We start from the raw sequence: 57,671 nt of genomic DNA on the forward strand, positions 1-57,671 counted from the left end.
CGGTGACCCGTCGATCGACGTCGTCGTGGTCACCGGGCTGTCCGGGGCCGGGCGGGACACCGCGGCGAAGGTGCTCGAAGACCTCGGCTGGTACGTCGCCGACAACCTGCCCACCGAGCTGATCGCCCGGATGGTCGACCTCGGGCTGGCCGCCGGTTCCCGGATCACCCGGCTGGCGGTGGTGATGGACGCCCGCTCCAAGGGGTTCACCGGCGACCTGGACACCGTGCGCTCGGACCTGGCCGCCCGCGACATCACCCCGCGGGTGCTGTTCCTGGACGCCTCCGACGACGTGCTGGTCCGCCGCTACGAGAACAACCGGCGCGCCCATCCGCTGCAGGCCGGGCTGACCCTGGCCGAGGGCATCGCCGCCGAGCGCCGGATGCTGGAACCGGTGCGCGCGGCGGCGGACCTGGTGATCGACACCTCGGCGCTGCCGGTGCCGGAGCTGCGCAAGACCATTGAGGACGCGTTCGGCACCGAGACCGTCGCGACGCTGAGCCTGACCGTGGAATCCTTCGGCTTCAAATACGGGCTGCCGATGGACGCCGACATGATCGCCGACGTGCGCTTCCTGCCGAACCCGCACTGGGTCGACGACCTGCGCCCGCACACCGGCCGGCACCGGGCGGTGCGCGACTACGTGCTCGGCCAGGATGCCGCCGGGCCGTTCCTGGACAACTACGAGCGGATCCTGGGCCTGGTGTTCGACGGCTACCGGCGCGAGGGCAAACGCTATGTCACCGTCGGGATCGGCTGCACCGGCGGCAAGCATCGCAGCGTCGCGATCGCCGAGGCGCTGGCCGGGCGGCTGACCGGGACGCCCGGGCTGTCGGTGCGGGTGCTGCACCGGGATCTGGGGCGCGAGTGAGCGACCCCCGCATCGTCGCGCTCGGCGGCGGTCACGGCCTGTACGCCACGCTGTCGGCGGCCCGCCGGCTGACCGCGTATGTGACCGCCGTGGTGACCGTCGCCGACGACGGCGGATCCTCGGGCCGGCTGCGCGCCGAGCTCGACATCGTGCCGCCCGGTGACCTGCGGATGGCGCTGGCCGCGCTGGCCTCCGACAGCCCGCAGGGCCGGCTGTGGGCGACGATCATCCAGCACCGGTTCGGCGGCACCGGCGCGCTGGCCGGGCATCCGATCGGCAACCTGCTGCTGGCCGGGCTCGACGAGGTGCTGGCCGACCCGGTCGCCGCCCTGGACGAGCTGGGCCGGGTCCTCGGGGTGCGCGGCCGGGTGCTGCCGATGTGCCCGATCGGCCTAAAGATCGAGGCCGATGTGGCCGGGCTGGAATCGGATCCGCGGATGAGCCGGGTGATCCGGGGCCAGGTGGCGGTGGCGACCACCCCCGGCCAGGTCCGCCGGGTCCGGCTGCTGCCCGGGCATCCGCCGGCCACCCCGCAGGCCGTCGACGCCATCATGGCCGCCGACCTGGTGGTGCTGGGGCCGGGCTCCTGGTTCTCCAGCGTCATCCCGCACGTGTTGGTGCCCGGGCTGGTCAGCGCGCTGCAGGCGACCACCGCCCGTCGGGCACTGGTGCTGAACCTGGCCGACGAGCCGGGGGAGACCGCCGGGTTCAGCGCCGAACGGCATGTGCACGTGCTGGCTCAGCACGCCCCGGACATCACCGTGGACGACATCATCGTCGACGAGGCCCGGGTGCCCGGGCAGCGCGAGCGCGACCAGCTGCGCCGCACGGCCGGCCTGCTGCAGGCCGACGTGGTGTTTGCTGACGTTTCACGACCTGGTACACCATTACATGACCCGGCGAAATTGGCGTCGGCGTTGCAGGGGGTGCTCGCGCGGGGTGAGGCGGTGGCGCCGCCTGCTGCCACCGCGCCGTTGGCCGCCGACGGGATCCGGCGGGAAAGAGGTGACGACACTTGGCGATGACTGCGGAGGTCAAGAACGAGCTGAGCAAGCTCGTGGTGAACTCGGTCAGCGCTCGACGTGCCGAGGTGGCGTCGCTGCTGCGGTTCGCCGGCGGCCTGCACATCGTGTCGGGCCGGGTGGTCGTGGAGGCCGAGGTCGACCTGGAGGGCACCGCGCGGCGGCTGCGCAAGGACATCTTCGACCTGTACGGCTACGCCGCCATGGTGCACGTGCTGTCGCCGAGCGGGATCCGCAAGGCCACCCGCTACGTGGTGCGGGTGGCCAAGGACGGCGAGGCGCTGGCCCGCCAGACCGGGCTGCTGGATCTGCGCGGCCGGCCGGTGCGCGGGCTGCCCGCCCAGGTCGTCGGCGGCAGCATCGGTGATTCCGAGGCCGCCTGGCGCGGGGCGTTCCTGGCGCACGGCTCGCTGACCGAGCCGGGCCGGTCCTCGGCGCTGGAGATCAGCTGCCCCGGGCCGGAGGCGGCGCTGGCGCTGGTCGGGGCGGCCCGCCGGATGGGGGTGTCGGCCAAGGCCCGCGAGGTCCGCGGCATCGACCGGGTGGTGGTGCGCGACGGCGAGGCCATCGGGCTGCTGCTGACCCGGATGGGCGCCCAGGACACCCGCGGCACCTGGGAGGAGCGCCGGATGCGCCGCGAGGTCCGCGCCACCGCGAACCGGCTGGCCAACTTCGACGACGCCAACCTGCGCCGGTCGGCGCGCGCGGCGGTCGCCGCGGCCGCCCGGGTGGAGCGCGCCCTGGAGATCCTGGGTCCCGGGGTGCCCGATCACCTGGCCGCCGCCGGCAAGCTGCGCGTCGAGCACCGGCAGGCCTCGCTGGAGGAACTCGGCCGGCTGGCCGACCCGCCGATGACCAAGGACGCGGTGGCCGGGCGGATCCGCCGGCTGCTGTCGATGGCCGACCGCAAGGCCAAGCAGGACGGGCTGCCCGACACCGAGTCGGCCGTCACCCAGGATCTCCTGGACGACGCCTGAGCGACGAGCGCCTGCGCGAGGAGCCGAAGGCGAACTGGCACCGCCTGAACTGGCACCGCCTGAGCGATGAGCGCCGCCCGAAAGTGCCGCGCGGCCGGCGTCCGCGCCGTTGTTAGGGTTCGAGCGTGGCAACTAGCTCCTCCGGGCCCTCCAGCCTGCTCAGTGCGGTGATTTGGGGCCTGCTCGGCGTGATACTGGGCGGCGGAATGCTGATGGCGGGCCTGAACGGCGTGGTCGGGGACGGCCCCCCGACCTGCGGCGGGCAGACCATGGAGCGCGGCGACGAATGCGTCGGCACCAAATCCGGCCGGCGTGACTACGACGAGGTGAAGCGCAGTGACCGCACCTCCGGGTACTTTCTGACCGGGTTCGGCCTGCTGATCGGGCTTGGCGGCGTGGTGGTGCTGGCCTCGGGGATCCGGGATCGTCACCTGGTCACGGTCACCGACGACGCGCTGCTCGGCGCCGGCGAGGTGGCGCGGTTCACCGGCCTGCCGGGCACCGTCACCGAGTCGCACGGCGCGGTCCTCTTCGACGACACCGAGGGGCTCGACGACCCGGAACTGGTGTCGGTCTACAGCCACGCCCAGGTACGGGCCTTCCAGCGGCCCGGGATGGCCGCGGTCCGCACGCGCACGCTGCGCGAGGAGCCCGAGGGCCAGCTGCGCCGCGCGGTCAGCGTGGCCGTCGTCGGCTACACCAAAGAGGCCCAGGCCCAAGCGGTGTTCGCGGAACTGGGCCGGCAGTGGAGCGCCGCGCCCGGGCGAACGCTGGGGGTGCGCCGCGGGGCGGAGCACATCCGCAGCACCGTCGGCACGCTGTTTGCCAGCGCCGACACCCTGGTGATCAGCCGGCAGCAGGAGGACGGTGACGGCTGGACCGGTTGGCACGCCGTCGCGCGCTGGAACAACGTGCTCGTGGAGGTGCAGGCGAACGGCTATTGGGAGCAGCCCGGGCCGACCGCCGACCTGCTGGACGCCGCGGTCGCCAAGCTCAGCAAGGGGGCGCCGCGCCCGGCCACCCGCACGCTGCTCCCGGTTGAGTCACCGGACTGGTCGGCCGAGGCCCTGGAGGCGCTGCTGCTGCCCGATACCCGGGTTGGTGAGCTGCTGCGGGCCCCCGCCCTGGCCCGGGAATCGGTCCGCACCAGCCTGTACGACGACGCGTCGGCGGTGCACGACGGGGCTTTTCTGGGTAGCTATGCGCTGACCCAGAAGTCGGTGTTCGACGGAAGCGGCTGGCAGGCGATGCGCGGCCGGGTGCTGCACGACGCCGACGGCGGCCCGGTCGTGCGGGCGATTCAGGCCGTTGTGCTGATGCCCAGCGCGCAGGCGGCCGGCGCGCTGCTGGCCGCGCAGGCCCCGCTGTGGCAGCGGCAGGCCGGCGCCATGATGTCCTTCAGCTCCGGGGAACAGCGGGTGGTCAACAGCTATGGCCCGCTGGTCAACACCGGCGACATGCTGGCGATCAACCGGTTCGAGGAGGGCGGCAACGGCTGGGTCACCCAGCGCGCGATGACCGCGGTGGGCCGGATCATCGTGGACACCCAGGTCGCCGGCCGCCCGGCCGCGCCGACGCTGGCGGTGCAACTGGCCGACGCGATCGCGGCCGGGGTGCCCGGCGCCGGAGGGCGCCGCGGGACCCGCGACCCGCTGGCGCTGCAGCCCGCGCCGGTCGAGGTGGCCGCGGCCGAGGCGCTGCTGCCCACCGCCGAGCGCGCTGCCGCGCTCACCGGGACGCCCGGACTGGTGCTCGACGCACCGGTGACCGCGCTCTACGACGACTCCGCGCAGCTGCCCGCCGGCGAGCCGCTGGATCCGTGGGCGCTCGCGCAGCTGCCGGTGTACACCGGCACCGGCTATCTCGCGGTGCGCACCCACAAGCTGTCGGTCCCGGTCGACGGCGGCGGCACGCACCTGCTGTTCGGGTCGGTGATCGTGTTCGCCACCCCGGCCGCGGCGGCCGCCGCGCTGGCCGCGCAGCGGCCGAACTGGCGGGGTGCGGTCGGCCGGCTGGTCACCACCGGCGACGATGCGGGGGAGTACACCTGGGTGTACGGCGAGTTGGCCGAGGCCCCGGACGCCCTGGCGCTGACGCACTTCCAGGAGGGGGCCGACGGCTGGGGGGTGCAGCGGGCGGTGCGGCTGGCCGGCAACGTGCTGATCGAGGCGCAGGCCTCCGGCCGCTGGGCTGCCGGGGTGGCCGGGCGGTTCGCCGCGGCGATCGCCGCCGGGGTGCCCGCCGCGGCAGCCGCCCCGGCCCCCGCACCGGCACCGCGGCCGCCGGGGCCGCCGCCGCCGTCGTTCGACTACGGGGTGCAGCTGCTGTTCGACACCACCGGCCTGGACCGCGGCCCGGACGGCTGGGTGAATCCGGGTACCGGCGACGACTTCCGGATCGCCGAGCTGGCCGGCAACGCCACCTCGGTGCCGCTGGCCCGGCTCGACGAGCTGCGCCGCTCGCTGACCACCGATCTGGCCGGCGAGGCCTGCCTGATCGAGGCGAACGTGGTGGCGGTGGACGGGCTGCCCGCGCTGCAGTACCTGATCAAGGCGCCCAATCCGCGCACCGGCCGCGGGGTGGTCTACCTGGTGGCCAACATCGTGCCGCGGGAGGGCAAGTGGCTGCAGCTCAACGGCATCTTCCCGGAGGGCGCCGACACCGGGATGCGTGAGGCCGCGGTGGCCGCCGAGGTCGGGCCGGCCGGCATGTATCCGCCGCACCCCTATGTTCCCGGGGTGCGCCCGGTGCTGCCGTACTCGATCGCCGACGACCGCCGCTACGACGGCCGGTTCCCGGATCACCCGGTGAGCCGGGCCCGGCGCTGGGCCGCCGCGGTGCCGCCCACCATCCGGCTGGCGCCGGCCTTCGCGGCGCTGCCGCCGGCCTACCCGGAGGACCGCCGGTGACCGATTCGCCACCGCTGCTGCCGTCGGCGGCGGAGATCGCCGAGCTGCTGGGGGTGCCCGCGCTCACCGCGGTGGCCTTCGCGCCCTACGATCCGTCCGCCGAGCTGGAGGCCGGGGAGAGTCAGGGGGCCTACCTGGCCGCCCAGGAAAAGGTGTACGCCGGTACCGGATTCCAGGTGTGGGTGGTGGAAAAATTCGCCGACACCGCCGTCGGCACGCCGGGGCTGTTCGTCACCCAGGCGGTGTTCGCCTACCCGAACCCCGCCGACGCCGAACGGGTCTTCGCCGAGCAGGGCCGACAGTGGCGGGCCAGTTCCGGCCGGGTGCTCACCGTCACCGCGGGCAACGGCACGCAGTATCGGCACAGCTACGGGCCGCTGACCGAACTGGCCCGCGCGCTGGCGATCAACCGGCACCAGCTGGACGCGCCGGGCTGGGTCTCCCAGCGCGCGCTGGCCATCCTCGGGCACTGCCTGATCGACATTCAGATCACCGGCAGCAATGTGGCCAACCCGGAGTCCGCGCTCGATCTGGCCGCGGTGATCGGCAACCGGATCCCCGCCGCTGCCCCGCAGGCAGCGCCCCCGCCGCCGCCCCCGGCGCCACCACCCCCGCCGCCACCGCCGCCGGCCCCGCCGGCGCCCGCGCTGGACTCGCTGCTGCTGTCCGTCGATCGGATCGCCGCGATCGTCGGGCTGACCGGCCTGGACCCGCAGCAGGTGGCGACCACGCTCTACCACGACGGCAACGCGGCACCCGCGGGCGAGCCGGTCGGCCCCTACCTGATCGGCCAGCGCGGCGCATACGCCGAGACCGGCTGGATCAGCGCGCGGATGCAGAGCGTGCGCCAGCTCGTCGACGGCAAGGCCGACCAGAAGATCTTTCAGGGCCTGGTCGGCTATCCCAGCGCGGCCGCGGCCGCCGCCGCGTTCGCCGAACAGGCCCGGCAGTGGCAGGCCAGCGCCGGGCGGACCGTCACCGTCACCGGGTCGGCCGAGTCGACCTACCTGTGCACCTTCGGCGAGCTGACCAACACCGGCGACGCCCTGGCGATGACCCGCCACTACGCCGACGGCACCGGCTGGACGGTCCAGCGCGCCCTCGGGCAGTGCGGCAGCACCCTGGTCGACGTGCAGGTGTCCGGCCGCTGGAAGGACGCCACGGTGGCCGCCGACCTCCTCGATGCCCTCATCGCCGGCATTCCCGGCGCCCCGCTGCGCAGCCCGACCCGCGACCTGCTGGCCGCCGCGCCCGCCCCGGCCGCCGCGCCGGTGTCCGCCCCGGCCCCGGCCGAGCCACCGCTGCTGCCGCCCCAGCGGGTCGCCGCGGTGACCGGACTGCCCGAGCTGGAGGTCGACTGGACCGGGACCGCGCTGTTCGACGACTCGACGACGCTGGCCGTCGGGGAGAGCATCGGCGCCTTCGCGATCGGCCAGAAGCACGCCTACGCCGGCAGCGGCTGGATCTCGGCGCGCCTGCAGACCCTCAAGCACGTCGTCGACGGCAGCACCGAGGCCTTTGCCTACCAATCGGTGATCGGCTACCTCTCGCCGGAGGCGGCGGCCGCGGCGTTCGCCGAGCAGGCCCGGCAGTGGCGGGCCAGCGCCGGGCGCAGCATCGAGGTGCACCGCGCCGACAGTCCCTACCGGTGCCGCTACGGCGCGGTGTACGCCACCGACGACACGCTGGCCATCACCCGCCTGGAAGAGGGCGGCAACGGGTGGGGGGTGCAGCGGGCGCTGGCGGTGGTCGGCAACGAGATCATCGACGTCCAGGTCAGCGGCCGGTCGCCGAACCCGGCCCGGGCGGTGGACCTGCTCGACGCCATCGTGGCCGGCATGCCCGGCGGCGGCTCGCGCCCGCCGACCCGCGACCGGCTGCCCGCGCAACCGCCGTCGCCGGTGCCGCTGGCCGACCTGGACGCTCTGCTGCCGGCGCCGGAGCCGCTGGCCGCCGTCGTCGGGGTGCCGCAGCTGGTCCAGACCAACTCCTACACCAGCATGTACGACGACGCCGACCTGCTCGAATCCGGTGTCAGCGCCGGGGCGTTCGGCGTCGCCGAGCGGGCCGCGTACCTCGGCAGCGGCTGGCTGCGGACCCGGATCGTCCGAATGGTCGACGACCCGGCCAACGCCGCGCATCGGGTGGTGCAGGCGGTGGTGCTGCTGCCCTCGCCGGAGGCCGCGACCGCGGTGTTCGCCGAACAGGCCCGGCAGTGGCAGGCCGCCGCGGGCAGCACGATCAGCGTCGCTCAGCAGAATGCGCCGTATCGCTGCGTGTACGGGCCGCTGACCGATCTGGGCGTCGCGATCGCCATCACCCGGTTCACCGAGGGCGGTGGCGGGTGGTGCGTGCAGCGGGCGCTGACGGTGCGCGGCAACGTCGTCGTCGACGTGCAGTGCGCCTCCGGACGCGACGGCGACATCGCCCTGCGGGTCGCCCAGGCGATCGCCGACGCGGTGCCCGCCACCGTCCGCGGCTGAGCCCGCGCCCGGCGATACCCACCAACCTGCACGGCGGCGGAGGTCCCGCATTAGGCTGGCCGGTGAGCAGTACCCCCGGAACATCTCGTAGTCGTGGATCAAAGAGGAGACACCAGTGACCATCCGCGTAGGCGTTAACGGCTTCGGCCGCATCGGACGCAACTTCTTCCGCGCCCTGGACGCGCAGAAGGCCGCCGGCAAGAACGCCGACATCGAGATCGTCGCGGTCAACGACCTGACCGACAACGCCGCGCTGGCGCACCTGCTGAAGTTCGACTCGATCCTGGGCCGGCTGCCCTACGAGGTCAGCCTGGAGGGCGACGACACCATCGTGGTGGGCGATCACAAGATCAAGGCGCTGGCGATCAAGGAGGGCCCGGCGGCGCTGCCGTGGGGTGACCTGGGCGTCGACGTCGTCGTCGAGTCGACCGGCATCTTCACCAAGCGGGACAAGGCGCAGGGCCACCTCGACGCCGGCGCCAAGAAGGTCATCATCTCCGCGCCCGCCAGCGACGAGGACATCACCATCGTGATGGGCGTCAACGACGACAAGTACGACGGCAGCCAGAACATCATCTCCAACGCCTCCTGCACCACCAACTGCCTCGGGCCGTTCGCCAAGGTGCTCAACGACGAGTTCGGCATCGTCAAGGGCCTGATGACCACCGTGCACGCCTACACCCAGGACCAGAACCTGCAGGACGGCCCGCACTCGGACCTGCGCCGCGCCCGGGCCGCCGCGCTGAACATCGTCCCGACCTCCACCGGTGCGGCCAAGGCCATCGGCCTGGTGCTGCCCGAGCTCAAGGGCAAGCTGGACGGCTACGCGCTGCGGGTGCCGATCCCCACCGGCTCCTGCACCGACCTGACCGTCGAGCTGAAGAAGGCCGCCACCGCCGCGGAGATCAACGCCGCGATGAAGGCCGCCGCCGACGGCCCGATGAAGGGCATCCTGAAGTACTACGACGCGCCGATCGTCTCGTCGGACATCGTCACCGATCCGCACAGCTCGATCTTCGACGCCGGCCTGACCAAGGTGATCGACAACCAGGCCAAGGTGGTGTCCTGGTACGACAACGAGTGGGGCTACTCCAACCGCCTCGTCGACCTGATCGCGCTGGTCGGCAAGTCGCTCTAAGACGATGACGGTCAAGACTCTCGACGATCTGCTCGCCGAGGGCGTGGCGGGTCGGGGCGTGCTGGTGCGCTCCGACCTCAACGTCCCGCTCGACGACGACGGCACCATCACCGACCCGGGCCGCATCATCGCCTCGCTGCCGACGCTGCGCGCGCTGGCCGAGGCCGGTGCCCGGGTGGTGGTGACCGCGCACCTGGGTCGCCCCAAGGGCGCCCCGGACCCGAAGTTCTCGCTGGCCCCGGTGGCCGCCGAGCTCTCCGAGCGGCTCGGCCGGCACGTGGCGCTGGCCGGTGACGTGGTCGGCACCGACGCGCTGGCCCGCGCCGAGGGGCTGACCGACGGCGACATCCTGCTGCTGGAGAACATCCGCTTCGACCCGCGCGAGACCAGCAAGGACCCCGCCGAGCGGGCCGCGCTGGCCGCGGAGCTGGCCGAGCTGGTCGACACCCCGGGCGGGCCGTCGGCGGCGTTCGTCTCCGACGGGTTCGGGGTGGTGCACCGCGAGCAGGCGTCGGTCTACGACGTCGCCAAGCTGCTGCCGCCTTACGCGGGCACCCTGGTGGCCGCCGAGGTGGAGGTGCTGCGCCAGCTCACCACCGGCGGTGAGCGCCCCTACGCGGTGGTGCTGGGCGGGTCCAAGGTGTCGGACAAGCTGGCCGTCATCGAGAACCTGGCCGGCAAGGCCGACAGCATCATCATCGGCGGGGGCATGTGCTTCACCTTTCTTGCCGCGCAAGGGCTTTCGGTCGGCACCTCGCTGCTGCAGGAGGAGATGATCGACACCTGCCGCAAGCTGCTGGAGGATTACGGCGACGTCATCCACCTGCCGGTCGACATCGTGGCGGCCGACGCGTTCGCCGCCGACGCCGCCGCCGCGACGGTCGCCGTCGACGCGATCCCGGCTGACCGGATGGGCCTGGACGTCGGCCCGGAATCGGTGAAGCGGTTCGCCGCGCTGCTGTCCAACGCCAAGACCATCTTCTGGAACGGCCCGATGGGCGTGTTCGAGTTCCCGGCGTTCGCCGCGGGCACCGGGGGAGTGGCCGAGGCGATCATCGGCGCCACCGCCAAGGGCGCGTTCAGCGTCGTCGGCGGCGGCGACTCGGCCGCCGCGGTCCGCACCCTGGGCCTGGCCGAGGACGGCTTCAGCCACATCTCCACCGGCGGCGGTGCGTCGCTGGAATACCTGGAGGGCAAGACCCTGCCGGGCATCGCCGTGCTCGACGATGCCGCCGCCCCGCAAGATTAGGAGCACGCCGTGTCCCGGAAACCGCTGATTGCCGGCAACTGGAAGATGAACCTCAACCACTTCGAGGCCATCGCCCTGGTGCAGAAGATCGCCTTCGCGCTGCCGGAGAAGTACTTCGACCGCGTCGATGTCACCGTCATTCCGCCGTTCACCGACCTGCGCAGCGTGCAGACCCTGGTCGACGGCGACAAGCTTCGGCTGACCTACGGCGCCCAGGACGTGTCCCGGCACGACGCCGGCGCCTACACCGGCGAGATCAGCGGCGCGTTCCTGGCGAAGCTGGGTGCCACCTTCGCCGTCGTCGGGCACTCCGAGCGGCGCACCTACCACGGTGAGGACGACGCGCTGGTCGCCGCCAAGGCCGCCGCCGCGCTCAAGCACGGGCTGACCCCGATCATCTGCATCGGTGAGGGCCTGGACGTGCGGGAGGCCGGCGACCACGTGGCCTACAACGTGGCGCAGCTGCGCGGCTCGCTGGCCGGGCTGTCCAACGACCAGATCGCCGCCTCGGTGATCGCCTACGAGCCGGTCTGGGCGATCGGCACCGGCCGGGTGGCCAGCGCGGCCGACGCCCAGGAGGTCTGCGGGGCGATCCGTGCCGAACTCGCCGCCATCGCCACCCCGGCGGTCGCCGAGTCGGTGCGGGTGCTCTACGGCGGCTCGGTCAACGCCAAGAACATCGGCGAGCTGATCGCCCGCGACGACATCGACGGCGCGCTGGTCGGCGGGGCGTCGCTGGACGGCGAGCAGTTCGCCCAGCTCTCGGCGATCGCCGCGGGCGGCCCGCTGCTGTAGGGCGATTCGGGAATCACCGCGGCGCACCGGTAGGCTGATCGGCATGCTTATGGCCCTGCAGATCCTGCTCGTGGTGACCAGCGTGCTGGTGTGCCTGCTGGTGCTGCTGCACCGCGCCAAGGGCGGTGGCCTGTCCACCCTGTTCGGTGGCGGCGTGCAGTCCAGCCTGTCCGGATCGACCGTCGTGGAGAAGAACCTCGACCGGCTGACCTACTTCGTCATCGGCATCTGGATCGTCTCCATCGTGGCCGTCGGGCTGGGCATCAAGTACGGCGCATAGCGCGCGAGCCGGCGCCCGGGCGTCGATACTGGTCCCATGGCAGCGCCCCGGGACGCCGATCCAGACACCGCACTTGCGCCCATCGGTGACGTGCACCGGACCCAGTCCGGCCGGGACGCCACCGAGCCGATGCGGGCGGACATCCGGCTGCTCGGCGGCATCCTCGGCGACACCATCCGCGAGCAGAACGGCGAGGCGGTGTTCGACCTGGTCGAACGGGCCCGCACCGAGGCCTTCCGGGTGCGCCGCTCCGAGATCGACCGCGCCGAAATGGCCGCGCTGTTCGACGGCCTGGACACCGCGGGCGCCATCCCGGTGATCCGGGCGTTCACCAACTTCGCGCTGCTGGCCAACGTCGCCGAGGACATCCACCGGGAACGCCGCCGCGCCATCCACATCGCCGCCGGCCGGCCGCCCCAGGACAGCAGCCTGGCCGCCAGCTACGCCAAGCTCGACGCCGCCGACGTCGGCGCCGAGCTGGTCGGCGAGCGGCTGGCCGGGGCGCTGGTCGCGCCGGTGATCACCGCGCACCCCACCGAAACCCGCCGGCGCACCGTCTTCGAGACCCAGAACCGGATCACCGAGCTGATGCGCGCCCGGGTCCCCGGCGGCACCCGCACCACCGACGGCACCGACGTCGAGCCGGCGCTGCGCAGGCACGTGCTGCGACTGTGGCAGACCGCGCTGATCCGGCTGTCCCGGCTGCGCATCATCGACGAGATCGAATCCGGGCTGCGCTACTACCCGGCGGCGTTCTTCGAGGTGATCCCGGCGGTCAACACCGAGGTCCGGGCGGCGCTGCGGGCCCGCTGGCCCGGCACTGACCTGCTGGCCGAGCCGATCCTGCGGCCCGGCTCGTGGATCGGCGGGGACCGCGACGGCAACCCGAACGTCACCGCCGAGGTGGTCCGGCAGGCCACCGGGCGGGCCGCCTGCACCGCGTTCGAGCACTACCTGGCCGAGCTGACCGTGCTGGAGATCGAGCTGCCGCTGTCGGCCCGGCTGGTCACCGTCAGCGCCGAACTCGACGCGCTGGCCGGGCAGGTCGACCAGCCGCTGCGCGCCGACGAGCCGTACCGCCGCGCGGTGCGGGTCATCCACGGCCGGCTCACCGCGACCGCCGCGGCGATCCTGGACGAGCGCCCGGCGAACCTGCGCGAGCTGGGGCTGCCGGCCTACCACCGCGCCGGTGAACTGCTCGCCGACCTCGACATCGTCGATGACTCGCTGCGCGGGCACGGCGACGCGCTGCTGGCCGACGACCGGCTGGCCCGGCTGCGCGAAGCCGTGCGCACCTTCGGATTCCAGCTCTGCGGGCTGGACATGCGGCAGAACTCCGAGTCCCACGAGCAGGTGGTCGCCGAGCTGCTGGCCTACGCCGGGGTGCACCCGGACTACCGGGGCCTGGATGAGGACCGCCGGGTCGCGCTGCTGACCGCCGAGCTGTCCACCCGCCGGCCGCTGACCCGCCCCGGCGACGGGCTCTCGGAGCTGGCCCGCAAGGAGCTGGGCGTGCTGGCCGCGGCCGCCGAGGCGGTCCGCCGCTACGGCCCCGACACCGTGCCGAACTACATCATCTCGATGTGCCAGTCGGTGTCGGACCTGCTGGAGGCGGCGCTGCTGCTCAAGGAGGCCGGCCTGCTGGACGCCTCCGGCGAGCGGCCGCACGCCCCGGTCGGCATCGTGCCGCTGTTCGAGACCATCGAGGACCTGCAGGCCGGCGCGTCGATCATGGCCGCCGCGCTGGACCTGCCGCTGTACCGGCGGATCGTCGCGGCCCGCGGCGATCGCCAGGAGGTGATGCTCGGCTACTCCGACTCCAACAAGGACGGCGGCTACCTGGCCGCCAACTGGGCGCTGTACCGCGCCGAGCTGGACCTGGTGGAGATGGCCCAGCACACCGGCATCCGGCTGCGGCTGTTCCACGGCCGCGGCGGCACCGTCGGGCGCGGCGGCGGCCCCAGCTACGACGCCATCCTGGCCCAGCCGCCCGGCGCGGTGCGCGGCTCGCTGCGGCTGACCGAGCAAGGCGAGGTGATCGCCGCCAAGTACGCCGAGCCGAAGATGGCCCGGCGCAACCTGGAGACCCTGGTGGCCGCCACCCTGGAGTCCACCCTGCTGGACGTGGAGGGCCTGGGCGCCGGCGCCGAGGCCGCCTACGCGGTCCTCGACGACCTGGCCGCCCGGGCCCGGGACTGCTACGCCGACCTGGTGCACCGCACCCCCGGATTCGTCGAGTACTTCCAGACCTCCACCCCGGTCGGCGAGATCGGCGCGCTGAACATCGGCAGCAGGCCGACCGCGCGCAAACAGACCACCGCGGTCTCCGACCTGCGGGCGATCCCCTGGGTGCTGGCCTGGAGCCAGTCCCGGGTGATGCTGCCGGGCTGGTACGGCACCGGCACCGCGTTCGCCGACTACCTCGCCGAGGGCACCGCACGCGGCGAGGACCGGCTGGCGGTGCTCGCCGAGCTGTACCGGCGCTGGCCGTTTTTCACCACGGTGCTCTCGAACATGGCCCAGGTGCTGGCGAAGTCCGACATGGGCCTGGCCGCCCGCTACGCCGAGCTGGTCGAGGACCCGGCGCTGCGCGAGCGGGTGTTCGGCAAGATCGTCGCCGAGCACGACCGCTGCATCGCCATGTACCAGGCCATCACCGGCCACGACGACCTGCTGGCCGACAACCCGGCGCTGGCCCGCTCGGTGTTCAACCGGTTCCCCTACCTGGAGCCGCTGAACCACCTGCAGGTCGAGCTGCTGCGCCGCTACCGGCGCGGCGACGACGACGAGCTGGTGCAGCGCGGCATCCTGATGACGATGAGCGGGCTGGCCACCGCGCTGCGCAACAGTGGTTAGCCGATCACCGCGTCGTACAGCGCGCTGAACCGGGCCAGCAACTCGGCGTAGTAGGGCGCCTCGGCCGGGTCGCCGACGATCGGATCGCCGGTCGGGATCACCGCGGCCGGCCGGTCCGGGGCCAGCACCGACAGCGCCAGCACCGCCGCCCCGCGCATCGTCACCCGCTTGACGTCGACCACCCGCACCGGGAAACCGAGCGCGTGCGCGACCACCCGCATCAGGCCGGGGTAGTGGCCGGTCACCCCGCCGGAGGCGATCACCGTCCGCAGCGCCGGATCGACCCGGCGCAACTCGGCGAAGACCCGGGCGTAGCTGACCGCCACCCCCTCGGCGGTACCGCGCCACAGGTCGCTCGGCGTCGTCGAGGAGGACACCCCGGTGATCACCGCCCGGGCGTTGCCGGCCCAGCCGGTCGCCCGTTCCCCGGTCAGAAACGGCAGCACCAGCGGCACATTCGGGCGGGCCGGGGACATCAGGGCGGCGTTGATCTGCGCGGCGGTCAGCGGCGCGACGGTGTCCTGCAACCACAGCATCGCCCGGCCGACGTCGTTGAGCGCGCCGCCGACGATGGACTGCGACCGGGACACCGAGTACGCCCACAGCCCCGGCGGCAGCACCGCCGGGGTGCCTGCAACGACGACCCGGATCGCCCCCGAGGTCGCCGCGGACAGCGCGGCCGTCGCCGGGTCGTGGGCACCGACACCGAAGTTGGAGGCCAGCCCGTCGGGAATGGCCGGGAACCAGGCCGCGCCGGCCAGCGCCGGCCAGCGCCGCGCGACCCGCGGTGACACCGCGGTGATCGGCCGGTCCGGGTCGATGATCGGGGCGAACTGCCCGGCGCGCACCCCGGTGACCGACAGCAGCTCCTCGTCGAGGGCTCCGGTGTGCCGGTTCAGCAGGCCCGCCCAGGCCATCGTCGAGGTCGCGGCGCCGGTGATCCCGGCCAGCCGGGCGTAGACATACTCGCCGAGGGAGACCAGCGCCGCGGTCCGGGCCAGCAGCTCCGGGTGGGTCTCGCGCAGCCACAGCAGCCGCGCCGGGTGGTAGCTGGTGTGCAGCCGGGTCCCGGTGCGCTGGTGCACCTCGGCCTCGTCGAGGCGGTCGCGCAGCCGGGCCAGCGCGCCGGCCGAGCGGGCGTCGGCGTAGCTGAAGCACGGGGTCAGCGCGTCGCCGGCGGCGTCAACGCAGACCAGCGAGGAGGCGAAGGTGTCCATCGCCACCCCGGCGATGGCCCCCGGTTCGATGCCCGCGACGGCGGCGGTCAACACCGCGGCCACCTCCCGGGCCACCTGGTCGGCGTCGATCTCGGCGGTGCCGTCGGCCCGCTCGGTGAACCGGTGCTCGGCGGTGTGAGTCCGGGACTTGATCGGCCGGGCGTGCGCGTCGTAGAGGCAGCAGCGGGTCGAGCCGGAGCCGATGTCGATGGCCACCACGAACGGGGTCACGGCCTCGGGCAGCGGCACCGATCGGGCCTGCGGAACGCTGGTGGCGGTCATCGCGATCGATGCTAGGGCGACGGCGCGGTGCCCGCGCCGGTTTTCCCCCCCGTCGCCCCGCGGTCGTCCGTAGGGTGAGCCGATGGACTACCCGCTGCTGGCCGAGGCGGCCGCGCCCGCGGCAGGCACCACCCAGCTGGTGGTCGCCGCCGTCGTGTCGATCGTGCTGATCGTGGTGTTGATCATCTGGGCCAGGATGCACCCGTTCTTCGCGCTGATGCTCGGCTCGGCAACGATGGCGGTCGCGGCGAACATCGGGTTCGAGGACTCCTTCGCGTCGTTCAGCACCGGTCTCGGCGCCACCGTCGGCGGCGTCGGGGTGCTGATCGTGCTGGGCGCGGTGATCGGCCGCTTCCTCACCGAATCCGGTGGCGCCGACCAGATCGTCGACACCATCTTGGCCAAGACACCGGCCCGGCGGCTGCCCTGGGCGATGGCGTTTGCCGCGTTCATCATCGGCATCCCGCTGTTCTTCGAAGTCGGGGTGGTGCTGCTGATCCCGATCGTGATGCTGGTGGCCAAGCGGGCCAAGCTGCCGGTCATCCTGGTCGGCATCCCGGCGCTGGCCGGCCTGTCCGCGCTGCACGGCCTGGTGCCCCCGCACCCGGGTCCGCTGATCGCGATCGACGCGCTGGGCGCCAACCTCGGCCTGACCCTGGCGCTCGGTCTGGCGGTGGCGGTGCCGACGGTGATCGTGGCGGGCCCGCTGCTGGCCCGGCCGATGGCCGCCTGGGTGCCGATCGCGGCGCCGGAGAAGCTGCTCGGCCCGGCCGACCGGGAACACCCCGGCCGGCGGCCGTCCTTCGCGATCGCCCTGTCGGTGGTGCTGCTGCCGGTGCTGCTGATGCTGATGATGACCGCGGTGGAGGCCACCGGCCTGGACGGCACCCCGGTCGGTGCGGTGCTGGTCTTCATCGGCACGCCGCTGCAGGCCCTGCTGATCACCGCGCTGTACGCGATGTGGGCGCTGGGCCTGGCGCTGGGCCGGTCGGCCGGGGAGGTCGCCGACGAGACCGGCGCGGCGTTCGCGCCGATCGCCTCGATCCTGCTGATCGTGGGCGCCGGCGGCGGGTTCAAGACCACCCTGGTGGACTCCGGGGTCGGCGAGGTCATCGGTACCGGCATCGCCGGCTCGGGCATGCCGCTGCTGCTGGCCGGCTGGCTGGTCGCGGTGGTGATCCGGATCGCCACCGGTTCGGCGACGGTCGCCACCATCACCGCCGCGGGCATCATGACCCCGCTGGTCGGCGAGCTGACCGGCAGCCACGTCGCGCTGATGGTGCTGGCCATCGGCGCCGGATCGGTGTTCCTGTCGCACGTCAACGACGCGGGCTTCTGGCTGGTCAAGGAGTACTTCGGGATGACCGTCGGGCAGACCTTCAAGACCTGGTCGCTGATGGAATGCGCGGTCTCGGTGGTGGGCCTGGCCGGGGTGCTGGGGCTGAGCCTGGTGGTGTGAGCCGGCGCTCAGATACCGGTGCGGCTGCGCACCGCGTTGATCGCGCCGCGCACCGCGTTCTCGGTCGCCGCGATCGGTGTCACCGCGACCTCACCCAGCCCGAGCAGCTTGTCCACCCGGTCGACGACGGCGTTGAGCCGGTCGCCGACCTCGATCAACTGCCCGGCGAGGGTGTCCAGGCTGCCGATGGTGTCGTTGAGCCGGGCCAGGGTGGCGTCCAGGTTCCCGATCGAGGTGTTGAGGTCGCTGAGCGTCGGGCGCAGCGAGCTGATCACCCCGTCGAGCTGGCCGACGGTCTGGTCGGCGTTCATCGCGGCCTGGGCCAGATTCCGCAGCCGCTGCTGGGTCGGGCGGGTGCCCCGGGAGCTCTTGTCCACCATGGGGTTAATTAAACCCCGCCGCGGGGCGCCGACGACAGACCCGAGGCGGCCGCGTCGTCGAGCAGCCAGAGGGTGCGCTCGGATCCGATCGCACCGGCCGCCGGAATGTCGGTCGGGGCGGCGCCGGCCAGCGCGGCGGCCACCGCGGCGGCCTTCTCCGCGCCGGCCACCACCAGCCACACCTGCCGCGAGCGGCGCACCGCCGGCAGCGTCAGGGTGAGCCGGTGCGGCGGCGGCTTCGGGGAATCCGGCACACCGACCACGAACCTGGCCGCCTCCCGGACCGCGGGGGTGTCCGGGAACAGCGAGTTGATGTGGCCCTCGCCGCCCATCCCGAGCAGGTGCACGTCGAATTCCGGGGTCGGGGCGCCGGCCGGTGCCAGTGTGCCCAGGGTCAGCTCATAGGCCGCGGCCGCGGCATCCAGGTCGTCGCCGTACTGGCCGTCGGAGGCCGGCATCGGGTGCACGTTGGATTCCGGGATGCCGACCCGGTTCAGCAGCGCCGCGCCGGCCTGCTTGGCGTTGCGGTCGTCGTCGTCGGCCGGCACGTAGCGGTCATCGCCCCAGTACAGCTGCACCGCCGCCCAATCGATGTCACCGGCGCGCGCGCCGACCCGCTCCAGCAGCCGGATCCCGGTGCCGCCGCCGGTCAGCACGATGTGCGCGGCGCCGCGGGCGGCGACGGCGTCGTTGATGGCCGCGACCAGCCGGTCCCCGGCGGCGGCGACCAGGGCATCCGGATCGGCGAAGGTGACGACCTCGGGGCCGGTGGCGGTCATGGGTACTCCACGTGGTCCAGGCCCCGCAGGGCCTCCAGATAGATGTCGTCGGCGGTGAACCGGCGCAGATCCTCGGCCAGGCAGTCCGGGGTGCCGCGGTAGGTCAGCGGCAGGTGCGCGTCGGGCCGGCCGGTGCGCGACAGGGTGGCGGTCACCCCGTCCTGCGGGCGGCTCAGCGTGATGGTCTCGGTGTCGCGGACCAGTTCCACCCGCGGATGATCGGCCACCTCGCGGCGCACCGGGCAGCCCAGCCGGGCGGCCAGCCAGCCGGCCAGCAGGTCCAGCGCCGGTTCGGCGGCCCGGCCGGCCACCCGCGCCGACCGGATCGGCTGCTCGCAGTCCTGGTCGACGGCCGAGGTCAGCAGCGCCCGCCAGTAGGTGATCCGGGCCCAGCCCAGGTCGGTGTCCCCGGCGGTGTAGCCGGCCAGCCGGCCGCGCAGCGCGGCCAGCGGATCCGGCGAGCCGGTGGCGTCGGTGATCCGGCGCACCGCCAGCCGGCCCAGCGGGTGCTCCGCCGGCCGGTCGGGGTCGGTGTCCGGCCACCAGGTCACCACCGGGGTGTCGGGCAGCAGGAACGGGGTGACGACGGCCTCGGCGTGCTCGGCCAGCGGGCCGGACAGTCGCAGCACCACCACCTCGCCGGCGCCGGCGTCCTGGCCGACCCGGATCTGGGCGTCCAGCCGCGGCTCGGCGGCCGCGCGGTCGGCCGGGCCGACCACGATCACCCGGCAGGGATGCTCGTGGCTGGCGAAGTTGGCCGCGGCGATGGCCTCCTCCACCGCGGTGTCGGCGTCCGGGGCGATCACCAGGGTCAGCACCCGCCCCATGGTCAGCACGCCCTGCTCCTCGCGCAGCCGGACCAGGCGGCGGTTGACGTCGTTGGTGGTGGTCGCCGGCAGGTCGATGATCATGGCCGCCGCCATTCCCGGCCGGTGCGGGCCAGCATCGCCACCGCCGAGGCCGGGCCCCAGCCGCCGGCCTGGTAGGGGTCGGGCCGACCGCCGGCGGCGTCCGCCTCGGCCCAGTGCGCCAGCACCGGATCGAGGATCCGCCAGGACAGCTCCACCTCCCGGTTCACCGGGAACAGCGACGGCTCGCCGAGCAGCATGTCCAGGATCAGCCGTTCGTAGGCCTCCGGGGATTCCTCGGCGAACGCCGCGCCGTAGGAGAAGTCCATGTTCACGTCGCGGACCTCCATCAGGTGACCGGGCACCTTCGAACCGAACCGCAGGGTGATGCCCTCGTCCGGCTGCACCCGGATGACCAGGGCGTTCTTCCCGATGTCGGTGTCGACCAGGGAATCAAAGGGCAGGTGCGGGGCGCGCTTGAAGACCAGCGCGATCTCGGTGACCCGCCGGCCCAGCCGCTTGCCGGTGCGCAGGTAGAACGGCACCCCGGCCCACCGCCGGGTGTTCACCTCCAGCGCGATCGCGGCGAACGTCTCGGTGGTCGAGGTGGCCGAGAAGCCGTCCTCGGCCAGCAGCCCGACCACCGGCCGGCCGCCCTGCCAGCCGGCGGTGTACTGGCCGCGGGCACTGTTGTCGGCCAGCGGCTCGATCAGCCGGGCCGCCGAGAGCACCTTGATCTTCTCGGTCTGCAGCGCGCCGGGGGAGAAGCTGACCGGCTCCTCCATCGCGGTCAGCGCCAGCAGCTGCAGCAGATGGTTCTGGATCACGTCGCGGGCCGCGCCGATGCCGTCGTAGTAGCCGGCCCGGCCGTCCAGGCCGATGTCCTCGGCCATGGTGATCTGCACGTGGTCGATGTGGTTGGCGTTCCACACCGGCTCGAACAGCTGGTTGGCGAACCGCAGCGCCAGCAGGTTCTGCACGGTTTCCTTGCCCAGGTAGTGGTCGATGCGGAACACCGACGACTCCGGGAACACCGCGTTGAGCACCCCGTTGAGCGATTCCGCGCTGGCCAGGTCGTGCCCGAACGGCTTCTCGATCACCACCCGGCTCCAGCCCGGGCCGTCCCCGCCGGCCAGCCCGGAGGCCGACAGCTTCTCGCAGACCAGCGGGAACGCCGACGGCGGGATGGACAGGTAGAACGCGTGGTTGCCGCCGGTGCCCCGCTCGGTGTCCAGCGCGGCCAGGGTGTCGGTCAGCCGGTCATAGCCGGCGTCCTCGGCGAAGCTGCCGGAGACGAACCGGAACCCCTCGGCCAGCCGCTCCCAGGCCTCCTGCCGGAACGGGGTGCGGGCGTGCGCGGTGACGGCGTCGTGCGCGAACTGGGTGAAGTCGGCGTCCGACCAGTCCCGGCGGGCGAAGCCGACCAGCCCGAACCCGGGCGGCAGCAGCCCGCGGTTGGCCAGGTCGTAGATCGCCGGCAGCAGCTTCTTGCGGGACAGGTCGCCGGTCACCCCGAAGATGACCGCCGCACACGGCCCCGCGATCAGCGGCATCCGGGTGTCCCGGGGGTCGCGCAGCGGGTTAGCCACGGCCGGTCAGCGCTTCTGGTCCAGCTGGCCGGCCACCGCGCCGATCAGCTCCTCCCAGGCTTTCTCGAACTTCGCCACGCCCTCGGTCTCCAGCAGCGCGAACACCTCCGGCAGGTCGATGCCCGCGGCGGTCAGCGCCTCGAACACCGCGGCCGCCTCGGCCTCGGTGCCGGTGACGGTGTCGCCGCGGATCTCGCCGTGGTCGGCGACGGCCTGCAGGGTCTGCTCCGGCAGGGTGTTGACGGTGTTGGCGGCCACCAGTTCGGTGACGTACAGGGTGTCGGGGTAGTCGGGGTTCTTCACCCCGGTCGAGGCCCACAGCGGGCGCTGCAGCTGGGCGCCGTCGGCGGCCAGCGCGGCGAACCGCGCCCCGCCCTCGAACACCTCGCGGTAGGCGCCGTAGGCCAGCCGGGCGTTGGCCACCCCGGCCTGACCGCGCAGGCCGAGCGCGGTCTCGCCGCCCAGGCGCTGCAGCCGGGCGTCGATCTCGGTGTCCACCCGGGACACGAAGAACGACGCCACCGAGAAGATCCGGGCCAGGTCGTGGCCGGCCGCGCGGGCGGCCTCCAGGCCGGCCAGGTAGGCGTCCATCACCGCGCGGTGCCGCTGCACGGAGAAGATCAGCGTCACGTTCACCGAGATGCCCTCGGCGATCACCGCGGTGATCGCCGGCAGCCCGGCCAGGGTGGCCGGGATCTTGATCATCAGGTTCGGCCGGTCCACGATCTTCCACAGCTCGATGGCCTGCAGCACCGTCTTGTCGGTGTCGTTGGCCAGCCGCGGGTCCACCTCGATGGACACCCGGCCGTCGGCGCCGCCGGAGCGCTGATACACGGGCGTCAGCAGGTCACACGCGTTGCGGACGTCGTCGGTGGTGACGGTGCGGATGGTGGCGTCGACGTCGGCGCCGCGGCCGGCCAGCTCACTGATCTGCGCGTCGTAGGCATCGCCGGTGGTCAGCGCGGCCTGAAAGATCGACGGGTTGGTGGTCACCCCGACCACGCTGCGGGTGTCGATCAGCTCGGTCAGGTTGCCGGTCTGCAGCCGCTGGCGGGACAGGTCGTCGAGCCACACCGAGACCCCGGCGTTCGACAGGGCGGCCAGGTTCGGGTTCTGCGTCATGGGCGGGCCTTTCCGATACTGCGCTGCGCGGCGGCGGTGACGGCCTCGACGGTGAAGCCGAATTTCTCGAAGAGCACGGCGTCGGACGCCGAGGCGCCGTAGTGCTCGATGGAGACGATCTCGCCGGCGTCGCCGACGAAGCGGTACCAGGGCATCGCGATGCCGGCCTCGACGACCACCCGGGCGGTCACCGACGGCGGCAGCACCGCGTCGCGGTAGGACGCGGGCTGGGCGTCGAACCACTCCACACACGGCATCGAGACGACGGCGGCGCGCACCCCGGCGTCGGCCAGCGCGGCGCGCGCGGCCAGCGCCAGCTGCACCTCCGAGCCGGTGGCGATGAGCAGCACGTCGGCGTCGGCCGGGTCGCCGGCCAGCGGGTAGCCGCCGCGGGCCACCCCGGCGGCGTCGGTGCCCTCCAGCACCGGCACGCCCTGACGGGTCAGGATCAGCCCGGCCGGGCCGGAGCCGCCGGTGCGTTCCAGCACCGCCTTCCAGGCCGCCGCGGTCTCGTTGGCGTCGGCCGGGCGGATGACGGCCAGGCCCGGGATGGCGCGCAGCGCGGCCAGGTGCTCGATCGGCTGGTGGGTCGGGCCGTCCTCGCCCAGGCCGATCGAATCGTGGGTCCACACGTAGATCGGGTCGATGTCCATCAGCGCGGCCAGCCGGACCGCCGGGCGCATGTAGTCGGCGAACTGCAGGAAGGTGCCGCCGTACGGGCGGGTCGGGCCGTGCAGCACGATGCCGGACAGGATCGCCGCCATGGCGTGCTCGCGGATGCCGAAGTGCAGCGTCCGGCCGTACCAGTCGGCATTCCAGGTGTCTGTCGAAATGGCCGGCGGGCCAAAGGATTTGGCGCCCTTGATGGTGGTGTTGTTGCTGCCGGCCAGGTCGGCGGAGCCGCCCCACAGCTCGGGCAGCACCGGCCCGATCGCGGCAAGCACCGCGCCGGAGGCGGCGCGGGTGGCCGGCCCCTTGGCGGTGGGCTCCCAGCTCGGCAGGGCCGTTGCCCAGTCCTCGGGCAGGGCGCCGGAGGTCAGCCGGTCCAGCAGCGCCCGGCGCTGCGGTTCGCGGGCCGCCCAGGCGTCGAAGTCGGCCTGCCAGGCCGCGCGGGCGGCCCGGCCGCGCTCGCGCAGCGCCCGGGTGTGGCCGATCACGTCCTCGGCGACGGCGAAGGACCGCTCGGGGTCGAAGCCCAGCGCCGCCTTGGTGGCGGCCACCTCGTCGGCGCCGAGTGCCGAGCCGTGAATGCCGCCGGTGTTCATCTTGGTCGGGGCCGGGTAGCCGATGATGGTGCGCAGCGCGATGAACGACGGCCGGTCGGTGACCGCCTTGGCCGCGGCGATCGCCGCCTCGATCCCGCTGATGTTCTCCCCGCCGTCGACCTGCTGCACGTGCCAGCCGTAGGCGCGGTAGCGGGCGCACACGTCCTCGGTCAGCGCGATCTCGGTGTCGTCCTCGATGGAGATCTTGTTGTCGTCCCAGAACACCAGCAGGTTGCCCAGCTGCTGGGTCGCGGCCAGCGAGCTGGCCTCGCTGGTGACGCCCTCCTCGATGTCGCCGTCGGAGGCCACCACATAGATGTGGTGGTCGAACGGGCTGGTCCCGGCCGGGGCGTCGGGGTCGAACAGGCCGCGCTCGTAGCGGGCGGCCATCGCCATCCCGACCGCCGAGGCCAGGCCCTGCCCGAGCGGGCCGGTGGTGATCTCCACGCCCTTGGTGTGGCGGTACTCCGGATGCCCGGGGGTCTTGGACCCCCAGGTCCGCAGCGCCTCCAGGTCGGCCAGCTCCAGGCCGAACCCACCGAGGTAGAGCTGCACGTACAGGGTGAGGCTGGAATGTCCGCAGGACAGCACGAACCGGTCGCGGCCGATCCACTCCGGGTCGGCCGGGTCGTGCCGCAGCTGCCGCTGGAACAGCGTGTAGGCCAGCGGGGCCAGGCTCATCGCGGTGCCGGGATGGCCGTTGCCGACCTTTTGCACGGCGTCGGCGGCCAGCAGGCGGGCGGTGTCCACCGCGCGGCTGTCGCGGTCGGTCCAGTCCGCCGGGTGGCAGGGCTGGGTGAGTGCGGCGATTTCCTCCGCAGTGGTCACGGGCGATCTCCTCGTAGGCATGCCGGGTTCGCCCGATCCGGGGCGGGGGCGCTGCAGCCAACCCTAGTTGCCCCGGGCCGCACGTGCATGATGGGAGGCCCGATTCTGCGATGCGGTTAGCCGCTCGAGGGGCTCCGGGTCTACCATTCCCTGTAGTAGACGCTGCGAGGAGTCAATCAAGTGGTGAGAATTCGCGAGGATCAACTCCCGCGGGAAACCGGTGGCCGGATCCGCAACACGCTTCTCGCCTACCTCGGGCTGACCAAGCCCCGGGTGATCGAACTGCTGCTGGTGACGACCATCCCGGCGATGCTGCTGGCCTCCCGCGGCACGGTGGATCCGCTGCTGATCGCCAACACCCTGTTCGGCGGGATGCTGGCCGCCGCGGGCGCCAACACGCTCAACTGCGTGGCCGACGCCGACATCGACAAGGTGATGAAGCGCACCGAGCGCCGGGCGCTGGCCCGGGCGGCGGTGCCGCGCAGTCACGCGCTGATCTTCGGCCTGGTGCTCAGCGTGGCGTCGTTCTTCTGGCTGTGGCAGACCACCAACATGCTCTCGGCGCACCTGGCCGGGCTGACCATCGCGTTCTACGTCTTCATCTACACCCTGCTGCTCAAGCGCCGGACCTCGCAGAACGTGGTGTGGGGCGGGGCGGCCGGCTGCATGCCGGTGATGATCGGCTGGTCGGCGGTCACCGACACCATCTCCTGGCCGGCGCTGGTGATGTTCGCCATCATCTTCTTCTGGACGCCGCCGCACACCTGGGCGCTGGCCATGCGCTACAAGGAGGACTACGCCGCGGCCGGGGTGCCGATGCTGCCGGTGGTGGCCACCGAGGCGCAGGTCACCCGCCAGATCGTCATCTACACCTGGCTGACCGTGATCGCGTCGCTGGCGCTGATCCCGGCCACCGGCTGGCTCTACACGGCGGTCGCGGTGGCCGCCGGCGCCTGGTTCCTGGTGCTGGCCCACCAGCTGCAGGCCGGGGTGCGCCGCGGCGAGCCGGTCAAGCCGCTGCGGCTGTTCCTGCAGTCCAACAACTACCTGGCCGCGGTGTTCGTCGCGCTGGCGGTGGATTCGGCGCTGGACCTGCCGACCCTGCTGAGCCTGTACGCCTCGTAGCATTCGACATTCACGCCCGGGGCGTAAACGTGGGCGTAAACGTGGGCGTAAACGTGGGCGTAAACGTGGGCGTGGCCAAGCAGGCTCGACACGGTCGGTGGGCGGTGTTTGCCGCGGTTTTCGCCCTGGCGGTCGCCGGGTGTTCCTCGTCGGGTGGCACATCGGATTCCGCGGGGCCGGTCATCACCGATCTGACCGCCGCCATGCTGGTCTCCGGGGACGCCTTCCCGCAATTCGCCGGCGGCGAGTTCGAGTCCGACGGTGTGACGACGTTCGACCGGGCGGATCACCCAACCCCGGATGACGACGACGGATGCTCGGCAATGTCCTACCGGGTCACCGGTGAGTCCCACGATGCAGGTGACCAGCGCGGCCGGGTGACGTTGACCAACCCCGACACTGCCGACGAGTACCGGGTGACGACGCTTCGGCTGGGTGAACCGTTCGACGTCCAGCGGTTCGCCGACCAGTGCATGCAAGCAACCAGCGAGCTCATCGACATCGAGGGCATGCCGCCGGGCACGGTGAGCGCCGTCGTTCGAACCAGGTCAGGGAAGTTGCGGGGCTACAACGGGCTGGGCGAGGTCCGTGGCGTGTTGATCACGGTGATCCTGGTGCCCGGGCGCACCGAATCGCTGATCACCCCCGGCGATGTCGCGCAGATCTACCAGGCTCAGGCAGACAAACTGCTGGCAGCCTGAGCCGACGCCGGCCGGCTCAGGGCACCAGCACGATCGAGCCGACCGTCTTGCGGTCCTGCAGGTCGCGGTGCGCGCGGGCGGCCTCGGCCAGCGGGTAGCGCTCGCTGACGGTGATGCCGATGGTGCCCGCGGCGATCTCGTCCATCAGTTCCCCGGCCCGCCAGGCGAACTCGTCGGCGGTGCGGGTGAAGTGCGCCAGCGAGGGCCGGGTCAGATACACCGACCCAGCGGTGTTGAGCCGCTGCGGATCCACCGGCGGCACCGGGCCCGAGGACGCCCCGAACAGCGCCAGCGTGCCGCGCACCGCCAGGCTGGCCAGGCTGGCGTCGAAGGTGGACTTGCCGACCCCGTCGTAGACCGCGGACACCCCGCGTCCGCCGGTGAGTTCGCGGACCCGGGCGGCGAATTCGGCCGGGTCCTCCGGGTAGTCCAGCACCGCGATCGCGCCGGCGGCCCGGGACAGGTCCGCCTTGTGCTGGGTCGAGGCGGTGGTGATGACCTTGGTGCCGATGCCGGCGGCCCACTGGGTCAGGATCAGCCCGACCCCGCCGGCGCCGGCGTGCACCAGGATGGTGTCCTGCGGGCCCACCGGGTACACCGACTTGATCAGGTAGTGCGCGGTCATGCCCTTCAGCAGCGCCGAGGCGATGCCGTCGGCGGGCACCCGGTCCGGCACGTAGGCGACGAAATCGGCGGGCGCGACGCAGAATTCGGCGTAGGCGCCGTCGGCGTTGGCGGTCACCACCCGGTCCCCGACGTTGAGCGCGGCCACCCCGTCGCCGACCGCGGCGACCGTCCCGCACACCTCGGTGCCGACCACGAACGGGGTCTCCCGCGGGTACAGCCCGGAGCGGAAATAGGTGTCGATGAAGTTCACCCCGATGGCCTCGGCCTTGATCAGCACCTCGCCGGGTCCCGGCTCGGGGCGATCCCGCTCCAGGTACTGCAGGACGTCGGGTCCACCGGTGCGGGCGACTTCGATAGCGTGCATGCCCACCATCATGCTTCAGTAGCATTTTCGGTGTGACGCCCACCGGTAAGTTGGCCCGCCCCGATGTCTTCCACCCGCGCATCGTGCTGGCCGGCTGCCCCCGGTTGCCGGCCGGCGACGGCGACGACGACGGCCTGGTGGAGGCGCTGCGCCGGCGCGGACTGCACGCGCACTGGCTGCCCTGGGACGACCCGCAGACGCTGACCGCGGACCTGGTCATCCTGCGGGCGACGTGGGACTACACCGAGCGGATCGAGGAGTTCCTGGCCTGGACCCGGCGGGTGCCGCGGCTGCTCAACGCGCCCGAGGTGATCGCGTGGAACACCGACAAGGTGTACCTGCACGACCTGGAGGTCGCCGGGGTCCGGGTGCTGGAATCGGAGTTCTTCGGCCCCGATGAGGCGGTGCACCTGCCCGGCGGCGAGGTGGTGATCAAACCGTCGGTCGGGGCGGGATCGGTGGGCGCGCAACGGTTCCGCAGCCACACCGCGGCCCGCGAGCACGCCGACGCGCTCGCCGATGCCGGGCTGACGGTTCTGGTGCAGCCCTATGACCGGCGGATCGAGGCGGGGGAGACCGCGCTGGTGTTCCTGGCCGGGCAGCCCTCGCACGCCTTTGCCAAGGGGCCGATGCTGCCGCCGCCCGGGCGGCCCCAGCGGCTGGATCCCACCGGCTCCTACGCCCGCGAGGTGCTCACCGGCGCAGATCCGGACCCGGCGGTGTGGGAGTTCGGCCGCCGCGCGCTGGCCGCCGCCGCCGCGCACCTGGAGCTGCCGGTGACCGAGTTGCTGTACGCCCGGGTCGACGTCATCGGCGGCGCGGCGGACGCGACGCTGCTGGAGCTGGAGCTGGTCGAGCCGGGCCTGGGCTGGTCGGTGCAGCCCGGGCCGGTGCGGGAGGCCGCCGAGCGGCGGTTCGCGGTGGCGGTGGCCGACGCGTTGGAGCGGCTCGGGCTCGGCCCGATGTCGCACCGGCGGAATTAGGCCTCGACGGGCACCCGGGTCATCCCGGCCGCCCACAGCGCGGCGGTGCCCGCGGTGATCGCGGCGGCCAGCGCGACGTGCACGGCGACCAGCACGGCGGGCACCCCGATCTCGAACTGCACGACGCCGACGACGCCCTGCAGGGCCACCAGCGCGGCCAGTACACCGGCCCGCAGCTGCACCGGCCGGGGTGCGGACACCGCGGCCAGCCCGAAGCCCAGCGCCACCAGCAGCGACAGGTAGCAGATCAGCAGCGCGCCGTGCAGGTGCACCAGGGTGGTGATGTCCACCTCCAGGCGGGCCACCGGCCGCTCGATGCTCTTGTCCCCGGCGTGCGGGCCCGCGGCGGTGACCAGCGTGCCGGTCACCAGCACCGCGGCCAGCACCCCGCCGGACACCGCGGTCAGGGCGCGCAGCGGGGCGGGGATCTGCCGGCGCGGCACCCCGTCGTCGGGCTGGCCGACCTTGACGAACAGCACCGCGGCCAGCCACACCATGGCCATCGACACCAGCAGGTGCACCGCGACGGTCCACCACAGCAGGCCGGTGAGCACGGTGATGCCGCCGATCACGGCCTGCAGCACGGTGGAGGCGGGCATCAGCCAGGCGTAGACCAGCACCTCGCGGCGGCGCCGGGCCCGGGTGAGCACCAGCACCGCGGCCGCCGCGGTGAGCACCACCAGGAAGGTCATCATCCGGTTGCCGAACTCGACGGCCTGATGCAGGGCGGCCACCTCGGCGTGCGGGACCGGCACGAAGCTGCCCGGGAAGCACTGCGGCCAGGTCGGGCAGCCCAGCCCGGAGGCGGTGACCCGGACGATGACGCCGGTGACCGCGATCAGTGCCTGGGTCGCCACCACCAGCGCCGCGGTGATCCGCTGGGCGCGCAGGCTCGGTTCGGGCAGCAGGTCGACAAGTCGCAGGAAGTACCGTCCGATGGCCACCCGATGATCGTAGTGGACCTGAAACTACCGCTCGTAGTAGGTGCTCAGGTGAAGCGGAACCAGCGCAGCGCGCCCGCGGCGCCGATCAGCCCCCAGATGGCCAGCACCGCGATGCCGAACCAGTCCACCGACACGGTGGTGGCGGCGGTGAGCGCCTCGGTCAGCGCCCCCGACGGTGTGCACCGGGCGATCAGCCGCAGCCAGGGCGGCACCAGCCCGTCGGCCGAGGGCAGCACCAGCGCGCCGAACCCGGCGAAGATGAACCAGCCCAGGTTGGCCACCGCCAGCACGATCTCGGCCCGCAGGGTGCCGCCGAGCAGCAGCCCGAGGGCGGCGAAAGAGGCGGTGCCCAGCGCGATGATCACCGCGCCGAGCGCCAGGCCGGCCGGGGCGGGCCGCCAGCCCAGCGCCAGCGCGATCCCGCCCAGCAGCAGGGCCTGCAGGAACACCGTGGTGATCACCGCCAGCGCCTTGCCCGCGATGACGCCCCAGACCGGCAGCGCGGTCGCGCCGAGCCGCTTGAGCGCGCCGTAGCGGCGGTCGAAGGCCACCGCGATGGCCTGGCCGGTGAACGCCGTCGAGATCACCGCCAGCGCCATGATCGCCGGGGTGAACACCGCGGCGCGGTCGGTGCCGAAGTCGCCGATCGGCATCAGCACCATCCCGATCAGCAGGGTGATCGGGATGAACATGGTCAACAGCAGCTGCTCGCCGTTGCGCAGCAGCAGCTTGAGCTCCAGGCCGTACTGGGCGGCCAGCATCTGCGGCACCGGGGCGGGCTGGGGGTCGGGGGCGAAGGTGCCGGGGGCGAACCGGCCCGTCGGGGTCGTCTCGGTCACCGCAACTCCCGTCCGGTCAGCTCCAGGAACACGTCCTCCAGGCTGCGCTGCTGCACCCGGATGCCGGTGGCCAGCACATCCATCCGGGCGGCCCAGGCCGCCACCGTCGCCGGCACCTGCGGATCGATCCGGCCCTCGACCAGGTACTGCCCCGGTGAGGTCTCGGTGGCCCGGTAGCCCTCGGGCAGCGCGGCCGTCAGCAGGGTCAGGTCCAGCCGCGGCGGCGCGGAGAACCGCAGCTGGTCCTCGGCGCCGCTGCGGGTCAGCTCGGCCGGGGTGCCCGCGGCGACGGCCCGGCCGCGGTCGATGATGACGATCCGGTCGGCGAGTTCCTCGGCCTCGTTGAGGTGGTGGGTGGTCAGCACGACGGTGACGCCGTCGCGGCGCAGCCCCTCGATCAGCTCCCAGACCACCAGCCGGGCGTGCGCATCCATGCCGGCGGTCGGCTCGTCGAGGAACACCAGCTCGGGGCGCCCGACGATGGCGCAGGCCAGCGCGAGGCGCTGCTGCTGGCCGCCGGAGAGCCTGCGGTAGGTGGTGCGGGCGGCCTCGGTCAGGCCCAGGGTGTCCAGCAGCCAGGCCGGGTCCAGCGGATTGGCCGAGTAGGCGGCCACCAGGTTGAGCATCTCGCCGGCCCGGGCGGCCGGATACCCGCCGCCGCCCTGCAGCATCACCCCGATCCGGGGCCGCAGCGCGGCGTTGTCGGCCAGCGGGTCCAGGCCCAGCACCTCGACGCTGCCGCTGTCCGGGGTGACGAAGCCCTCGCACATCTCCACCGTGGTGGTCTTGCCCGCGCCGTTGGGGCCGAGCAGGGCGAACACCTCCGCGGGCGCGACCTCCAGGTCCAGGCCGGCCACGGCGGTGGTCTCGCCGTACCGTTTGCTGACCCCGCGCAGGCGTACCGCCGGGTTACTCGATGCTGCCGAACTCACGAGCACAGAGCCTAGGCGGTGACCGGGGCCGGGGACGGATCGGTATCGCCGGCCGGCATCGCGCGCCACGGCAGCCGGCGCCACGTCAGCCCGATCAGCAGGGCCACGACGACCGCGCTGGCCAGCGTCGCGTCGACGATCTGGAACAGCGCGAACCGGTCGCCGTTGGCGGTCGGGCCGAGGATGCCGACCACCAGGGTGGTGACGATGACGGCGATCCGGAAACCGGGCCGGGTGGCCCAGCAGGCCAGCGGAATGATCGCCCACAGCAGGTACCAGGGCTGCACCACCGGGAACAGCAGCACCGTGGTGCCCAGCGCCACCCCGAGGCCGCCGACCGGGTGCAGCCGGCCGCGCAGCACCGTCAGCAGCAGCCAGGTGACCAGCACGGCGATGATCAGCACGCCGATCGCGCGGGTCAGCGCCAGCACGGCGGTGGTGTGATCGCCCAGGCCGAGCAGGATCCCGCCCTGGCCGGCGCCCAGGGCCAGCAGCGTCGGCGGCGACATCCAGCTGCGCACCACGTTGGCGGTGCCCAGGGTGAACAGCCAGCCGAAGCCCAGCCCGCTGGCCTTCCCGATCACCACGATCACCAGCACGGCGATCGCGGTCAGCGACCCGCTGGCGGCGAAGAACGCCCGGACGGTGCCGCCCCAGCGGTGTGCCAGCGCCATCGCCACGAAACCCACCGCCAGCAGCGACGGCAGCTTGATCTGCGAGGACATCGCGATCAGCACGGTGCCGGCCAGCAGTTGCAGCAGCGGCGCCCAGCGCTGCCAGTCCGCCTCGGTGGACGGCGCACGCAGCGGGCGGGGCAGCAGCCGGTGCCGGGATTCGATGCCGCGCAGGGCGAATTCGGTGCCGGCCAGCATCAGCCCGAGCATCGGCGCCTCGTTGTGGATGCCGGCGACCAGATGCATCAGCAGCAGTGGGTTGGCCGCGCCCAGCCACATCGCGCTGACCTCGGCGACCCCGCAGCGCCGGGCCAGCCGGGGCACCGCCCAGATGATCAGCGCGACGCCCAGCAGCACCACCAGGCGGTGCAGCAGCACCCCGGCGACGATGTTCTCCCCGGTGATCGCGGAGATGCCGCGGCCGATCCACAGGAACAGCGGCCCGTACGGGGCCGGGGTCTCCCGCCACAGGCTGGGCACCGACAGGGTGAAGACGTGGCCCAGTCCCAGGCCGGGCGCCGGGCCGACGGTGTAGGGGTCCAGCCCGTTGCGGGCGATCTCGCTCTGGGCCAGGTAGGAGTAGACGTCCTTGCTGTACATCGGCGGCGCGATCAGCAGCGGCAGGATCCACAGCATCAGGGTGCGGTCGAGCTGGCTGCGCGACATCCGCCGGGGGCCGGTGGTGAACCGGCCCAGCAGCAGCCAGGCCAGCGCCATCATCACCGCGCCGGTGGTGGTCATGGTCAGCGACACGGTCTGCAGGCGGGAGGGCAGGTTGAGCAGCCGGACCCCGAAGGTGGGGTCCTGGATCACCGGCCGGGCCCCGGCGCCGAGCGCGCCGATGGCCATCAGGATGGTGCCGGTGGACCCGAACAGCCGGGTGCGGCGCAGCGCGACGACCTCGGCGGTGTTCAGCGGGGATCCGACGGTGCGCTCGTCGCCGTGCCAGCGGGCGATCGAGGTGCTCAGCGACGGTCGGCGGGGTGCCACCGTGGCAGCCTAACCAACCCCGGCCTCGGGCGATGCCGGTGCGGCAGGTAAGGGTGCCCTTGCTGGACCGAGGGGTCGAATTGCGCCACACTGATGTTGTGAAATTCGTTTCCGGCGTTCCGAGTGCGACACCCGTCGCCGGTGACGGGCATACCCGCCGGGAGATCATCCGGCTGCTGCTGGAGTCCGGGCCGGTGACCGCCGGCCGGATCTCCGAGCGGCTGGGACTGTCCGCGGCCGGGGTGCGCAGGCACCTCGACGCGCTGATCGACGCCGGTGAGGCGCAGACCGTCGCCGCGGCGGCCTGGCAGCAGGCCGGCCGGGGTCGCCCGGCCAAGCGCTACCTGCTGACCGCGGCGGGCCGGGCCCGCCTCGAGCACGCCTACGACGATCTGGCCGCGGCGGCGATGCGGGCCCTGCGCGAGGTGGGCGGCGAGGACGCGGTACGCAGCTTCGCCCGGCGCCGCATCGACACGATCCTGGAGCGCGTCGAGGCGGCCGCCGACGAGGGCGAGGAGGCCGTCGAGCAGACTGCCGAAGAGATCGCCGCGGCGTTCACCGGTGCCGGTTACGTGACCAGCACCACCCCGGTCGGCGGGCCGATCCGCGGGGTGCAGATCTGCCAGCACCACTGCCCGGTGTCGCACGTTGCGCGGGAGTTCCCGGAACTGTGCGACGCCGAGGCCCAGGCGATGTCGGAGCTGCTCGGCACCCATGTGCAGCGGCTGGCGACCATCGTCAACGGCGACTGCGCGTGCACCACCCACGTGCCGCTCGCGCCGACCGGCAACTAGCACGACCTTCGGCCCGCGCACGAGCCGAAGCACCGACGAACGAGAGATGGAGTGTCGCAAATGACCCTCACACCGGAGGCCGGAGTCGCGCCGGAGGCGCTCACCCAGGAGGAGGCGCTGGCCGCGCTCGGGCACTACGACTACGGCTGGTCGGATTCCGACGCCGCAGGCGCCGCCGCCGCGCGTGGGCTCTCCGAGGCGGTGGTCCGCGACATCTCGGCCAAGAAGAACGAGCCGGAGTGGATGCTGGACGTCCGGCTGCGGGCGCTGCGCACCTTCGACAAGAAGCCGATGCCGAACTGGGGCTCGAACCTCGACGGCATCGACTTCGACAACATCAAGTACTTCGTGCGGTCCACCGAGAAGCAGGCCACCTCCTGGGAGGAACTGCCCGAGGACATCCGCAACACCTACGACCGGCTCGGCATCCCGGAGGCCGAGAAGCAGCGGCTGGTGGCCGGGGTGGCCGCCCAGTACGAGTCCGAGGTGGTCTACCACCAGATCCGCGAGGACCTGGAGGCGCTCGGCGTCATCTTCCTGGACACCGACTCGGGCCTGCGGGAACACCCGGAGCTGTTCCGGGAGTACTTCGGCACGGTGATCCCGGCCGGGGACAACAAGTTCTCCGCGCTCAACACCGCGGTGTGGTCCGGCGGCTCGTTCATCTACGTGCCCAAGGGCGTGCACGTCGACATCCCGCTGCAGGCCTACTTCCGGATCAACACCGAGAACATGGGCCAGTTCGAGCGGACCCTGATCATCGCCGACGAGGGCTCTTACGTGCACTACGTGGAGGGCTGCACGGCGCCGATCTACAAGAGCGACTCGCTGCACTCGGCGGTGGTGGAGATCGTCGTCAAGCCCGGCGCCCGGGTGCGCTACACCACCATCCAGAACTGGTCGAACAACGTCTACAACCTGGTCACCAAGCGGGCCCGGGCCGAGGCCGGCGCCACCATGGAGTGGATCGACGGCAACATCGGCTCCAAGGTCACGATGAAGTACCCGGCGGTGTGGATGACCGGTGAGCACGCCAAGGGTGAGGTGCTTTCGGTGGCGTTCGCCGGCGAGGGCCAGCACCAGGACACCGGCGCCAAGATGCTGCACCTGGCGCCCAACACCAGCTCCAACATCGTCAGCAAGTCGGTGGCGCGCGGCGGCGGCCGGTCCTCCTACCGCGGGCTGGTGCAGATCAACAAGGGCGCGCACGGGGCCAAGGCGAGCGTGAAGTGCGATGCGCTGCTGGTCGACACGATCAGCCGCTCGGACACCTACCCCTACGTCGACATCCGCGAGGACGACGTCACGATGGGGCATGAGGCGACGGTGTCGAAGGTCAGCGACAACCAGCTGTTCTATCTGATGAGCCGCGGCCTGACCGAGGACGAGGCGATGGCCATGGTGGTCCGCGGCTTCGTCGAGCCGATCGCCAAGGAACTGCCGATGGAGTACGCACTGGAGCTCAACCGGCTGATCGAACTGCAGATGGAAGGCGCGGTCGGCTGATGGCACAACTGGAAACCACGCCGGGCACCCCGGTCGTGGTCAACAAGGGCGAGCTGTTCTCCTCCTTCGACGTCGACGCCTTCGAGGTGCCCGGCGGCCGTGACGAGATCTGGCGCTTCACCCCGCTGCGCCGGCTGCGCGGCCTGCACGACGGGACCGCACCGGCCACCGGGCGGGCCGAGGTGTCGGTCACCGCGCAGCCCGGCGTCACCGTCGAGCAGGTCGGCCGCGACGACGCCCGGCTCGGTGCGGCCGGCGCGCCCACCGATCGGGTTGCCGCCCAGGCGTATTCGTCGTTCGAGACCGCGACGGTGGTGACGGTGGCCCGGGACACCGAGGTCGCCGAGCCGATCGAGATCGTGGTGACCGGCCCCGGGGAGAACCAGGTCGGCTACGGGCACCTGCAGCTGCGGGTGGAGGAACTGGCCCGCGCCATCGTGGTGGTGGACCTGCGCGGCAGCGGCGTCTACGCCGACAACGTGGAGATCATCGTCGGGGACTCCGCCGGGCTCGGGGTGATCTGGATCGCCGACTGGGCCGACGACGCCGTGCACGTCAGCAGCCAGCACGCCCGGATCGGGCGCGACGCGGTGCTCGGGCACGTCAACGTCACCCTCGGCGGGGACCTGGTGCGCACCACCGTCTCGGTCGGCTACACCGGCCCGGGTGGCGACGCCCAGCTGCTGGGCACCTACTTCGCCGACGACGGCCAGTTCTTCGAATCCCGGCTGCTGGTCGACCACACGCACCCGAACTGCCGCTCCGACGTGCTGTACAAGGGCGCGGTGCAGGGCGATCCGTCGTCCCGGCGCCCGGACGCGCACACCGTCTGGATCGGCGACGTGCTGATCCGCGCGGAGGCCACCGGCACCGACACCTTCGAGGTGAACCGCAACCTGCTGCTCACCGACGGTGCCCGCGCCGACTCGGTGCCGAACCTGGAGATCGAGACCGGCGAGATCGTCGGCGCCGGGCACGCCAGCGCCACCGGCCGGTTCGACGACGAGCAGCTGTTCTACCTGCGGGCCAGGGGAATCCCGGAGGACCAGGCCCGGCGCCTGGTGGTGCGCGGATTCTTCAACGAGATCATTGCCAAGATCGCCGTCCCGGCCGTCCGCGAACGCCTGACCGACGCCATCGAACAAGAGCTGGCCATCACCGAATCGAGAACCTCGTGACCACACTGGAAATCAAGGACCTGCACGCCGCCGTCATCGCCGATGACGGCACCGCGATCCCGATCCTCAAGGGCGTCAACCTGACCGTGCGCTCGGGCGAGACCCACGCGGTGATGGGCCCCAACGGGTCGGGCAAGTCGACGCTGTCCTACGCCATCGCCGGGCACCCCAAGTACACCGTGACCGGCGGCTCGATCACCCTCGACGGCGCCGACGTGCTGGCCATGAGCGTCGACGAGCGGGCCCGGGCCGGGCTGTTCCTGGCGATGCAGTACCCGGTCGAGGTGCCCGGGGTGTCGATGTCGAACTTCCTGCGGACCGCGACCACCGCGGTGCGCGGCGAGGCCCCCAAGCTGCGGCACTGGGTCAAGGAGGTCAAGGCCGCGATGGCCGAGCTGGACATCGACCCGACCTTCGGTGAGCGCAGCGTCAACGAGGGCTTCTCCGGCGGCGAGAAGAAGCGCCACGAGATCCTGCAGCTGTCGCTGCTCAAGCCGAAGATCGCGATCCTGGACGAGACCGACTCCGGCCTGGACGTCGACGCGCTGCGGATCGTCAGCGAGGGCGTCAACCGCTACGCCGAGGCCGAGCACGGCGGCGTCCTGCTGATCACCCACTACACCCGCATCCTGCGCTACATCCAGCCGCAGTTCGTGCACGTCTTCGTCGACGGCCGGATCGTCGAGTCCGGCGGCCCGGAGCTCGCCGACCAGCTCGAGGAGCACGGCTACGAGCGGTTCACCCAGGCCTCGGCCGGTGCGTGATGACCACCGCCACCGGGCTTGACGCGGGCCGGCTGACCGCCGTTCGCGCGGACTTCCCGATCCTGAGCCGGGTGATGCGCGGCGGGCAGCAGCTGGCCTACCTGGACTCCGGGGCGACCTCGCAGAAGCCGCTGGCGGTGCTCGACGCCGAACGCGACTTCCTGCTGAACCACTACGGTGCGGTGCACCGCGGCGCGCACCAGCTGATGGAGGAGGCCACCGACGCCTACGAGGACGGCCGCGCCGCCATCGCCGGGTTCGTCGGGGCCGACGCCGACGAGCTGGTCTTCACCCGCAACGCCACCGAATCGCTGAACCTGCTGTCCTACGTGCTCGGCGACGACCGGTTCGCCGGTGCCGTCGGCCCCGGGGACGTCGTGGTGGTCACCGAGCTGGAGCACCACGCCAACCTGATCCCGTGGCAGGAGCTGTGCCGGCGCACCGGCGCCGAGCTGCGCTGGTACGGCGTCACCGACGACGGCCGCATCGACCTGGACTCGCTGACCCTGGACGAGCGGGTCAAGGTGGTGGCGTTCACCCAGCACTCCAACGTGACCGGCGCAATCGCCCCGGTCGCCGAGTTCGTCGCCCGGGCCAAGGCGGTCGGCGCGCTGACCGTGCTGGACGCCTGCCAGTCGGTGCCGCACCAGGTCGTCGACTTCCACGCCCTCGACGTGGACTTCGCCGCGTTCTCCGGGCACAAGATGCTCGGCCCGACCGGCATCGGGGTGCTCTACGGGCGCCGCGAGCTGCTGGCGGTGCTGCCGCCGTTTCAGACCGGTGGGTCGATGATCGAGACGGTCACCATGGAGCGGGCCAGCTACGCGCCGGCCCCGCAGCGGTTCGAGGCGGGCACCCCGATGACCTCGCAGGTCGTCGGGCTGGCCGCGGCCGCGCGCTACCTCGACGCGATCGGCATGGACCTGGTCGAGGCGCACGAGGCGGACCTGGTCCGGGCGGCCATCGCCGGGCTGTCGGAGATCCCCGAGGTGCGCATCGTCGGCCCGCTGACCGACGAGTTGCGCGGCTCGCCGGTGGCCTTCGTGGTCGACGGCGTGCACGCGCACGACGTCGGGCAGGTGCTCGACGACGAGGGGGTGGCCGTGCGGGTGGGGCATCACTGCGTCTACCCGCTGCACAGCCGGTACGGCCTGGCCGCCACCGTGCGCGCGTCGTTCGCGGTGTACAACACCCTCGACGAGGTCGACCGGTTGATCGCCGGCGTGCGCCGCAGCCTGGAATTCTTCAGCTAGGAACCGAATGCGACTGGAACAGATGTACCAGGAAGTCATCCTGGACCACTACAAGCATCCGCATCACCGCGGGCTGCGCGAGCCGTTCGGCGCGCAGGTGCACCACGTGAACCCGACCTGCGGCGACGAGGTCACCCTGCGGGTGGCGCTGTCGGCCGACGGGGACACCGTCGCCGACGTGTCCTACGACGGGCAGGGCTGCTCGATCAGCCAGGCCGCCACCTCGGTGCTCGCCGACCAGGTGATCGGCGCCTCGGTGGGCGACGCGCTGAAGTCGGTGACGGCGTTCGGCGAGATGATCTCCTCCCGCGGCACCGTCGAGGGCGACGAGGACCTGATCGGCGACGGCATCGCGTTCGCCGGGGTGGCCAAGTACCCGGCCCGGGTGAAGTGCGCGCTGCTGGGCTGGATGGCGTTCAAAGATGCGCTGGCCCAGGCCAGCGGGGAAAAACATGCACCCGCGCAGGCCGGCGGGGACAATCATGCGCTGGCCCAGGCCGGCTCGAGCGAGGAGCAGTCATGACCGAGTTGACCCCCGAGGAGACCCTGGTCGCCGACCTGCACGAGGCCATGCACGACGTCGTCGACCCGGAACTCGGCATCAACGTCGTCGACCTGGGCCTGGTGTACGGGCTCGGCGTCGAGGACTCCGGGACCGGCAAGATCGCGCTGATCGACATGACGCTGACCTCGCCGGCCTGCCCGCTGACCGACGTCATCGAGGACCAGACCCGCACCGCGCTGGTCGGGCCGTCGCTGGTCAGCGAGATCCGGATCAACTGGGTGTGGAACCCGCCGTGGGGCCCGGACAAGATCACCGACGACGGCCGCGAACAGCTCCGCGCGCTCGGCTTCACCGTCTGACCCGGCGCACACCGGCCGGGTACCGGGGGAGCGCCATCGAGTGAGAACCCTGGGACGTTGGTGAGAACTTTTGCCGGCCGCGCTCATCGAGTGGGAACTCAGGGACGTTGGTGAGACGTTTTGCCGGGGTCCGACATCGAGTGAGACTTCAGGGACGTTGGTGAGAACTTTTGCCGGCCGCGCTCATCGAGCGAGAACTCAGGGACGTTGGTGAGACGTTTTGCCGGGGCCCGACATCGAGTGAGAACTCAGGGAGCTTGGTGAGAACCCAGGGACGTTGGTGAGACGTCAGGGCGGGGGTTTTCATCGAAAGAGAAACTGTGGCGGGGTTTACTCGAACAACGCATCCCAGGTTTCTCTTTCGATGACGAGCGCCGTCCTGAGTTCTCACTAACGTCCCTGATGTCTCACTAAGGTCCCTGGTTTCTCACTCGATGAACCCGGCCGGCAAGAGTTCTCACTAACCTCCCTGAGTTCTCACTCGATGACGACGGCCACCCAAAGTTCTCACCAGCGTCCCTGGTTTCTCACTCGATGCCCGCGCCGCCCGCCCCGCCGCCCCGCCCCGCGCCGCCCCGCCTGCCCGCCCCGCCGCCCAGCCAAAAACTGCTCCCACTTCGCGCTACCACCATGCCGCGAGCTTCCCGCTGTGGTGTGATGTGAGTCTCAAAAATCTCACCGTCGTTGTTCAACGGATGTTGAGGAGGCCCGGTGTCCGAAGAAGTGCGCCCACCCAGTCCCAGCGGGGAGCAGTTCCTCGCCGCGGCGGCCAGCCCGGAGTTCCAGGACCTCAAGCGTCGGCTGCGCCGCTTCGTATTCCCGATGACCGTGTTCTTCCTGATCTGGTACGCCGTCTACGTCCTGCTGAGCACCTTCGCCATCGACTTCATGGCGACCCCGGTGCTGGGCAACTACAACCTCGGCATGCTGATCGGGCTGGGCCAGTTCATCTCGACGTTCGTCATCACCGGCCTGTACGTGCGGTTCGCCAACCGGGAGCTGGACCCGCGGGCGGCGAAGATCCGCGGTGAGCTGGAGCGCGCGGCGGGGGCCGAGCGATGAGCACCGGCTACCTGGCCGCCGAGACCGTCGGCAACCCGATGGCCAACATGGCCATCTTCGGCCTGTTCGTCGTCGTCACCCTGGTGGTGGTGATCCGCGCGTCGAACAAAAATGCCACCGCCGCGGAGTTCTTCACCGGCGGCCGGGCGTTCTCCGGCCCGCAGAACGGCATCGCCATCGCCGGGGACTACCTGTCGGCCGCCAGCTTCCTGGGCATCGCCGGCGCCATCGCGGTGTACGGCTACGACGGGTTCCTCTACTCGATCGGCTTCCTGGTGGCCTGGCTGGTGGCGCTGCTGCTGGTCGCCGAGCTGCTGCGCAACACCGGCAAGTTCACCATGGCCGACGTGCTCAGTTTCCGGCTCAAGCAGAAGCCGGTCCGGCTGGCCGCGGCCACCTCGACGCTGACGGTGTCGCTGTTCTACCTGCTGGCGCAGATGGCCGGCGCCGGCGGGCTGGTCGCGCTGCTGATGGATGTCCGCAGCCGCACCGGCCAGTCCATCGTGATCGCCGTGGTCGGCGTGCTGATGATCGTGTACGTGCTGGTCGGCGGCATGAAGGGCACCACATGGGTGCAGATCATCAAGGCCGTGCTGCTGATCGCGGGGGCCGCGGTGATGACGGCGATGGTGCTGGCGCGGTTCGGCCTGAACCTCTCGGACATCCTCGGGAGCGCGCAGAGCGCGATTGCGGCCTCGACCGATCCGGTCGTCGCCGGCCGCGACGTGCTGGCTCCGGGCGCCCAGTACGGCGGCTCGCTGACCTCGAAGATCAACTTCCTGTCGCTGGCCATCGCGCTGGTGCTGGGCACCGCCGGGCTGCCGCACGTGCTGATGCGGTTCTACACCGTGCCGACGGCCAAGGAGGCGCGCCGCTCGGTGGTGTGGGCGATCGCGCTGATCGGGGCGTTCTACCTGTTCACCCTGGTGCTGGGCTACGGCGCGGCCGCGATCGTCGGCCCGGACCGGATCCTGGCCGCCGCCGGCGGACAGAACGCCGCCGCCCCGCTGCTGGCCTTCGAGCTGGGCGGGGTGATCCTGCTCGGGGTGATCGCGGCGGTCGCGTTCGCCACCATCCTGGCCGTGGTGGCCGGCCTGACCATCACCGCGGCGGCGTCGTTCGCCCACGACGTGTACGCCTCGGTGCTCAAGTCGCACACCGTGTCCGAGGCCGAGCAGGTCCGGGTCTCCCGGATCACCGCGGTGGTGCTGGGGCTGCTGGGCATCGGTCTGGGCATCCTGGCCAACGGTCAGAACATCGCCTTCCTGGTGGCGCTGGCGTTCGCGGTCGCCGCGGCCGCCAACCTGCCGACCATCGTGTACTCGCTGTACTGGCGGCGGTTCAACACCCGGGGCGCGCTGTGGAGCATGTACGGCGGCCTGGCCGCCACGATCGTGCTGATCGTGTTCTCCCCGGCGGTGTCGGGTTCGCCGACGGCGATGATCCCGGGCGCGGACTTCGCCTGGTTCCCGCTGGCCAACCCCGGCATCGTGTCCATTCCGCTGGCGTTTGTGCTCGGCATCGTCGGCACCCTGACCGCGCCCGATGACGAGGACCCGGTGCTGGCCGCGGAGATGGAGGTCCGGTCGCTGACCGGGATCGGTGCCGAGCCGGCCGTCGAGCACTGAACCCCGCACATACCCCGTGGGGTATATTGGGGGTGGGAACAACGCGGTTCCCCCTGACGTTGGGACAGGCGTGGCTACTCAAGACATCACCGCAGCAGAATTCGACAACCTCGTGACCGGCAACGACATCGTGCTGGTCGACTTCTGGGCGTCCTGGTGCGGCCCGTGCCGGGCCTTCGCACCGACCTTCGCCAAGGCCTCCGAGGAACACCCCGACGTGGTCTTCGCCAAGGTCGACACCGAGGCGCAGCAGGAACTGGCCGCGGCCGCCCAGATCCGCTCCATCCCGACGCTGATGGCGTTCAAGCAGGGCAAGCTGGTGTTCAACCAGGCCGGCGCGCTGCCCGGACCGGCCCTGGAGGACCTGATCCAGAAGGTCAAGGAGTTCGACGTGGACGCGGCGATCGCGGCGTCCGACCAGCAGGACCGGTAACCCGTTTGGGCGGCGGTCACCGGCAGCGCTAGCGTGACTGTCCGTGACCGCGCACTCCGAATTCGTCCTGGTCGACCGGCCCCGCCCGCACGTCGCGCTGATCACGCTGAACCGCCCGGAGCGGATGAACTCCATGGCGTTCGACGTGATGCTGCCGCTGCGCGAGGTGCTGCGGCAGATCACCGACGACAACGACGTGCGCGCGGTGGTGCTGACCGGCGCGGGCGCCGGATTCTCCTCCGGCGCCGACCACAAGTCCGCCGGTGCGGTGCCCAACGTGGCGGGGCTGACCCGGCCCGGTTTCGGGCTGCGCACCATGGAGATCCTCGACGAGGTGATCCTCGGCCTGCGCCGGCTGCATCAGCCGGTCATCGCCGCGGTCAACGGTGCGGCCATCGGCGGCGGGTTGTGCCTGGCGCTGGCCTGCGACATCCGGGTGGCAAGCCCGGACGCCTACTTCCGGGCCGCCGGCATCAACAACGGCCTGACCGCCAGCGAGCTGGGCCTGAGCTACCTGCTGCCGCGGGCGATCGGCACCAGCCGCGCCTTCGAGCTGATGCTGACCGGCCGCGACGTCGACGCGCCCGAGGCCGAGCGGATCGGGCTGGTGTCCCGGCTGGTGCCGGCGCAGGACCTGATCGGCGAGTGCGTCACAATGGGGGAGCGGATCGCCGGGTTCTCCCGGCCGGGCGTCGAGCTGACCAAGCGCACGCTGTGGTCGGGCCTGGACGCCGGTAGCCTGGAGTCCCATATGCAGGCCGAGGGCCTGGGGCAGCTCTACGTCCGCCTGCTCACCGCCAACTTCGAGGAAGCGGTGGCCGCGCGCGCCCAGGGCCGCGCACCCAAGTTCACCGACGACAAGTGACGGAGCCGCACCCGTGATTACCGCAACGGACTTGGAGGTCCGCGCCGGCGCGCGCACGCTGCTGGCCGCCGAGGGCCCCGCGCTGCGGATCCAGCCCGGCGACCGGATCGGGCTGGTCGGGCGCAACGGTGCGGGCAAGACCACCACCATGCGAATCCTGGCCGGCGAGGGCGAACCGTACGCCGGCACCATCACCCGGACCGGGGAGGTCGGCTACCTGCCGCAGGACCCCCGCGAGGGTGACCTGGACGTGCTGGCCCGCGACCGGGTGCTCTCGGCGCGCGGCCTGGACACGCTGCTCGCCGACCTGGAGAAGCAGCAGACCCTGATGGCCGAGCTGGCCGACGAGGCGGGCCGGGACAAGGCGATCCGCCGCTACGGCCAGCTGGAGGAGCGGTTCTCCGCGCTCGGCGGGTACGCCGCCGAAAGCGAGGCCGGCCGGATCTGCGCCAGCCTGGGGCTGGCCGAGCGGATCCTCGCCCAGCCGCTGCGCACGCTGTCCGGCGGTCAGCGCCGCCGCGTCGAGCTGGCCCGGATCCTGTTCGCCGCCTCGGAGTCCGGGGTGGCCGGCGGCTCCACCACGCTGCTGCTGGACGAGCCGACCAACCACCTCGACGCCGACTCGATCGGCTGGCTGCGGGAGTTTCTGCGCAACCACAGCGGCGGGCTGGTGGTGATCAGCCACGACGTCGACCTGCTGGCCGACGTGGTCAACCGGGTCTGGTTCCTCGACGCGGTGCGCGGCGAGGCCGACGTCTACAACATGGGCTGGCACAAGTACCTCGACGCCCGCGCCACCGACGAGCAGCGCCGCCGCCGGGAGCGCGCCAACGCCGAGCGCAAGGCCGGTGCGCTGCGCGCCCAGGCCGCCAAGATGGGCGCCAAGGCCACCAAGGCGGTCGCCGCGCAGAACATGCTGCGCCGCGCCGAGCGGATGATGGCCGAGCTGGACGAGGAACGCGTCGCCGACAAGGTGGCCCGGATCAAGTTCCCCACCCCCGCGCCGTGCGGCAAGACCCCGCTGATGGCCAGCGGGCTGACCAAGACCTACGGCTCGCTGGAGGTGTTCACCGGGGTCGACCTGGCCATCGACCGCGGCTCCCGGGTGGTGGTGCTGGGCCTCAACGGCGCGGGCAAGACCACCCTGCTGCGGGTGCTGGCCGGCACCGAGACACCCGACGCCGGACAGCTCGAGCCCGGCCACGGCTGCCGGATCGGCTACTTCGCCCAGGAACACGACACCCTGGACAACGACGCGACGGTGTGGGAGAACATCCGCCACGCCGCCCCGGACACCGGCGAGCAGGACCTGCGCGGGCTGCTTGGCGCGTTCATGTTCACCGGCCCGCAGCTCGAACAGCCGGCCGGCACGCTGTCCGGCGGCGAGAAGACCCGGCTCGCGCTGGCCGGGCTGGTCGCCTCCACCGCCAACGTGCTGCTGCTCGACGAGCCGACCAACAACCTGGACCCGGCGTCCCGGGAACAGGTGCTCGACGCGCTGCGCAGCTACACCGGGGCTGTCGTGCTGGTCACCCACGATCCGGGTGCGGCCGAGGCGCTGGAACCGCAGCGGGTGGTGCTGCTGCCCGACGGCACCGAGGACTTCTGGTCGCAGGACTACCGGGAACTGATCGAGCTGGCCTGAGCCGGCTCAGCTCTGCCGCACCGAGCGTTCCACCAGGTCCAGCACCGCGCCCAGCTGGGCGGGATCGTCCCCGGAGGCCAACCGGGTGATCAGCCCGTCGAGCACCAGGTCCAGGTAGGTCTGCAGCACCTCGCCGGGCACATCCTCGCGCAGCCGGCCGGCCTCGCGCTGCTGGCGCAGCCGCTCGCTGGTGGCGTTGACCAGCTCCGTGGACCGCTCCGCCCAGCCGCGGTGAAACGCCTGGTCGGTGCGCAGTTTGCGGGAGATCTCCAGCCGGGTGGCCAGCCAGTCGAACTGCTCCGGTGCGGCGAGCATGTCGCGCATCACCTGGATCAGTCCTTCCCGGCTGGCCACCTCGGCCATCCGCTCGGCGTCCTCACGCGCGAGCTCGAAGAACAGCGAGTCCTTGTCCCGGAAATGGTGGAAGATCGCCCCCCGGGACAGCCCGATCGACTCTTCCAGCCGGCGCACCGTCGCCTTGTCGTAGCCGAACTCGGCGAAACAGCGACGGGCCCCGTCGAGGATCTGGCGGCGGCGCGCCGCCAGATGGTCCTCGCTCACTTTCGGCATCGGAGAAGGTCAGGCCTTCAGCATGTTCCGCAGCACGAACTGCAGGATGCCGCCGTTGCGGTAGTAGTCCGCCTCTCCGGGGGTGTCGATCCGCACCACGGCGTCGAACTCGACCTTGGCGCCGTCCAGCTTGGTGGCGGTGACGTGCACCGTCTTGGGCGTCTTGCCGGTGTTGAGCTCCTCGATCCCGACGATGTCGAAGGTCTCGGTGCCGTCCAGGCCCAGCGTCTTGGCGTTCTCGCCGGCCGGGAACTGCAGCGGGATCACGCCCATGCCGATCAGGTTGGACCGGTGGATGCGCTCGAAGGACTCGGTGATGACGGCCTTGACGCCCAGCAGCGTGGTGCCCTTGGCCGCCCAGTCCCGCGAGGACCCCGAGCCGTACTCCTTACCGCCCAGCACCACCAGCGGGATGCCGGCCTTCTGGTAGTTCTCGCAGGCGGTGTAGATGAACTCCTTCGGGCCGCCGTCCTGGGTGAAGTCCCGGGTGTAGCCACCCTGGGTGCCCTCCAGGCCGATGGTGTCCAGCACCCGGTTCTGCAGCCGGATGTTGGCGAAGGTGCCGCGGATCATCACCTCGTGGTTGCCGCGCCGGCTGCCCAGGGAGTTGAAGTCCTTGGGGTCGACGCCGTTGGCCTCCAGGTAGTCCGCCGCCGGGGTGCCGCGCTTGATCGAACCGGCCGGGCTGATGTGGTCGGTGGTGACCGAATCGCCCAGCAGCGCCATCACCCGGGCGCCGGCGATGTCGGACACCGGCTCGGGCTCCAGGCCCATCCCGTCGAAGTACGGGGCCTTGCGCACATAGGTCGAGGCGTCGTCCCAGGCGAAGGTGTTGCCCTCCGGGGTGGGCAGGTTGCGCCAGCGCTCGTCGCCCTTGAACACATCGGCGTAGGACGCGGTGAACATCTCCCGGTTGATCGAGGAGGCGATGGTGTCCTCGATCTCGGTGGCCGAGGGCCAGATGTCGCGCAGGAACACCGGGTTGCCGTCGGTGTCGGTGCCCAGCGGCTCGGTCTCGAAGTCGAAGTCCATCGTCCCGGCGATCGCGTAGGCGATCACCAGCGGCGGGGACGCCAGGTAGTTCATCTTGACGTCGGGGGAGATCCGGCCCTCGAAGTTGCGGTTGCCCGACAGCACGGCCGTCACCGCCAGATCGTTGTCGTTGACCGCGGCGGAGATCTCCTCGGGCAGCGGGCCGGTGTTGCCGATGCAGGTGGTGCAGCCGTAGCCGCCCAGGTAGAAGCCCAGCTTCTCCAGGTAGGGCCACAGCCCGGCCTTGTTGTAGTAGTCGGTGACCACCTGCGAGCCGGGCGCCATGTTGGTCTTCACCCAGGGCTTGGAGCTCAGGCCCTTCTCGACGGCCTTCTTGGCCAGCAGCGCCGCCCCGATCATCACCGACGGGTTGGAGGTGTTGGTGCAGGAGGTGATGCCGGCCACCGCGACCGCGCCGTGGTCCAGGTAGAACTCGCCGCGGTCGGCGCTGCTGACCAGCACCGGCTTGGTCGGGCGGCCGTGCGAGCCGTTGGCCGCCGACGGACGCAGGTCCGCCGCGCCGTCGTCGGCGAAGGACAGCTTGACCGGGTCCGAGGCCGGGAAGGACTCCTCGATGGCCTCGTCGAGCTGGGTGTGCGGCGCCGGGAGGTTCTCCTCGACGTAGTTGTGGATGTCCTTGCGGAAGGCGACCTTGCTCTCGGAGAGCAGGATCCGGTCCTGCGGGCGCTTGGGCCCGGCGATCGAGGGCACCACGGTGGACAGGTCCAGCTCCAGGTACTCGGAGAACACCGGCTCGCGATCGGGGTTGTGCCACATGCCCTGGGCCTTGGCGTAGGCCTCGACCAGGGCCAGCTGTTCATCGCTGCGCCCGGTCAGCCGCAGGTAGTTGATCGTCTCGTCGTCGATCGGGAAGATCGCGCAGGTGGAGCCGAACTCCGGGCTCATGTTGCCCAGGGTGGCGCGGTTGGCCAGCGGCACCTCGGCCACGCCCTTGCCGTAGAACTCCACGAACTTGCCGACCACGCCGTGCCGGCGCAGCATGTCGGTGACGGTCAGCACCACGTCGGTGGCGGTCACCCCGGGCTGGATCTCCCCGGTCAGCTTGAAGCCGACCACCCGCGGGATCAGCATCGACACCGGCTGGCCCAGCATGGCGGCCTCGGCCTCGATGCCGCCGACCCCCCAGCCCAGCACGCCGAGGCCGTTCTCCATGGTGGTGTGGCTGTCGGTGCCCACGCAGGTGTCCGGGTAGGCCACCCCGTCGCGCTCGAACACCACCCGGGCCAGGTGCTCGATGTTCACCTGGTGCACGATGCCGGTGCCGGGCGGGACGACCTTGAAGTCGGCGAAGGCGCCCTGGCCCCAGCGCAGGAACTGGTAGCGCTCGCCGTTGCGCTGGTACTCCAGCTCGACGTTGCGCTCGAAGGCGTCCGGGGTGCCGAACACGTCCAGGATCACCGAGTGGTCGATGACCAGCTCGGCCGGGGCCAGTGGGTTGACCTTCTCCGGGTCGCCGCCGAGCGCCGCGACGGCCTCGCGCATGGTGGCCAGGTCGACCACGCACGGCACACCGGTGAAGTCCTGCATGATGACCCGGGCCGGGGTGAACTGGATCTCGACGCTCGGCTCGGCCGAGGGATCCCAGTTGGCCAGCGCCAGGATGTGGTCCTTGGTGATGTTGGCGCCGTCCTCGGTGCGCAGCAGGTTTTCCGCAAGCACCTTCAGGCTGTAGGGCAGTTTCTCGGTGCCGGGTACCGCGTCGAGGCGGTACATCTGGTAGCTGTGGTCCCCGACCTGGAGCGTGTCGTGCGCTCCGAACGAATTCTGGCTGGTCACATCGACTCCCGCGTTGAGTTGTCACCGCAGACATGGCTGTTGCACTGCGGACCAGGCAACTCTAACAGTACGAGCGTACTGCAAGGGGGCTGGGGGCGAAATTTGTTCGTGACCGTGTGTTGCGGGGTGTTGAGACCGGGCTGAAGTACGGTGGCCGACATGCATGGCGCGCTCTTCGACCCGTATCCGCCGGCCTTCATCCCGCACGAGGTGGACATGGTGCGGGTGCAGGAACAGGTCGCCGCCGACGGCGTCAGCGCGCCGGCCGGGGTGGACCGGTCGGCGCTGGAGCAGGTGGTCACCGCTGCCGGCAACGACGGCATCGAGCTCAAGATCGTGGTGATCGAGGACAACCCGCCGATCGACACCCCGCTGCGTGACATCGCCAACGAGGTGGGTCAGCAGCACCCGGGTGCGACGGTGCTGGTGCTGAGCCCGTCGTTCGCCGGCACCTACAGCCCGAGCTACGACCGGGCGACGCTGGAGGCCGGGGAGGACCTGGCCAAGACCGGTAACCCGGTGCAGTCGGCGGAGAATTTCGTCAGCCAGCTCAATACCCCCATTTTCCCGTGGACCGCGTTGACCGTTGTATTGCTGGCCGTCGTTGTGCTCGGGGCGGCCCTGGCGCGGGTTGCCGGGGTCCGGGCCCGTCGGCGCGCCGACCCCGAAAGTGCCTGCGCCGCCGAGGGATAACCCGTCGCCGGACGGTTTCAGACGCAATTGCCGAAATTCGCCAAGGTCACGGCGAGGTCACATTCTTTAAATCACAAACTTGTAATTTGTTGCGCGAGTTTCATCGGGTTCTTTTGTGACGTACGGTGCAAAGGGTGCCTAATGTTTTAATTGATGTTTATGTGACTCATGTGGCTGAGGGCGCCGGTGTTGTTGTCGGGTCGGTCCGTAGGGGAGACGCAGTCGAATGAGGCTTATCAACGGCGCACCGCCGCTGCTGACGCTGGCATTGGTGCTGGGCACCGCGGGCCCCGCGGCCGCCGAGCCGGCCCCGGCCCCGGACGGGCTGGCCGCGCTGATCACCCAGGTGGCCGAGGCCAACCAGCGGTTGCAGGATCTCGGCGCGCAGGTGCAGATCGAGCAGGAAAGCGTCAACAAGCGCCTGGTCGAGCTGCAGGGCGCGCGGAACACCGCGGCCAAGGCCCAGCTCGAGGTCGACGCCAGCCGGCAGGCGGTCCGGGAGTACGACGGCGCGATCGACGACGCCCAGGCCCGGTTCGACGACTACGCCATCGCCACCTACATGAGCGGCCCGTCGGACTCCCTGCTGGCCGCGACCGACCCCGGCGAAATGCTCACCGCGGTGTCCACCAACGAGACCATCAACCTGGCCTCCCGGCAGGTCATGACCGACCTGAAGCGGGCCCGCGGTGAGCAGGTCAACCGCGAATCCACCGCGCGGCTGGCCAAGCAGAAGGCCGACCAGGCCGCCGCCGGCGCGCAGACCAGCCAGGACGACGCGGTCACCGCGCTGACCAACGCGCAGGCCACCTTCGGCCGCCAGCAGGAGCAGATCAACCAGCTCGCCGCCGAGCGCGACGCCGCCAAGGCCCGCCTCGACCAGGCCCGCGCCGCGCTGGCCCCGGCGCGCCCGCCCGCGCCGGGAAGCCCCGCACCGGCGGGCGCACCGGCCGCCAGTGACTGGGATGCCGCCCCGGCGGTCGGCGACGCCAGCCAGTGGGACACCACGCTGCCGATGGTGCCCAGCGCGTTCGTCTCCGGCGACCCGATCGCCATCGTCAACACGGTGCTGGCGATCTCGGCGACCTCGGCGGAGGTCACCGCCGGGCTGGGCCGCAAGTTCCTGCAGAAGATCGGCATCCTGGCCCCCGACACCGTCGACGTGCCCACCGACGGCACCGCCATCCCGCGGGTCTACGGCAGGCAGGCCTCCGAGTACGTCATCCAGCGCGGCATGAGCCAGCTGGGCGTGCCGTACTCCTGGGGCGGCGGCAACGCCCAGGGCAAGTCCTACGGCATCGACTCGGGCTCCAACACGCTGGGCTTCGACTGCTCGGGCCTGGTGCTCTACGCGTTCGCCGGCGTCGGCATCGAGCTGCCGCACTACTCCGGCTCGCAGTACAACATGGGCCGCAAGATCCCCTCGGCCGAGATGCGCCGCGGCGACGTCATCTTCTACGGCCCGGGCGGCAGCCAGCACGTCACCATCTACCTCGGCAACGGACAGATGCTGGAGGCCCCCTACACCGGGTCGCAGGTGAAGGTCTCCCCGGTGCGCACCGGGGGCATGACGCCGTACGTGGTGCGCTACATCGAGTACTGACGGAACGGAAGTCCATGGCAGTGAGTGCTTTTCGACCGGCAATTGGCCGACCGGCCCAGCTGCTGGCCGTGCTGGTGCTGGCCCTCGGGCTGACCGTCGGCTGGGCCCGGCCCGCGGCCGCCGACCCCGGCTGGGATCCCAGCCTGCCCGCGGTGGCCAGCGCCGGTGCCCCCGGCGACGCGCTGGCCATCGCCAACGCCTCGCTGGCGGTCACCTCGCAGGCCACCTCGGCGACCATGGACCTGGGCCGCAAGTTCCTCAAATCGCTGGGATTCGGCGGCCGTGACGCCGAACCGACCGGCGTGAACCCCGGCCGGGTGCGCGGCCCGCAGGCCATCGAATACGTGATCCGCCGGGGCGGCAGCCAGCTCGGGATGCCGTACTCCTGGGGCGGCGGCAAGCCCACCGGCCCGAGCACCGGGGTGGAGTCCGGCGCCAACATCTACGGCTTCGACTGCTCGGGGCTGACCCAGTACTCGTTCGCCGGGGTGGGGGTGCTGATCCCGAAGTACTCCGGCGACCAGTACGACGCCGGCCGCCGGGTGCCGCTGTCCCAGGCCAAGCGCGGCGACCTGCTGTTCTGGGGTCCCGGTGGCAGCCAGCACGTGGCGATCTATCTCGGCGGCGGCCAGATGCTGGAGGCCTCCGGCAGCGCCGGCCGGGTCCGGGTCAGCCCGGTGCGCACCTCCGGCATCCAGCCGAACGCGGTCCGAGTCATCGAATCCTGACCCGCGCGCCCCGCGGCGGGGGTCCGTGACGGATCCGGTGGGGCCTGGAATAGTTGTGTCGGTGACCCCCGGGCGCATCCGGGATCATGGTGCATGACCGGGCACGGCGAACGGCCGTGACTAGCAGAAGCAGCTTCGGAGGAATGTCGATGACGTCAGCAGGTGGGTCGCCCAACTACACACCGGCGGGTGCGCCCGGCGGTGCACACGCGGCCCAGCCGTCCGGTCCCAACGGGCTCGGCGCCGACGTGGCGACGCTGGAACGCGCGATCTTCGAGGTCAAGCGGATCATCGTGGGCCAGGACCAGCTCGTCGAGCGGATCCTGGTCGGGCTGCTGGCCAAGGGGCACGTGCTGCTGGAGGGCGTGCCCGGCGTCGCCAAGACGCTGGCGGTGGAGACCTTCGCCAAGGTCGTCGGCGGCACCTTCAACCGGATCCAGTTCACCCCCGACCTGGTGCCCACCGACATCATCGGGACCCGGATCTACCGGCAGGGCCGCGAGGAGTTCGACATCGAACTCGGCCCGGTGGTGTGCAACTTCCTGCTCGCCGACGAGATCAACCGGGCCCCGGCCAAGGTGCAGTCCGCGCTGCTCGAGGTGATGGCCGAGCGCAAGATCTCCATCGGCGGCAAGACCTATGAGCTGCCCAAGCCGTTTTTGGTGATGGCCACCCAGAACCCGATCGAGAACGAGGGCGTCTACCCGCTGCCCGAGGCGCAGCGCGACCGCTTCCTGTTCAAGATCAACGTCGGCTACCCCTCCCCGGAGGAGGAGCGCGAGATCATCTACCGGATGGGTGTCACCCCGCCGGAGCCCAAGCAGGTGCTGGCCGCCGGCGACCTGCTGCGGCTGCAGGAGCTGGCCGCCGGGGTCTTCGTCCATCACGCGCTGGTCGACTACGTGGTCCGGGTGATCACCGCCACCCGGGTGCCCGAGCAGTTCGGCCTGGCCGACGTGAAGTCCTGGATCACCTTCGGCGCCTCGCCGCGCGCCTCGCTGGGCATCATCGCCGCCGCCCGCGCGCTGGCGTTGATCCGGGGCCGTGACTACGTCATCCCGCAGGACGTCATCGAGGTCATTCCCGACGTGCTGCGGCACCGCCTGGTGCTGTCCTACGACGCGCTGGCCGACGAGATCTCGCCGGACACCGTGGTCAACCGGATCCTGCAGACGGTGGCGCTGCCGCAGGTCAACGCCGTCCAGCAGCAACCGCAGGCCCCGACGCCGGTGGCCAGCGGTTCGTGACGGCGTCGGCTTCGATCCACCCGCCGTCGTTCGGCCGCGGTGAGATCGGCGACCCGAAGCTCTCGGCGGCGCTGCGGACCCTGGAGCTCACCGTCAAGCGCAAGCTGGACGGGGTGCTGCACGGCAACCACCTCGGGCTGATCCCGGGGCCGGGCTCCGAACCGGGCGAGTCCCGGATGTACCAGCCCGGTGACGACGTGCGCCGGATGGACTGGTCGGTCACCGCCCGCACCACCCACCCGCACGTCCGGCAGATGATCGCCGACCGCGAGCTGGAGACCTGGCTGGTCGTCGACATGTCGGCCAGCATGGACTTCGGCACCGCCGGCTGCGAGAAGCGGGATCTGGCGGTGGCCGCGGCCGCCGCGATCACCTACCTCAACAGCGGCGGCGGCAACCGGCTCGGCGCGCTGATCAGCAACGGCAGCCAGACCGTTCGGGTGCCGGCGCGCTCGGGCCGTCAGCACGAGCAGAGCATGCTGCGGGCGATCGCGACCATGCCGAGCGCACCGGCGGGGGTCCGCGGCGACCTCGGCGAGGCCATCGACGCGCTGCGCCGGCCGGAACGCCGCCGCGGCATGGCGGTCATCATCAGCGATTTCCTGGGCCCGGTGAACTGGATGCGGCAGCTGCGGGCCATCTCGGCCCGGCACGAGGTGCTGGGCATCGAGATCCTGGACCCGCGCGACATCGACCTGCCCGACGTCGGCGACGTGGTGCTGCAGGACACCGAGTCCGGGCTGACCCGGGAGTACCACATCGACGCCGCGCTGCGCGAGGACTTCGCCCGGGCCGCGGCCGCGCACCGGGCCGAGGTGGCCCGCACCCTGCGCCGCTGCAACGCGCCGGTGCTGACGCTGCGCACCGACCGGGACTGGATCGCCGACATCGTCCGCTTCGTGGCGTCCCGGCGCCGCGGCGCGCTGGCCGGTCAGCAGTAGGCCCAGGAGAGAGATCTGATGACGATTCCGCTGCTCGGCCCGATGTCGCTGTCGGGGTTCAAGTACCCGTGGTTCTTCCTGTTCCTGCTGGTCGTCGCCGCGTTGGTGGTCGGCTACCTGGTCGCACAGCGCGCCCGGCAGCGCCGCGTGCTGCGCTTTTCCAATGTGGAGCTGCTCGATTCGGTGGCCCCGACCCGGCCGGCCCGCTGGCGGCACCTCTCGGCGGTGCTGCTGATCATCGCGCTGACCCTGCTGACCATCGCGATGGCCGGGCCGACCCACGACGTCCGGGTGCCGCGCAACCGGGCGGTGGTGATGCTGGTGATCGACGTGTCCCAGTCGATGCGCGCCACCGACGTCTCGCCGAGCCGGCTGGCCGCCGCCCAGGAGGCCGCCAAGCAGTTCGCCAACGAGCTGACCCCGGGCATCAACCTGGGCCTGATCGCCTACGCGGGCACCGCCACCGTGCTGGTCTCGCCGACCACCAGCCGGCAGAACACCATCGCGGCGCTGGACAAGCTGCAGCTGGCCGACCGGACCGCCACCGGTGAGGCGATCTTCACCGCGCTGCAGTCGGTGGCCACCGTCGGCGCGGTGATCGGCGGCGGTGACGAGCCGCCACCGGCCCGGATCGTGCTGATGTCCGACGGCAAGGAGACCGTGCCGAGCAACCCGGACAACCCCAAGGGCGCGTTCACCGCCGCCCGGATGGCCAAGGAGCAGGGCATCCCGATCTCCACCATCTCCTTCGGCACCCCCTACGGCTTCGTCGAGATCAACGATCAGCGTCAGCCGGTCCCGGTCGACGACGCCGGCCTGCGCAAGATCGCCGACCTCTCCGGCGGCAACGCCTACAGCGCGTCGAGCCTGGCCGAACTCAAGGAGGTCTACTCGACGCTGCAGCAGCAGATCGGTTACGAGACCATCCCCGGGGACGCCAGCGTCGGCTGGCTGCGGCTGGGTGCGCTGCTGCTGGGGCTGGCCGCGCTGGCCGGGCTGCTGATCAATCGGCGGCTGCCCGGCTGAGCGGATCCGGCGTGCCGATTTCGATCCGATCCGGGTGAGGCGATAGGTTGACCGTCATGACCGACACCGCGCAACCCTGCCTGGACGGCGCCAAGCCGGCGTTCGTTTCCCGTTCCGTCCTGGTGACCGGCGGAAACCGTGGCATCGGCCTGGCCATCGCGCGCCGACTGGCCGCCGACGGGCACAAGGTCACCGTCACCCACCGCGGTTCCGGCACCCCCGAGGGGCTCAACGGCGTGGTGTGCGACGTCACCGACTCCGCGGCCGTCGACGCGGCCTTCAAGGAGGTCGAGGCCACCCAGGGGCCGGTCGAGGTGCTGGTCGCCAACGCCGGCATCACCGCCGACGCCTTCCTGATGCGGATGACCGAGGAGAAGTTCGAGCAGGTCATCGACGCGAACCTGACCGGCGCCTTCCGGGTCGCCCAGCGCGCCGCCCGCCCGATGATCAAGGGCAAGTTCGGCCGGATGATCTTCGTCGGCTCGGTCTCGGGGATGTGGGGGATCGGCAACCAGGCCAACTACGCGGCCTCCAAGGCCGGGCTGATCGGGATGTCCCGGTCCATCGCCCGGGAACTGTCGAAGGCCAACGTCACCGCCAACGTGGTGGCGCCGGGCATGATCGACACCGAGATGACCCGCGCGCTCGACGAGCGGGTGCAGGAGGGCGCGCTGGAGTTCATCCCGGCCAAGCGGGTCGGTACCGCCGCCGAGGTGGCCGGCGTGGTCAGTTTCCTGGCCTCCGAGGACGCCTCCTACGTCTCCGGCGCGGTGATCCCCGTCGACGGTGCGATGGGCATGGGCCACTGACCCAACCGCGGTGGCCCACCGAAACTTTCGTTAACTAAGGAGTCAGCACAATGGCAGGTTTGCTCGAGGGCAAGCGGATCCTGGTCACCGGGATCATCACCGATTCGTCCATCGCCTTCCACATCGCCAAGCAGGCCCAGGAGGCCGGCGCCGAACTGGTGCTGACCGGCTTCAACCGGATGAAGCTGATCCAGCGGATCGCCGACCGGCTGCCCAGCCCGGCCCCGCTGCTGGAACTGGACGTGCAGAACGAGGAGCACCTGGCCGGCCTGGCCGGCCAGATCACCGAGGTGATCGGCGAGGGCGCCCGGATCGACGGCGTGGTGCACTCGATCGGCTTCATGCCGCAGTCCGGGATGGGCGTCAACCCGTTCTTCGACGCCCCGTACGAGGACGTGTCCAAGGGCATCCACATCTCGGCGTACTCCTACGCCTCGCTGGCCAAGGCGGTGCTGCCGATCATGGCGCCCGGCGGCTCCATCGTCGGGATGGACTTCGATCCGACCCGGGCGATGCCCGCCTACAACTGGATGACGGTGGCCAAGAGCGCCCTGGAGTCGGTGAACCGGTTCGTCGCGCGGGAGGCCGGCAAGGTTGGGGTGCGCTCGAATCTTGTTGCCGCCGGCCCGATCCGGACGCTGGCGATGAGCGCCATCGTCGGCGGCGCGCTCGGCGAGGAGGCCGGCGCGCAGATGAAGCTGCTGGAGGAGGGCTGGGATGCCCGGGCTCCGATCGGCTGGGACATGAAGGATCCGACCCCGGTCGCCAAGACCGTCTGCGCGCTGCTGTCGGACTGGCTGCCCGCCACCACCGGCGACATCATTTTCGCCGACGGCGGCGCGCACAACCAGCTGCTCTGAGGCCGCCGCGGTGAAGTTCGACGCGCTGTTGCTGCTGTCGTTCGGCGGCCCGGAGGGCCCCGAGCAGGTGCTGCCGTTCCTGCAAAACGTGACCGCCGGGCGCGGCATCCCGCTGGAGCGGCTGGCCGAGGTCGCCGAGCACTACCAGCACTTCGGCGGCGTCTCGCCGATCAATGGCATCAACCGCGCGCTGATCGAGCAGATCCGGGCGCAGCTGGCCGAGGCGGGCCGGGAGCTGCCGGTGTACTTCGGCAACCGCAACTGGGCGCCGTACCTCGCCGACACCGTCGCCGCGATGCGCGACGACGGGGTGCGCACCGCCGCGGTGTTCGCCACCTCGGCCTGGTCCGGCTACTCCGGGGACGTGCAGTACCGCGAGGACATCGCCGCCGCCCGGGCCGCGGTCGGTGACGGCGCCCCGGAACTGGTGAAGCTGCCCGGCTTCCACGACCACCGGCTGTTCATCGAGCTGTTCGCCGACGCCATCGCCGCCGCCCGCGCCGAGTTGCCCGCCGAGTTGGCCGACTCCGCCCGGCTGGTGTTCACCGCGCACTCGGTGCCGCTGGCCGCCGACGAGCGGCACGGCCCGCGGATCTACAGCACCCAGGTCGCCGAGGCCGCCCGGCTGGTCGCCGCCGCCGCCGGCTACCCCGACTACGACCAGGTCTGGCAGTCCCGCTCCGGTCCCGCGCGGGTTCCGTGGCTGGAACCCGATGTCGCCGAACACCTTTCGGCGCTGGCGAGCTCCGGTGTGCGAGCGGTGATCGTCTGCCCGATCGGCTTCGTCTGCGATCACATCGAGGTGGTCTGGGACCTGGACACCGAACTGGCCGGGCAGGCCCAGGCCGCCGGGATCGCGCTGGCCCGGGCGAGCACCCCCAACGCCGACCCGCGTTTTGCCGCGCTGGTGCTGGATCTGGTCGACGCGCTGGAGACCGGCCGCTGAGGGCGCGGCATCGAGTGAGAACTCAGGGACGTTGGTGAGAGGTTTCGGCGGGGCCCGAAATCGAGTGAGACTTCAGGGAGCTTGGTGAGAACCCAGGGACGCTGGTGAGACGTCAGGGCGGGGGTTTTCATCGAGTGAGACATTGTGGCGGGGGCTACTCACACAACGCGTCCCAGGTTTCTCTTTCGATGCCGAGCGCCGTCCTGGGTTCTCTCTAACGTCCCTGGGTTCTCACTAACGTCCCTGGTTTCTCACTCGATGACGGCGGTCGCGAGAACGTCTCACTAAGCTCCCTGGTTTCTCACTCGATGAGCGCGGCCGGCAAAAGTTCTCACCAACGTCCCTGAGTTCTCACTCGATGGCGCCTCCGCGCCCCCGACGCCCTCAGTCCCGCCAGGCCGACTGCAGGATGGCGTCGACGGCGGCCAGTCGCGCGGCGCGCACCACCGCCGACAGCGGCCGCATCGCCTCGTCGGCCATCGTGATGCCCGACGAGGACGTGATGGCGATCGGCGTCAGGCCCGCGCCGACGGTGACGATCGCATCGACCTGCGCGGCGCTCTCCAGCACCCGCAGCGCCCGGGCCGGCGCGTGGTCCGGGGCGGTGTGGTCCCCGCCGGCCTCCAGCAGCTGCTCGACCAGGGCGCGCGGATCCTCGATGTCCACCCCGGCGCCGCCGTCGCGCAACGTGGTCAACGCCTGCGCGGCCGTCCGAACCGCCGCGCGCAGCTCGAGTTCGGCGGCGCCGAGCCCGGGCGCCTCCCGCGGCGGTGCGCCGGGCAGCGAGTAGGCCGTCCACACCAGCAGCGGGTCCAGGGTCTCCGGTCCGTCGCCGTCGGCGTCGTCGTCGTACTCGAATTCCGGGACCAGGCCGATCGGGGTGCGCCCCGGCGGGGTGA

General features: G+C 71.7%; 49 protein-coding genes and 1 pseudogene (2 of these 50 only partly in view). 35 read left to right on the top strand and 15 right to left on the bottom strand.

Annotation, left to right across the window (positions count from 1 at the left end):
• From rapZ to ppc, 10 genes are all read left to right on the top strand, one after another.
• Window positions 1-871 carry the 3' portion of an RNase adapter RapZ gene (rapZ, locus tag G6N10_RS03030; protein ID WP_085095512.1) on the top strand. 26 nt of this gene lie to the left of the window's left edge, so 871 of the gene's 897 nt are visible here — the last part of the coding sequence; its start codon lies beyond the left edge, outside the window; its stop codon occupies window positions 869-871.
• Window positions 868-1,896 (top strand): gluconeogenesis factor YvcK family protein, encoded by a 1,029-nt coding sequence (locus G6N10_RS03035; RefSeq protein WP_085095515.1) that lies wholly within the window; start codon window positions 868-870, stop codon window positions 1,894-1,896. Before rapZ ends, G6N10_RS03035 begins: the two co-directional genes overlap by 4 nt.
• The gene (gene whiA / locus G6N10_RS03040; RefSeq protein WP_109750485.1) at window positions 1,893-2,870 is read left to right on the top strand and encodes a DNA-binding protein WhiA; all 978 of its coding nucleotides are present in this window, start codon (window positions 1,893-1,895) and stop codon (window positions 2,868-2,870) included. Before G6N10_RS03035 ends, whiA begins: the two co-directional genes overlap by 4 nt.
• Window positions 2,871-2,995: 125 nt before the next feature.
• Window positions 2,996-5,779, top strand: a complete 2,784-nt coding sequence (locus G6N10_RS03045; protein WP_133055130.1) for a sensor domain-containing protein — start codon at window positions 2,996-2,998, stop codon at window positions 5,777-5,779.
• On the top strand, window positions 5,776-8,262 hold the full coding sequence (locus G6N10_RS03050) for a sensor domain-containing protein (RefSeq protein WP_163742179.1): 2,487 nt from the start codon (window positions 5,776-5,778) through the stop codon (window positions 8,260-8,262). Before G6N10_RS03045 ends, G6N10_RS03050 begins: the two co-directional genes overlap by 4 nt.
• A 115-nt stretch (window positions 8,263-8,377) precedes the next feature.
• Window positions 8,378-9,400, top strand: a complete 1,023-nt coding sequence (gap, locus tag G6N10_RS03055; RefSeq protein WP_085101160.1) for a type I glyceraldehyde-3-phosphate dehydrogenase — start codon at window positions 8,378-8,380, stop codon at window positions 9,398-9,400.
• A 4-nt stretch (window positions 9,401-9,404) separates the two neighbouring features.
• Complete coding sequence (locus tag G6N10_RS03060; RefSeq protein WP_085101163.1) at window positions 9,405-10,649, top strand: phosphoglycerate kinase; 1,245 nt, start codon at window positions 9,405-9,407, stop codon at window positions 10,647-10,649.
• 9 nt (window positions 10,650-10,658) lie between these two features.
• Window positions 10,659-11,444 carry a triose-phosphate isomerase gene (tpiA, locus tag G6N10_RS03065; RefSeq protein WP_085101166.1) on the top strand — a complete coding sequence of 262 codons (786 nt, stop codon included), beginning with the start codon at window positions 10,659-10,661 and terminating at the stop codon, window positions 11,442-11,444.
• 43 nt (window positions 11,445-11,487) lie between these two features.
• The gene (gene secG / locus G6N10_RS03070) at window positions 11,488-11,724 is read left to right on the top strand and encodes a preprotein translocase subunit SecG (RefSeq protein WP_085101168.1); all 237 of its coding nucleotides are present in this window, start codon (window positions 11,488-11,490) and stop codon (window positions 11,722-11,724) included.
• A 36-nt stretch (window positions 11,725-11,760) separates the two neighbouring features.
• On the top strand, window positions 11,761-14,580 hold the full coding sequence (ppc, locus tag G6N10_RS03075; protein WP_085101171.1) for a phosphoenolpyruvate carboxylase: 2,820 nt from the start codon (window positions 11,761-11,763) through the stop codon (window positions 14,578-14,580).
• Here ppc and G6N10_RS03080 read toward each other — a convergent pair.
• Entirely contained in the window at window positions 14,577-16,079 is a 1,503-nt protein-coding gene (locus G6N10_RS03080; RefSeq protein ID WP_085101174.1) for an FGGY family carbohydrate kinase, read from the bottom strand. The two genes, ppc and G6N10_RS03080, sit on opposite strands and share 4 nt — an antisense overlap.
• Before the next feature lie 82 nt (window positions 16,080-16,161).
• Between G6N10_RS03080 and G6N10_RS03085 the strand changes: the two genes are divergently transcribed.
• Complete coding sequence (locus G6N10_RS03085; RefSeq protein WP_085101177.1) at window positions 16,162-17,538, top strand: GntT/GntP/DsdX family permease; 1,377 nt, start codon at window positions 16,162-16,164, stop codon at window positions 17,536-17,538.
• Window positions 17,539-17,546: 8 nt separating this feature from the next.
• Here G6N10_RS03085 and G6N10_RS03090 read toward each other — a convergent pair whose 3' ends face one another.
• From G6N10_RS03090 to tkt, 6 genes are read right to left on the bottom strand one after another with little or no spacing between them, the layout of a single operon-like run.
• Window positions 17,547-17,918 (bottom strand): ATPase, encoded by a 372-nt coding sequence (locus tag G6N10_RS03090; RefSeq protein WP_085101180.1) that lies wholly within the window; start codon window positions 17,916-17,918, stop codon window positions 17,547-17,549.
• Window positions 17,919-17,926: 8 nt separating this feature from the next.
• A complete protein-coding gene (gene pgl, locus G6N10_RS03095) occupies window positions 17,927-18,697 on the bottom strand; it encodes a 6-phosphogluconolactonase (RefSeq protein ID WP_085101183.1) in 771 nt (256 codons plus the stop codon).
• Entirely contained in the window at window positions 18,694-19,608 is a 915-nt protein-coding gene (gene opcA / locus G6N10_RS03100) for a glucose-6-phosphate dehydrogenase assembly protein OpcA (protein ID WP_085101205.1), read from the bottom strand. Before opcA ends, pgl begins: the two co-directional genes overlap by 4 nt.
• Window positions 19,605-21,098 carry a glucose-6-phosphate dehydrogenase gene (gene zwf / locus G6N10_RS03105; protein WP_085101202.1) on the bottom strand — a complete coding sequence of 498 codons (1,494 nt, stop codon included), beginning with the start codon at window positions 21,096-21,098 and terminating at the stop codon, window positions 19,605-19,607. The genes opcA and zwf overlap by 4 nt, the downstream gene beginning before the upstream one ends.
• A gap of 42 nt (window positions 21,099-21,140) precedes the next feature.
• Window positions 21,141-22,256, bottom strand: coding sequence for a transaldolase (tal, locus tag G6N10_RS03110; protein ID WP_085101186.1), 1,116 nt, complete (start codon window positions 22,254-22,256; stop codon window positions 21,141-21,143).
• Window positions 22,253-24,349 (bottom strand): transketolase, encoded by a 2,097-nt coding sequence (gene tkt, locus G6N10_RS03115; protein ID WP_085101189.1) that lies wholly within the window; start codon window positions 24,347-24,349, stop codon window positions 22,253-22,255. Before tkt ends, tal begins: the two co-directional genes overlap by 4 nt.
• Window positions 24,350-24,532: 183 nt before the next feature.
• Between tkt and G6N10_RS03120 the strand changes: the two genes are divergently transcribed.
• The gene (locus tag G6N10_RS03120; RefSeq protein ID WP_085101208.1) at window positions 24,533-25,474 is read left to right on the top strand and encodes a heme o synthase; all 942 of its coding nucleotides are present in this window, start codon (window positions 24,533-24,535) and stop codon (window positions 25,472-25,474) included.
• Between the two features lie 104 nt (window positions 25,475-25,578).
• Complete coding sequence (locus tag G6N10_RS03125) at window positions 25,579-26,175, top strand: hypothetical protein (RefSeq protein WP_085101193.1); 597 nt, start codon at window positions 25,579-25,581, stop codon at window positions 26,173-26,175.
• 16 nt (window positions 26,176-26,191) lie between these two features.
• Here G6N10_RS03125 and G6N10_RS03130 read toward each other — a convergent pair whose 3' ends face one another.
• Complete coding sequence (locus G6N10_RS03130) at window positions 26,192-27,166, bottom strand: quinone oxidoreductase family protein (RefSeq protein WP_085101211.1); 975 nt, start codon at window positions 27,164-27,166, stop codon at window positions 26,192-26,194.
• A gap of 32 nt (window positions 27,167-27,198) precedes the next feature.
• On the opposite strand from G6N10_RS03130, the gene G6N10_RS03135 reads away from it, so the two are divergent.
• Entirely contained in the window at window positions 27,199-28,149 is a 951-nt protein-coding gene (locus tag G6N10_RS03135) for an ATP-grasp domain-containing protein (protein WP_085101196.1), read from the top strand.
• Here G6N10_RS03135 and G6N10_RS03140 read toward each other — a convergent pair.
• From G6N10_RS03140 to mptB, 4 genes are read right to left on the bottom strand one after another with little or no spacing between them, the layout of a single operon-like run.
• The gene (locus tag G6N10_RS03140) at window positions 28,146-29,093 is read right to left on the bottom strand and encodes a COX15/CtaA family protein (protein WP_085101199.1); all 948 of its coding nucleotides are present in this window, start codon (window positions 29,091-29,093) and stop codon (window positions 28,146-28,148) included. The two genes, G6N10_RS03135 and G6N10_RS03140, sit on opposite strands and share 4 nt — an antisense overlap.
• A 44-nt stretch (window positions 29,094-29,137) precedes the next feature.
• Window positions 29,138-29,932 carry an ABC transporter permease gene (locus G6N10_RS03145; RefSeq protein WP_244960446.1) on the bottom strand — a complete coding sequence of 265 codons (795 nt, stop codon included), beginning with the start codon at window positions 29,930-29,932 and terminating at the stop codon, window positions 29,138-29,140.
• Window positions 29,929-30,864: an ABC transporter ATP-binding protein gene (locus tag G6N10_RS03150; RefSeq protein ID WP_085092406.1), complete on the bottom strand. Its 936-nt coding sequence runs from the start codon at window positions 30,862-30,864 to the stop codon at window positions 29,929-29,931. Before G6N10_RS03150 ends, G6N10_RS03145 begins: the two co-directional genes overlap by 4 nt.
• A gap of 11 nt (window positions 30,865-30,875) precedes the next feature.
• Window positions 30,876-32,528, bottom strand: coding sequence for a polyprenol phosphomannose-dependent alpha 1,6 mannosyltransferase MptB (gene mptB / locus G6N10_RS03155; RefSeq protein ID WP_085092405.1), 1,653 nt, complete (start codon window positions 32,526-32,528; stop codon window positions 30,876-30,878).
• Window positions 32,529-32,560: 32 nt separating this feature from the next.
• On the opposite strand from mptB, the gene G6N10_RS03160 reads away from it, so the two are divergent.
• From G6N10_RS03160 to G6N10_RS03215, 12 genes are all read left to right on the top strand, one after another.
• Complete coding sequence (locus tag G6N10_RS03160; RefSeq protein WP_085092404.1) at window positions 32,561-33,322, top strand: helix-turn-helix transcriptional regulator; 762 nt, start codon at window positions 32,561-32,563, stop codon at window positions 33,320-33,322.
• A gap of 60 nt (window positions 33,323-33,382) precedes the next feature.
• Window positions 33,383-34,828 carry a Fe-S cluster assembly protein SufB gene (gene sufB / locus G6N10_RS03165; RefSeq protein WP_085092403.1) on the top strand — a complete coding sequence of 482 codons (1,446 nt, stop codon included), beginning with the start codon at window positions 33,383-33,385 and terminating at the stop codon, window positions 34,826-34,828.
• Entirely contained in the window at window positions 34,828-36,006 is a 1,179-nt protein-coding gene (sufD, locus tag G6N10_RS03170; protein ID WP_085092402.1) for a Fe-S cluster assembly protein SufD, read from the top strand. The genes sufB and sufD overlap by 1 nt, the downstream gene beginning before the upstream one ends.
• The gene (gene sufC / locus G6N10_RS03175; RefSeq protein WP_085092401.1) at window positions 36,003-36,770 is read left to right on the top strand and encodes a Fe-S cluster assembly ATPase SufC; all 768 of its coding nucleotides are present in this window, start codon (window positions 36,003-36,005) and stop codon (window positions 36,768-36,770) included. The genes sufD and sufC overlap by 4 nt, the downstream gene beginning before the upstream one ends.
• Entirely contained in the window at window positions 36,770-38,023 is a 1,254-nt protein-coding gene (locus G6N10_RS03180) for a cysteine desulfurase (protein ID WP_085092400.1), read from the top strand. Before sufC ends, G6N10_RS03180 begins: the two co-directional genes overlap by 1 nt.
• A 7-nt stretch (window positions 38,024-38,030) precedes the next feature.
• Window positions 38,031-38,546 carry a Fe-S cluster assembly sulfur transfer protein SufU gene (gene sufU, locus G6N10_RS03185; protein ID WP_085092399.1) on the top strand — a complete coding sequence of 172 codons (516 nt, stop codon included), beginning with the start codon at window positions 38,031-38,033 and terminating at the stop codon, window positions 38,544-38,546.
• Entirely contained in the window at window positions 38,543-38,887 is a 345-nt protein-coding gene (locus tag G6N10_RS03190; protein ID WP_085092398.1) for a metal-sulfur cluster assembly factor, read from the top strand. The genes sufU and G6N10_RS03190 overlap by 4 nt, the downstream gene beginning before the upstream one ends.
• A 711-nt stretch (window positions 38,888-39,598) precedes the next feature.
• On the top strand, window positions 39,599-39,949 hold the full coding sequence (locus tag G6N10_RS03195; protein ID WP_085098550.1) for a DUF485 domain-containing protein: 351 nt from the start codon (window positions 39,599-39,601) through the stop codon (window positions 39,947-39,949).
• Complete coding sequence (locus G6N10_RS03200; RefSeq protein WP_085098548.1) at window positions 39,946-41,577, top strand: monocarboxylic acid transporter; 1,632 nt, start codon at window positions 39,946-39,948, stop codon at window positions 41,575-41,577. Before G6N10_RS03195 ends, G6N10_RS03200 begins: the two co-directional genes overlap by 4 nt.
• A gap of 70 nt (window positions 41,578-41,647) precedes the next feature.
• Window positions 41,648-42,010, top strand: a complete 363-nt coding sequence (gene trxA, locus G6N10_RS03205; RefSeq protein ID WP_085098545.1) for a thioredoxin — start codon at window positions 41,648-41,650, stop codon at window positions 42,008-42,010.
• A gap of 43 nt (window positions 42,011-42,053) precedes the next feature.
• Complete coding sequence (locus G6N10_RS03210; protein ID WP_407663963.1) at window positions 42,054-42,875, top strand: enoyl-CoA hydratase; 822 nt, start codon at window positions 42,054-42,056, stop codon at window positions 42,873-42,875.
• A 13-nt stretch (window positions 42,876-42,888) separates the two neighbouring features.
• Complete coding sequence (locus G6N10_RS03215) at window positions 42,889-44,520, top strand: ABC-F family ATP-binding cassette domain-containing protein (protein WP_085098540.1); 1,632 nt, start codon at window positions 42,889-42,891, stop codon at window positions 44,518-44,520.
• 6 nt (window positions 44,521-44,526) lie between these two features.
• Here the strand turns inward: G6N10_RS03215 and G6N10_RS03220 are convergent, their stop codons facing one another.
• Together G6N10_RS03220 and G6N10_RS03225 are read right to left on the bottom strand one after the other, a co-directional pair.
• Window positions 44,527-45,090, bottom strand: coding sequence for a TetR/AcrR family transcriptional regulator (locus tag G6N10_RS03220; RefSeq protein ID WP_085098537.1), 564 nt, complete (start codon window positions 45,088-45,090; stop codon window positions 44,527-44,529).
• A 9-nt stretch (window positions 45,091-45,099) separates the two neighbouring features.
• On the bottom strand, window positions 45,100-47,856 hold the full coding sequence (locus tag G6N10_RS03225) for an aconitate hydratase (RefSeq protein WP_234810626.1): 2,757 nt from the start codon (window positions 47,854-47,856) through the stop codon (window positions 45,100-45,102).
• 222 nt (window positions 47,857-48,078) lie between these two features.
• Between G6N10_RS03225 and G6N10_RS03230 the strand changes: the two genes are divergently transcribed.
• The 9 genes and pseudogenes from G6N10_RS03230 to G6N10_RS03270 form a co-directional block, all read left to right on the top strand.
• The gene (locus G6N10_RS03230) at window positions 48,079-48,612 is read left to right on the top strand and encodes an Rv1476 family membrane protein (RefSeq protein WP_085098590.1); all 534 of its coding nucleotides are present in this window, start codon (window positions 48,079-48,081) and stop codon (window positions 48,610-48,612) included.
• Window positions 48,613-48,838: 226 nt separating this feature from the next.
• A complete protein-coding gene (gene ripA / locus G6N10_RS03235; RefSeq protein ID WP_085098532.1) occupies window positions 48,839-50,215 on the top strand; it encodes an NlpC/P60 family peptidoglycan endopeptidase RipA in 1,377 nt (458 codons plus the stop codon).
• A gap of 14 nt (window positions 50,216-50,229) precedes the next feature.
• Window positions 50,230-50,943, top strand: coding sequence for an NlpC/P60 family peptidoglycan endopeptidase RipB (gene ripB, locus G6N10_RS03240; protein ID WP_085098529.1), 714 nt, complete (start codon window positions 50,230-50,232; stop codon window positions 50,941-50,943).
• 149 nt (window positions 50,944-51,092) lie between these two features.
• Window positions 51,093-52,190: a chaperone MoxR1 gene (moxR1, locus tag G6N10_RS03245; RefSeq protein ID WP_085098587.1), complete on the top strand. Its 1,098-nt coding sequence runs from the start codon at window positions 51,093-51,095 to the stop codon at window positions 52,188-52,190.
• On the top strand, window positions 52,187-53,131 hold the full coding sequence (locus G6N10_RS03250; protein ID WP_085098526.1) for a DUF58 domain-containing protein: 945 nt from the start codon (window positions 52,187-52,189) through the stop codon (window positions 53,129-53,131). The genes moxR1 and G6N10_RS03250 overlap by 4 nt, the downstream gene beginning before the upstream one ends.
• 18 nt (window positions 53,132-53,149) lie before the next feature.
• Complete coding sequence (locus tag G6N10_RS03255; protein WP_085098523.1) at window positions 53,150-54,157, top strand: VWA domain-containing protein; 1,008 nt, start codon at window positions 53,150-53,152, stop codon at window positions 54,155-54,157.
• 56 nt (window positions 54,158-54,213) lie between these two features.
• Window positions 54,214-54,966 carry a 3-oxoacyl-ACP reductase FabG gene (fabG, locus tag G6N10_RS03260; protein WP_085098520.1) on the top strand — a complete coding sequence of 251 codons (753 nt, stop codon included), beginning with the start codon at window positions 54,214-54,216 and terminating at the stop codon, window positions 54,964-54,966.
• Window positions 54,967-55,016: 50 nt separating this feature from the next.
• Entirely contained in the window at window positions 55,017-55,826 is an 810-nt protein-coding gene (gene inhA, locus G6N10_RS03265) for an NADH-dependent enoyl-ACP reductase InhA (RefSeq protein ID WP_085098517.1), read from the top strand.
• 10 nt (window positions 55,827-55,836) lie between these two features.
• Window positions 55,837-56,769 (top strand): annotated as a pseudogene (locus tag G6N10_RS03270) (ferrochelatase); the annotation flags it as partial.
• 387 nt (window positions 56,770-57,156) lie between these two features.
• On the opposite strand, the gene G6N10_RS03275 reads toward G6N10_RS03270, so the two are convergent.
• On the bottom strand, window positions 57,157-57,671 hold the 3' portion of the coding sequence (locus tag G6N10_RS03275) for an Rv1486c family protein (protein WP_085098511.1). 337 nt of this gene lie beyond the right edge of the window; the window shows 515 of its 852 coding nt (coding positions 338-852); its start codon lies off the right edge, out of view; it ends in the stop codon at window positions 57,157-57,159.

The organism is Mycolicibacterium fallax, assembly GCF_010726955.1.
Classification (GTDB): domain Bacteria; phylum Actinomycetota; class Actinomycetes; order Mycobacteriales; family Mycobacteriaceae; genus Mycobacterium; species Mycobacterium fallax.

What these genes read in the sequence shown, in the direction of transcription:
- G6N10_RS03255 (WP_085098523.1), top strand. Translation starts at nt 53,150, where the DNA reads ATGACGATTCCGCTGCTCGGCCCGATGTCGCTGTCGGGGTTCAAGTAC.
- G6N10_RS03180 (WP_085092400.1), top strand. Translation starts at nt 36,770, where the DNA reads ATGACCACCGCCACCGGGCTTGACGCGGGCCGGCTGACCGCCGTTCGC.
- inhA (WP_085098517.1), top strand. Translation starts at nt 55,017, where the DNA reads ATGGCAGGTTTGCTCGAGGGCAAGCGGATCCTGGTCACCGGGATCATC.
- G6N10_RS03200 (WP_085098548.1), top strand. Translation starts at nt 39,946, where the DNA reads ATGAGCACCGGCTACCTGGCCGCCGAGACCGTCGGCAACCCGATGGCC.
- whiA (WP_109750485.1), top strand. Translation starts at nt 1,893, where the DNA reads ATGACTGCGGAGGTCAAGAACGAGCTGAGCAAGCTCGTGGTGAACTCG.
- fabG (WP_085098520.1), top strand. Translation starts at nt 54,214, where the DNA reads ATGACCGACACCGCGCAACCCTGCCTGGACGGCGCCAAGCCGGCGTTC.
- pgl (WP_085101183.1), bottom strand. Translation starts at nt 18,697, where the DNA reads ATGACCGCCACCGGCCCCGAGGTCGTCACCTTCGCCGATCCGGATGCC.
- ppc (WP_085101171.1), top strand. Translation starts at nt 11,761, where the DNA reads ATGGCAGCGCCCCGGGACGCCGATCCAGACACCGCACTTGCGCCCATC.
- sufU (WP_085092399.1), top strand. Translation starts at nt 38,031, where the DNA reads ATGCGACTGGAACAGATGTACCAGGAAGTCATCCTGGACCACTACAAG.
- zwf (WP_085101202.1), bottom strand. Translation starts at nt 21,098, where the DNA reads ATGCCGCTGATCGCGGGGCCGTGTGCGGCGGTCATCTTCGGGGTGACC.
- opcA (WP_085101205.1), bottom strand. Translation starts at nt 19,608, where the DNA reads ATGATCATCGACCTGCCGGCGACCACCACCAACGACGTCAACCGCCGC.
- G6N10_RS03085 (WP_085101177.1), top strand. Translation starts at nt 16,162, where the DNA reads ATGGACTACCCGCTGCTGGCCGAGGCGGCCGCGCCCGCGGCAGGCACC.
- G6N10_RS03190 (WP_085092398.1), top strand. Translation starts at nt 38,543, where the DNA reads ATGACCGAGTTGACCCCCGAGGAGACCCTGGTCGCCGACCTGCACGAG.
- G6N10_RS03130 (WP_085101211.1), bottom strand. Translation starts at nt 27,166, where the DNA reads ATGCACGCTATCGAAGTCGCCCGCACCGGTGGACCCGACGTCCTGCAG.
- ripA (WP_085098532.1), top strand. Translation starts at nt 48,839, where the DNA reads ATGAGGCTTATCAACGGCGCACCGCCGCTGCTGACGCTGGCATTGGTG.
- G6N10_RS03090 (WP_085101180.1), bottom strand. Translation starts at nt 17,918, where the DNA reads ATGGTGGACAAGAGCTCCCGGGGCACCCGCCCGACCCAGCAGCGGCTG.
- G6N10_RS03220 (WP_085098537.1), bottom strand. Translation starts at nt 45,090, where the DNA reads ATGCCGAAAGTGAGCGAGGACCATCTGGCGGCGCGCCGCCGCCAGATC.
- G6N10_RS03080 (WP_085101174.1), bottom strand. Translation starts at nt 16,079, where the DNA reads ATGACCGCCACCAGCGTTCCGCAGGCCCGATCGGTGCCGCTGCCCGAG.
- moxR1 (WP_085098587.1), top strand. Translation starts at nt 51,093, where the DNA reads ATGACGTCAGCAGGTGGGTCGCCCAACTACACACCGGCGGGTGCGCCC.
- sufB (WP_085092403.1), top strand. Translation starts at nt 33,383, where the DNA reads ATGACCCTCACACCGGAGGCCGGAGTCGCGCCGGAGGCGCTCACCCAG.
- ripB (WP_085098529.1), top strand. Translation starts at nt 50,230, where the DNA reads ATGGCAGTGAGTGCTTTTCGACCGGCAATTGGCCGACCGGCCCAGCTG.
- secG (WP_085101168.1), top strand. Translation starts at nt 11,488, where the DNA reads ATGCTTATGGCCCTGCAGATCCTGCTCGTGGTGACCAGCGTGCTGGTG.
- G6N10_RS03160 (WP_085092404.1), top strand. Translation starts at nt 32,561, where the DNA reads ATGCCGGTGCGGCAGGTAAGGGTGCCCTTGCTGGACCGAGGGGTCGAA.
- G6N10_RS03060 (WP_085101163.1), top strand. Translation starts at nt 9,405, where the DNA reads ATGACGGTCAAGACTCTCGACGATCTGCTCGCCGAGGGCGTGGCGGGT.
- tal (WP_085101186.1), bottom strand. Translation starts at nt 22,256, where the DNA reads ATGACGCAGAACCCGAACCTGGCCGCCCTGTCGAACGCCGGGGTCTCG.
- G6N10_RS03225 (WP_234810626.1), bottom strand. Translation starts at nt 47,856, where the DNA reads ATGTACCGCCTCGACGCGGTACCCGGCACCGAGAAACTGCCCTACAGC.
- G6N10_RS03230 (WP_085098590.1), top strand. Translation starts at nt 48,079, where the DNA reads ATGCATGGCGCGCTCTTCGACCCGTATCCGCCGGCCTTCATCCCGCAC.
- sufD (WP_085092402.1), top strand. Translation starts at nt 34,828, where the DNA reads ATGGCACAACTGGAAACCACGCCGGGCACCCCGGTCGTGGTCAACAAG.